The organism is Nocardioides potassii (genome assembly GCF_021648885.1).
GTDB classification, from domain to species: Bacteria; Actinomycetota; Actinomycetes; order Propionibacteriales; family Nocardioidaceae; genus Nocardioides; species Nocardioides potassii.
This window is the reverse complement of record NZ_JAKJHZ010000009.1, coordinates 169,875-226,179: the sequence shown is the minus strand read 5'-3', so window position 1 is coordinate 226,179 and position 56,305 is coordinate 169,875. Positions and strand designations below refer to the sequence as shown.

Annotated in this window: 53 protein-coding genes (2 of these 53 only partly in view); 35 read left to right on the top strand and 18 right to left on the bottom strand. The window is 72.4% G+C overall.

Annotated features, from left to right (window positions below; translation table 11 throughout):
* Positions 1-504 carry the 5' portion of a type I pantothenate kinase gene (gene coaA, locus L2K70_RS14810; protein WP_236402953.1) on the bottom strand. It extends 489 nt beyond the left edge of the window, so 504 of the gene's 993 nt are visible here — the first part of the coding sequence; the start codon lies at positions 502-504; its stop codon lies off the left edge, out of view.
* Between the two features lie 75 nt (positions 505-579).
* On the opposite strand from coaA, the gene glmS reads away from it, so the two are divergent.
* From glmS to tsaD, 9 genes are read left to right on the top strand one after another with little or no spacing between them, the layout of a single operon-like run.
* Positions 580-2,424: a glutamine--fructose-6-phosphate transaminase (isomerizing) gene (glmS, locus tag L2K70_RS14805; protein WP_236402952.1), complete on the top strand. Its 1,845-nt coding sequence runs from the start codon at positions 580-582 to the stop codon at positions 2,422-2,424.
* 8 nt (positions 2,425-2,432) lie between these two features.
* Positions 2,433-2,786 carry a holo-ACP synthase gene (locus tag L2K70_RS14800; RefSeq protein WP_236402951.1) on the top strand — a complete coding sequence of 118 codons (354 nt, stop codon included), beginning with the start codon at positions 2,433-2,435 and terminating at the stop codon, positions 2,784-2,786.
* A gap of 1 nt (position 2,787) precedes the next feature.
* Complete coding sequence (locus L2K70_RS14795) at positions 2,788-4,182, top strand: NAD(P)H-hydrate dehydratase (protein WP_236402950.1); 1,395 nt, start codon at positions 2,788-2,790, stop codon at positions 4,180-4,182.
* Positions 4,183-4,190: 8 nt separating this feature from the next.
* Positions 4,191-5,372 carry an alanine racemase gene (gene alr, locus L2K70_RS14790; protein WP_236402949.1) on the top strand — a complete coding sequence of 394 codons (1,182 nt, stop codon included), beginning with the start codon at positions 4,191-4,193 and terminating at the stop codon, positions 5,370-5,372.
* Entirely contained in the window at positions 5,369-6,436 is a 1,068-nt protein-coding gene (locus L2K70_RS14785; RefSeq protein ID WP_236402948.1) for an alpha/beta fold hydrolase, read from the top strand. The genes alr and L2K70_RS14785 overlap by 4 nt, the downstream gene beginning before the upstream one ends.
* Positions 6,433-7,320 (top strand): tRNA (adenosine(37)-N6)-threonylcarbamoyltransferase complex ATPase subunit type 1 TsaE, encoded by an 888-nt coding sequence (gene tsaE / locus L2K70_RS14780; RefSeq protein WP_236402947.1) that lies wholly within the window; start codon positions 6,433-6,435, stop codon positions 7,318-7,320. Before L2K70_RS14785 ends, tsaE begins: the two co-directional genes overlap by 4 nt.
* 10 nt (positions 7,321-7,330) lie before the next feature.
* The gene (gene tsaB / locus L2K70_RS14775) at positions 7,331-7,969 is read left to right on the top strand and encodes a tRNA (adenosine(37)-N6)-threonylcarbamoyltransferase complex dimerization subunit type 1 TsaB (protein WP_236402946.1); all 639 of its coding nucleotides are present in this window, start codon (positions 7,331-7,333) and stop codon (positions 7,967-7,969) included.
* A complete protein-coding gene (locus L2K70_RS14770) occupies positions 7,966-8,433 on the top strand; it encodes a GNAT family N-acetyltransferase (protein WP_236402945.1) in 468 nt (155 codons plus the stop codon). The genes tsaB and L2K70_RS14770 overlap by 4 nt, the downstream gene beginning before the upstream one ends.
* Positions 8,426-9,472 carry a tRNA (adenosine(37)-N6)-threonylcarbamoyltransferase complex transferase subunit TsaD gene (tsaD, locus tag L2K70_RS14765; RefSeq protein ID WP_236402944.1) on the top strand — a complete coding sequence of 349 codons (1,047 nt, stop codon included), beginning with the start codon at positions 8,426-8,428 and terminating at the stop codon, positions 9,470-9,472. The genes L2K70_RS14770 and tsaD overlap by 8 nt, the downstream gene beginning before the upstream one ends.
* 105 nt (positions 9,473-9,577) lie before the next feature.
* Here tsaD and L2K70_RS14760 read toward each other — a convergent pair whose 3' ends face one another.
* Complete coding sequence (locus tag L2K70_RS14760) at positions 9,578-11,029, bottom strand: hypothetical protein (protein WP_236402943.1); 1,452 nt, start codon at positions 11,027-11,029, stop codon at positions 9,578-9,580.
* The gene (locus L2K70_RS14755; RefSeq protein WP_236402942.1) at positions 11,029-11,472 is read right to left on the bottom strand and encodes a hypothetical protein; all 444 of its coding nucleotides are present in this window, start codon (positions 11,470-11,472) and stop codon (positions 11,029-11,031) included. Before L2K70_RS14755 ends, L2K70_RS14760 begins: the two co-directional genes overlap by 1 nt.
* Positions 11,473-11,546: 74 nt before the next feature.
* Here L2K70_RS14755 and L2K70_RS14750 point away from each other — a divergent pair, with 74 nt between their 5' ends.
* On the top strand, positions 11,547-12,263 hold the full coding sequence (locus L2K70_RS14750; RefSeq protein WP_236402941.1) for a hypothetical protein: 717 nt from the start codon (positions 11,547-11,549) through the stop codon (positions 12,261-12,263).
* Between the two features lie 18 nt (positions 12,264-12,281).
* On the opposite strand, the gene L2K70_RS14745 is transcribed toward L2K70_RS14750, so the two are convergent.
* Together L2K70_RS14745 and L2K70_RS14740 are read right to left on the bottom strand one after the other, a co-directional pair.
* A complete protein-coding gene (locus L2K70_RS14745) occupies positions 12,282-13,502 on the bottom strand; it encodes a hypothetical protein (protein ID WP_236402940.1) in 1,221 nt (406 codons plus the stop codon).
* Positions 13,499-14,032, bottom strand: coding sequence for a SigE family RNA polymerase sigma factor (locus L2K70_RS14740; protein WP_236402939.1), 534 nt, complete (start codon positions 14,030-14,032; stop codon positions 13,499-13,501). The genes L2K70_RS14745 and L2K70_RS14740 overlap by 4 nt, the downstream gene beginning before the upstream one ends.
* 162 nt (positions 14,033-14,194) lie before the next feature.
* On the opposite strand from L2K70_RS14740, the gene L2K70_RS14735 reads away from it, so the two are divergent.
* Both L2K70_RS14735 and L2K70_RS14730 read left to right on the top strand, forming a co-directional pair.
* Positions 14,195-15,313: an S-(hydroxymethyl)mycothiol dehydrogenase gene (locus L2K70_RS14735; RefSeq protein WP_236402938.1), complete on the top strand. Its 1,119-nt coding sequence runs from the start codon at positions 14,195-14,197 to the stop codon at positions 15,311-15,313.
* On the top strand, positions 15,313-15,939 hold the full coding sequence (locus L2K70_RS14730) for an MBL fold metallo-hydrolase (protein ID WP_236402937.1): 627 nt from the start codon (positions 15,313-15,315) through the stop codon (positions 15,937-15,939). The genes L2K70_RS14735 and L2K70_RS14730 overlap by 1 nt, the downstream gene beginning before the upstream one ends.
* Before the next feature lie 48 nt (positions 15,940-15,987).
* Here L2K70_RS14730 and L2K70_RS14725 read toward each other — a convergent pair whose 3' ends face one another.
* Positions 15,988-16,587 carry a helix-turn-helix domain-containing protein gene (locus L2K70_RS14725; protein ID WP_236402936.1) on the bottom strand — a complete coding sequence of 200 codons (600 nt, stop codon included), beginning with the start codon at positions 16,585-16,587 and terminating at the stop codon, positions 15,988-15,990.
* Positions 16,588-16,856: 269 nt separating this feature from the next.
* On the opposite strand from L2K70_RS14725, the gene L2K70_RS14720 reads away from it, so the two are divergent.
* Entirely contained in the window at positions 16,857-17,315 is a 459-nt protein-coding gene (locus tag L2K70_RS14720; protein WP_236402935.1) for a GNAT family N-acetyltransferase, read from the top strand.
* A 58-nt stretch (positions 17,316-17,373) separates the two neighbouring features.
* Entirely contained in the window at positions 17,374-19,170 is a 1,797-nt protein-coding gene (locus L2K70_RS14715; RefSeq protein ID WP_236402934.1) for a glycoside hydrolase family 3 protein, read from the top strand.
* A gap of 13 nt (positions 19,171-19,183) precedes the next feature.
* On the opposite strand, the gene L2K70_RS14710 is transcribed toward L2K70_RS14715, so the two are convergent.
* Complete coding sequence (locus L2K70_RS14710) at positions 19,184-20,374, bottom strand: class I SAM-dependent methyltransferase (RefSeq protein WP_236402933.1); 1,191 nt, start codon at positions 20,372-20,374, stop codon at positions 19,184-19,186.
* Positions 20,375-20,575: 201 nt separating this feature from the next.
* On the opposite strand from L2K70_RS14710, the gene groES reads away from it, so the two are divergent.
* Together groES and groL are read left to right on the top strand one after the other, a co-directional pair.
* Positions 20,576-20,869 carry a co-chaperone GroES gene (gene groES / locus L2K70_RS14705; protein ID WP_129455534.1) on the top strand — a complete coding sequence of 98 codons (294 nt, stop codon included), beginning with the start codon at positions 20,576-20,578 and terminating at the stop codon, positions 20,867-20,869.
* Positions 20,870-20,967: 98 nt separating this feature from the next.
* On the top strand, positions 20,968-22,590 hold the full coding sequence (groL, locus tag L2K70_RS14700; protein ID WP_236402932.1) for a chaperonin GroEL: 1,623 nt from the start codon (positions 20,968-20,970) through the stop codon (positions 22,588-22,590).
* A 68-nt stretch (positions 22,591-22,658) separates the two neighbouring features.
* On the opposite strand, the gene L2K70_RS14695 is transcribed toward groL, so the two are convergent.
* Positions 22,659-24,191, bottom strand: coding sequence for a hypothetical protein (locus tag L2K70_RS14695; protein ID WP_236402931.1), 1,533 nt, complete (start codon positions 24,189-24,191; stop codon positions 22,659-22,661).
* Positions 24,192-24,238: 47 nt separating this feature from the next.
* Between L2K70_RS14695 and guaB the strand changes: the two genes are divergently transcribed.
* A complete protein-coding gene (guaB, locus tag L2K70_RS14690; RefSeq protein ID WP_236402930.1) occupies positions 24,239-25,741 on the top strand; it encodes an IMP dehydrogenase in 1,503 nt (500 codons plus the stop codon).
* 13 nt (positions 25,742-25,754) lie between these two features.
* Here the strand turns inward: guaB and L2K70_RS14685 are convergent, their stop codons facing one another.
* On the bottom strand, positions 25,755-27,473 hold the full coding sequence (locus L2K70_RS14685) for a CHAP domain-containing protein (RefSeq protein ID WP_236402929.1): 1,719 nt from the start codon (positions 27,471-27,473) through the stop codon (positions 25,755-25,757).
* Between the two features lie 84 nt (positions 27,474-27,557).
* Between L2K70_RS14685 and L2K70_RS14680 the strand changes: the two genes are divergently transcribed.
* From L2K70_RS14680 to guaA, 6 genes are all read left to right on the top strand, one after another.
* A complete protein-coding gene (locus tag L2K70_RS14680) occupies positions 27,558-28,196 on the top strand; it encodes a TetR/AcrR family transcriptional regulator (RefSeq protein ID WP_236402928.1) in 639 nt (212 codons plus the stop codon).
* A 143-nt stretch (positions 28,197-28,339) separates the two neighbouring features.
* Positions 28,340-29,449: a GuaB3 family IMP dehydrogenase-related protein gene (locus L2K70_RS14675; RefSeq protein WP_236402927.1), complete on the top strand. Its 1,110-nt coding sequence runs from the start codon at positions 28,340-28,342 to the stop codon at positions 29,447-29,449.
* 35 nt (positions 29,450-29,484) lie between these two features.
* Positions 29,485-31,197 carry a glycerol-3-phosphate dehydrogenase/oxidase gene (locus L2K70_RS14670; RefSeq protein ID WP_236402926.1) on the top strand — a complete coding sequence of 571 codons (1,713 nt, stop codon included), beginning with the start codon at positions 29,485-29,487 and terminating at the stop codon, positions 31,195-31,197.
* Between the two features lie 106 nt (positions 31,198-31,303).
* On the top strand, positions 31,304-32,914 hold the full coding sequence (locus L2K70_RS14665) for a succinic semialdehyde dehydrogenase (RefSeq protein ID WP_236402925.1): 1,611 nt from the start codon (positions 31,304-31,306) through the stop codon (positions 32,912-32,914).
* The gene (locus L2K70_RS14660; protein WP_236402924.1) at positions 32,915-34,636 is read left to right on the top strand and encodes a GMC oxidoreductase; all 1,722 of its coding nucleotides are present in this window, start codon (positions 32,915-32,917) and stop codon (positions 34,634-34,636) included.
* Between the two features lie 223 nt (positions 34,637-34,859).
* On the top strand, positions 34,860-36,437 hold the full coding sequence (guaA, locus tag L2K70_RS14655) for a glutamine-hydrolyzing GMP synthase (protein WP_236402923.1): 1,578 nt from the start codon (positions 34,860-34,862) through the stop codon (positions 36,435-36,437).
* A 101-nt stretch (positions 36,438-36,538) separates the two neighbouring features.
* Here the strand turns inward: guaA and L2K70_RS14650 are convergent, their stop codons facing one another.
* Positions 36,539-36,901 carry a hypothetical protein gene (locus L2K70_RS14650; RefSeq protein ID WP_236402922.1) on the bottom strand — a complete coding sequence of 121 codons (363 nt, stop codon included), beginning with the start codon at positions 36,899-36,901 and terminating at the stop codon, positions 36,539-36,541.
* Between the two features lie 319 nt (positions 36,902-37,220).
* Here L2K70_RS14650 and L2K70_RS14645 point away from each other — a divergent pair, with 319 nt between their 5' ends.
* Positions 37,221-37,487 (top strand): VOC family protein, encoded by a 267-nt coding sequence (locus L2K70_RS14645; protein WP_236402921.1) that lies wholly within the window; start codon positions 37,221-37,223, stop codon positions 37,485-37,487.
* Between the two features lie 95 nt (positions 37,488-37,582).
* Here the strand turns inward: L2K70_RS14645 and L2K70_RS14640 are convergent, their stop codons facing one another.
* Positions 37,583-38,122, bottom strand: a complete 540-nt coding sequence (locus tag L2K70_RS14640) for a pyridoxamine 5'-phosphate oxidase family protein (RefSeq protein WP_236402920.1) — start codon at positions 38,120-38,122, stop codon at positions 37,583-37,585.
* Positions 38,123-38,278: 156 nt separating this feature from the next.
* On the opposite strand from L2K70_RS14640, the gene L2K70_RS14635 reads away from it, so the two are divergent.
* From L2K70_RS14635 to map, 4 genes are read left to right on the top strand one after another with little or no spacing between them, the layout of a single operon-like run.
* On the top strand, positions 38,279-39,997 hold the full coding sequence (locus tag L2K70_RS14635) for a sodium:solute symporter family protein (protein WP_236402919.1): 1,719 nt from the start codon (positions 38,279-38,281) through the stop codon (positions 39,995-39,997).
* Between the two features lie 25 nt (positions 39,998-40,022).
* Entirely contained in the window at positions 40,023-40,361 is a 339-nt protein-coding gene (locus L2K70_RS14630; protein ID WP_236402918.1) for a hypothetical protein, read from the top strand.
* A gap of 18 nt (positions 40,362-40,379) precedes the next feature.
* The gene (locus L2K70_RS14625) at positions 40,380-41,087 is read left to right on the top strand and encodes a hypothetical protein (RefSeq protein ID WP_236402917.1); all 708 of its coding nucleotides are present in this window, start codon (positions 40,380-40,382) and stop codon (positions 41,085-41,087) included.
* A gap of 21 nt (positions 41,088-41,108) precedes the next feature.
* On the top strand, positions 41,109-41,882 hold the full coding sequence (gene map / locus L2K70_RS14620) for a type I methionyl aminopeptidase (protein WP_236402916.1): 774 nt from the start codon (positions 41,109-41,111) through the stop codon (positions 41,880-41,882).
* A gap of 165 nt (positions 41,883-42,047) precedes the next feature.
* Here the strand turns inward: map and L2K70_RS14615 are convergent, their stop codons facing one another.
* From L2K70_RS14615 to L2K70_RS14605, 3 genes are all read right to left on the bottom strand, one after another.
* Complete coding sequence (locus tag L2K70_RS14615) at positions 42,048-44,198, bottom strand: MMPL family transporter (RefSeq protein ID WP_236402915.1); 2,151 nt, start codon at positions 44,196-44,198, stop codon at positions 42,048-42,050.
* A 74-nt stretch (positions 44,199-44,272) separates the two neighbouring features.
* The gene (locus tag L2K70_RS14610; protein WP_236402914.1) at positions 44,273-45,355 is read right to left on the bottom strand and encodes a hypothetical protein; all 1,083 of its coding nucleotides are present in this window, start codon (positions 45,353-45,355) and stop codon (positions 44,273-44,275) included.
* Between the two features lie 34 nt (positions 45,356-45,389).
* Entirely contained in the window at positions 45,390-47,243 is a 1,854-nt protein-coding gene (locus tag L2K70_RS14605) for an AMP-dependent synthetase/ligase (protein ID WP_236402913.1), read from the bottom strand.
* A 150-nt stretch (positions 47,244-47,393) separates the two neighbouring features.
* On the opposite strand from L2K70_RS14605, the gene L2K70_RS14600 reads away from it, so the two are divergent.
* Positions 47,394-48,959: a methyl-accepting chemotaxis protein gene (locus L2K70_RS14600; protein ID WP_236402912.1), complete on the top strand. Its 1,566-nt coding sequence runs from the start codon at positions 47,394-47,396 to the stop codon at positions 48,957-48,959.
* Between the two features lie 48 nt (positions 48,960-49,007).
* On the opposite strand, the gene L2K70_RS14595 is transcribed toward L2K70_RS14600, so the two are convergent.
* Positions 49,008-49,523: a metallophosphoesterase family protein gene (locus L2K70_RS14595; protein WP_236402911.1), complete on the bottom strand. Its 516-nt coding sequence runs from the start codon at positions 49,521-49,523 to the stop codon at positions 49,008-49,010.
* A 39-nt stretch (positions 49,524-49,562) separates the two neighbouring features.
* Between L2K70_RS14595 and L2K70_RS14590 the strand changes: the two genes are divergently transcribed.
* The 4 genes from L2K70_RS14590 (at position 49,563) to L2K70_RS14575 (ending at position 52,561) form a co-directional block, all read left to right on the top strand.
* Positions 49,563-49,841 carry a hypothetical protein gene (locus L2K70_RS14590; RefSeq protein WP_236402910.1) on the top strand — a complete coding sequence of 93 codons (279 nt, stop codon included), beginning with the start codon at positions 49,563-49,565 and terminating at the stop codon, positions 49,839-49,841.
* A gap of 93 nt (positions 49,842-49,934) precedes the next feature.
* The gene (locus L2K70_RS14585; RefSeq protein ID WP_236402909.1) at positions 49,935-50,378 is read left to right on the top strand and encodes a ferritin-like domain-containing protein; all 444 of its coding nucleotides are present in this window, start codon (positions 49,935-49,937) and stop codon (positions 50,376-50,378) included.
* A gap of 33 nt (positions 50,379-50,411) precedes the next feature.
* On the top strand, positions 50,412-51,644 hold the full coding sequence (locus L2K70_RS14580; RefSeq protein ID WP_236402908.1) for an NAD(P)/FAD-dependent oxidoreductase: 1,233 nt from the start codon (positions 50,412-50,414) through the stop codon (positions 51,642-51,644).
* Entirely contained in the window at positions 51,641-52,561 is a 921-nt protein-coding gene (locus L2K70_RS14575) for an NAD(P)/FAD-dependent oxidoreductase (protein WP_236402907.1), read from the top strand. Before L2K70_RS14580 ends, L2K70_RS14575 begins: the two co-directional genes overlap by 4 nt.
* Here L2K70_RS14575 and L2K70_RS14570 read toward each other — a convergent pair.
* Both L2K70_RS14570 and L2K70_RS14565 read right to left on the bottom strand, forming a co-directional pair.
* Positions 52,548-52,913: a nuclear transport factor 2 family protein gene (locus L2K70_RS14570; RefSeq protein WP_236402906.1), complete on the bottom strand. Its 366-nt coding sequence runs from the start codon at positions 52,911-52,913 to the stop codon at positions 52,548-52,550. The two genes, L2K70_RS14575 and L2K70_RS14570, sit on opposite strands and share 14 nt — an antisense overlap.
* Positions 52,914-52,980: 67 nt before the next feature.
* A complete protein-coding gene (locus L2K70_RS14565) occupies positions 52,981-53,778 on the bottom strand; it encodes a DinB family protein (protein WP_236402905.1) in 798 nt (265 codons plus the stop codon).
* A 99-nt stretch (positions 53,779-53,877) separates the two neighbouring features.
* Between L2K70_RS14565 and L2K70_RS14560 the strand changes: the two genes are divergently transcribed.
* Both L2K70_RS14560 and L2K70_RS14555 read left to right on the top strand, forming a co-directional pair.
* Entirely contained in the window at positions 53,878-54,702 is an 825-nt protein-coding gene (locus L2K70_RS14560) for an NADPH-dependent oxidoreductase (RefSeq protein ID WP_236402904.1), read from the top strand.
* 76 nt (positions 54,703-54,778) lie between these two features.
* Positions 54,779-55,648 carry a helix-turn-helix transcriptional regulator gene (locus L2K70_RS14555; protein WP_236402903.1) on the top strand — a complete coding sequence of 290 codons (870 nt, stop codon included), beginning with the start codon at positions 54,779-54,781 and terminating at the stop codon, positions 55,646-55,648.
* A 4-nt stretch (positions 55,649-55,652) separates the two neighbouring features.
* On the opposite strand, the gene L2K70_RS14550 is transcribed toward L2K70_RS14555, so the two are convergent.
* A protein-coding gene (locus L2K70_RS14550; protein ID WP_236402902.1) for an aldo/keto reductase crosses the window boundary here: on the bottom strand, positions 55,653-56,305 show its 3' portion. Its footprint extends 241 nt past the window's final position; 653 of the gene's 894 nt are visible here — the last part of the coding sequence; its start codon lies off the right edge, out of view; the stop codon is at positions 55,653-55,655.

The window sequence follows — 56,305 nt, the reverse complement described above, 5'->3', positions numbered from 1 at the left end:
CGCCTTGCGGTCATAGGACTCGGGGAAGCCCTTGCGGTGCAGGAGGTTGCGCCGCTCGAGCTCGGCGTTGGGGAGCAGGAAGCCGTCGGTGGTGACGAGCGCGACGTTGGGGTGCTCGGGCCAGTGGGCGAGCATCTGCTGGAGCACGCGCGCAGTGGTGGACTTGCCGACCGCGACGGAGCCGGCGAGGCCGATCACGAACGGCGTGCGCGGCGGGGTCACCCGGTGGAGGAACTCCTCCTGCTCGCGGTGGAGCCGGGAGTTGCCCGCGACGTAGAGGCTGAGCAGGCGCGAGAGCGGGAGGTAGACCTGCTCGATCTCGTGCAGGTCGAGCTGGTCGCCGAGGCCTCGCAGCCGGACCACCTCGTCGGGCGTCAGGACGGTCTCGTCGGTGCCGGCCAGCTGGGCCCACGCCGCCCGCTCGAGCTCGACGTAGGGGGAGGTCTCGTGCCCGGACGATCCCGACGAGGACGAGCCGTGGGAGGACGACGCGGCCTCGGACATGGGTGCGATTGTGGCACCGCACGGGACCGCGGGGGCGCAGCGGCCTGCCCGTGGACGCCGATAGACTCCGCGACCATGTGCGGAATCGTCGGGTACGTGGGTGCCAAGCCGGCCGAGGGCGTCGTGATCGAGGGCCTGCGACGCCTGGAGTACCGCGGCTACGACTCCGCCGGGATCGCCCTCGTCGACGGCGGGACGATCGTCAGCGACAAGCGCGCCGGCAAGCTCGCCAACCTCGAGAAGGCGATCGCCGACTCGCCGCTCCCGCCGGTCACGACCGGCATCGGGCACACGCGCTGGGCCACCCACGGACCGCCGACCGACCGCAACGCCCACCCGCACCTGGGTCGTGCGCGCCGGGTCGCGCTCGTGCACAACGGCATCATCGAGAACTTCGCCGAGCTGCGCTCACGCCTCGAGGCCGACGGCGTCGAGATGGCCTCCGACACCGACACCGAGATCGCGGCCCACCTCCTCGAGGAGCAGCTCGAGACCGGCGTCGACCTGACCGTCGCGATGCAGAACGTCTGCCGCGGCCTCCACGGCGCGTTCACCCTGGTGGCTGTCGACGCGCAGGACCCCGACCGCGTCGTCGCCGCCCGGCGCAACAGCCCGCTCGTGGTCGGCCTCGGCGAGGGCGAGAACTTCCTCGGCTCCGACGTCGCCGCCTTCATCGAGCACACCCGCGAGGCGATGGAGCTCGACCAGGACCAGGTCGTCACCATCACCCGCGAGGGCGTCAGCGTCTCGGGCTTCGACGGCAGCCCCGCCGAGGGCCGTCGCTACCACGTCGACTGGGACCTCTCGGCCGCCGAGAAGGACGGCCACGACTGGTTCATGCGCAAGGAGATCTTCGAGCAGCCGCGCGCCGTCGCCGACTCGCTGCTCGGCCGGCGCGGCGCCGACGGGCTGCTGCAGCTCGACGAGATGCGCCTGTCAGACCAGGACCTGCGCGACATCGACAAGATCATCATCATCGCGGCCGGTACGTCGTTCTACGCCGGCATGGTGGCGAAGTACGCCATCGAGCACTGGTGCCGGATCCCGGTCGAGGTCGAGCTCGCCAGCGAGTTCCGCTACCGCGACCCGATCCTCACCTCCTCGACGCTGGTCGTCGCGATCAGCCAGTCGGGCGAGACCGCCGACACCCTGCAGGCGATCCGGCACGCACGCGTGCAGCGCTCGAAGGTGCTCGCGATCTGCAACACCAACGGCTCGACGATCCCGCGCGAGTCCGACGGCGTCATCTACACCCACGCCGGCCCGGAGATCGGCGTCGCCTCGACCAAGGGCTTCCTCACCCAGCTGGTCGCCTGCTACCTCCTCGCGCTCTACCTCGCCCAGGTCAAGGGCACCCGCTACGGCGACGAGATCGCCGAGGTGATGGACCAGCTCGAGCAGATGCCGGCCCACATCGAGCGCGTGCTCGGCAAGTCCGAGGAGGTCTACGCCCTCGCCCGTGACCACGTCGGCAGCAGGTCGGTGCTCTTCCTCGGACGCCACGCCGGCTACCCGGTGGCCCTCGAGGGTGCGCTCAAGCTCAAGGAGATCGCCTACCTCCACGCCGAGGGCTTCGCCGCCGGCGAGCTCAAGCACGGCCCGATCGCGCTGGTCGAGGACGGCCTGCCGATCCTGTGCGTGGTGCCGCCCCGCGGCCGCGACCAGCTGCACGACAAGATGGTCAGCGGCATCCAGGAGGTCCGCGCCCGCGGCGCCCGGACCCTCTGCCTGGCCGAGGAGGGCGACACCGCCATCGAGCCCTACGCCGACGTGCTGATCACGCTGCCGAAGGTACCGGTGCTGCTGCAGCCGCTCGTCGCCGTCGTACCGCTGCAGCTGTTCGCGTGCGAGCTGGCCTCCCAGCTCGGCCACGACGTCGACCAGCCCCGCAACCTCGCCAAGTCCGTCACGGTCGAGTAGGTCGAGCCGTGCCTGTCATCGGCGTTGGCATCGACGTGGTCGACATCGAGCGCTTCGTGCAGTCCCTGGAGCGCACGCCCAGCCTGCGCGGGCGGCTCTTCACCGAGGCCGAGGCCTCGCGCCCGCCGGCGTCCCTGGCCGCGCGGTTCGCGGCGAAGGAGGCCATCGCGAAGGCGCTCGGAGCCCCGGTGGGGATGGCCTGGCACGACGCCGAGATCGTCTCCGAGGAGACCGGTCGGCCTCGCTTCGAGATCCGGGGCACCGTCGCCGCGCAGGCCGACGCGCTCGGCGTCGCCCACGTCCACGTGTCGCTGTCACACGACGCCGGCATCGCCTCCGCCGTCGTCGTCCTGGAGTCCTGACGTGCTGCGCGCCCACCTCGTCGAGGACGTCCGCCGCGCGGAGGCCGCCGCGATGGCGCGCCTGCCCGACGGTGCCCTCATGCAGCGCGCCGCGGCCGGCCTCGCCGCCGCGGTGCTCGACCTGCTCGGCAGTGCGTACGGCAGCCGGGTGCTGCTGCTGGTCGGCCCCGGCGACAACGGCGGTGACGCGCTCTGGGCCGGAGCCCGGCTCGCCGGTCGGGGCGTCGCCGTCGAGGCGCTCCTGCTCGCGGACCGGGTCCACGAGGCCGGCCTCGCCGCCCTCGTCGCGGCCGGCGGTCGTGCCACCCGCGACCTCGACGACCTCCACGACGCCCCCGACCTGCTCGTCGACGGCATCGTCGGCATCGGTGGGCGTCCGGGCCTGCGAGCCGAGGCGGTGGCGGCGCTGGAGGCGTACGTCGACGTGCCGGTGGTCGCGGTCGACGTGCCGTCGGGCGTCGACGTCGACACGGGCCGGCTCGACGGCCCCCACGTCCGGGCCGCGCTCACCGTCACCTTCGGCACCCACAAGGTCGCCCACCTCGTCGACCCCGCCTCGCTGGCCGTCGGCGCGCTCCACCTCGTGGACCTCGACCTCGACGAGCTCGGCGAGCCGGCCGTCGAGGCGCTCCAGCCCGACGACGTACGGGCCCTGCTGCCGCGACCGGGGCTCGACGCGCAGAAGTACACCCGCGGGGTGGTCGGCGTCCGGGCCGGCTCGGACACCTATCCCGGAGCGGCGCTCCTCGCCGTCTCGGGCGCGAACGCCGGACTGGTCGGGATGGTCCGCTACGTCGGTCCCGAGCACGTCGCCGACACCGTCCGCACCGCCCACCCCGAGGTCGTCGGCGCCGGGCGGGTGCAGGCGTGGGTGGTCGGACCGGGTGGTGGCGACGACGCCGCGACCATGCTCGCCGAGGCGAGCCAGGACGGCGTGCCGGTCGTCGTGGACGCCGACGCCCTGGCCCACGTGGACGAGGCGGGCGCGGACTGGATCCTGACCCCGCACGCCGGCGAGCTCGCCGCGATGCTCGGCGTCGAGCGGGACGCCGTCGAGGCGGCGCCCCTCCGGCACGCCCGTGAGGCGTCGGGCCGCTGGGGCTGCACCGTCCTGCTGAAGGGCCACCACACGCTCGTTGCTGCGCCCGACGGCCGGGTCCGCGTCACCACCACCGGCGTGCCGTGGCTGGCGACGGCCGGCGCGGGCGACGTGCTCTCCGGTGTCGTCGGCGCCCTGCTCGCGGCAGGCCTGGAGCCGTACGACGCCGCGTCCGTCGGGTCGTGGCTCCACGGCGCAGCCGCCACGCAGGCAGCGGCAGGCGGTCCCCTCACGGCCAGCCGGGTCGCGGTCCACGTCCCACAGGTCGTGCGCGAGACCCTCGCCGGGCTGGGATGATCGGGAGCATGACCGGTCCAGCGCCAGCCCGCGCCGAGATAGTCGTGGACCTGGCCGCGATCCGGCACAACGTGCGGATCCTGCGGGACCTCGTGCGGGCCGACGAGCCCGTGCGGCTGATGGTCGTGGTGAAGGCCGACGGCTACGGGCACGGCATGGTCGAGGCGGCCGCAGCGGCCCGCGACGCGGGAGCCGACTGGATCGGCGTCGCGACGATCGACGAGGCGCTCGCGCTCCGGGCGGCGGGGGACCGGGGGCCGCTGCTGTGCTGGCTGAGCGCACCCGGTGACGACTTCGCCGGTGCGGTCGCGGCGGGCGTCGACCTGACGGCGTACACCGTCGCCGAGCTCGACGAGATCGCCGCAGTCGGCGGGGCGCACGTCCAGCTCAAGGTCGACACCGGCCTGTCCCGCGGCGGCGCACCCCGCGCCGACTGGGCGTCCTTCTTCGCTGCGGCGGCCGCGCACGAGGCCGCCGGCCGCGTCCGGGTCACCGGCATCTGGTCCCACTTCGTGGCCAGCGACGAGCCCGCCCACCCGATGAACGACGCGCAGGAGGCGGCCTTCCGCGAGGCGCTGGCGCTCGCCGAGGAGGCCGGCCTCGAGCCCGAGGTGGCCCACCTCGCCAACTCGGCGGCCGCGATCCTGCGTCCGTCGTCGCACTTCGACCTGGTGCGCTGCGGCATCGCGGCCTACGGCCTCGACCCGGCGCCCGGTGCGACCCCCCGGCTCGGGCTGCGACCCGCGATGACCGCGCGGGCACGGCTGGTGATGAGCAAGCCGCTGGCAGCAGGCGACGGCGTCTCCTACGGCCACACCTGGGTCGCCGACCACGACACGAGCGTGGGCCTGGTGCCCGCCGGGTACGGCGACGGCGTGCCGCGCGCCGCCGGCAACGCCGCCTCGGTGTGGGTCGAGGACTCGCGCCGCCCGATCCGCGGGCGGGTCTGCATGGACCAGGTCGTCGTCGACCTCCACGGCGAGCTGCCGCCTCCCGGCACCGAGGTGGTGCTCTTCGGCCCGGGCGACCGCGGCGAGCCGACCGCGCAGGACTGGGCGGAGGCCGTCGACACGATCAGCTACGAGGTGGTGACCCGTCTCGGCGGTAGGTTCGTCCGCCGGTACATCGACACCGAGACGGACAGCGACGTGGACAGTGACGACCAGACCTCCGAGGAAGGCACCCGATGAGCGTGAAGGGCCGGATCTTCGGCACGGTCGTGGGCGCGGCGGGACTCGCGGCGGCCGCCGGCGCGGGTGCGATCGTGCGGCAGAGCCGGATCATCGGCCGGCGCGACGCGGGGGAGCGGGCGGCCTTCGGTGAGCTGCACAGCGCGCCGCGGGTCGTGGTCGCCGACGACGCCCTCGACCTGCACGTCGAGATCGACGAGCCGGCCGACTTCGGTGGTGCGGCGTCCACCGACGAGGACCTGACCGTCGTCTTCGTCCACGGCTACTGCCTCAACCTCGACTGCTGGCACTTCCAGCGGGCGGCGTACCGCGGACAGGTCCGCACCGTGTTCTACGACCAGCGCAGCCACGGCCGCTCTGCGCGGTCCGACGAGGACCACTGCACGTTCGACCAGCTCGGCCACGACCTGCGCCGCGTCATCGAGGACACCGTGCCCGGCCGCTGCGTCCTCGTCGGCCACTCGATGGGCGGGATGAGCATCATCTCCCTCGCCGAGCTCCACCCCGACCTGTTCGGCGACAAGGTGCTCGGCGCCGCCCTGATCTCGACGACGGCCGGCGGTCTCGACCCGGGGCGCATCCTGTTCCCGATGCTGCCGCTCGGCCTCGGGGGCCGGTTCGTCGGTCGCGCCGTCCGCACCCTCGACCGCGGACACCGTGTCGTCGACCTGGCCCGGGCGTGGGGGCACGCGGTCGCCGACGTCTTCACCGACCGCTACGCCTTCGGCACCGACGAGGTGCCCGCGTCCTACGTCGAGTTCGTCTACTCGATGCTCAACGCCACGCCGTTCGCCGTCGTCGCCGACTTCTACCCGGCCTTCGCGACGCTCGACAAGTTCGAGCACCTCGAGGCGCTCGGCCGCGTCCCGACCTCGGTCATCTGCGGCACCGAGGACAAGATCACCTCGGTCGGCCACAGCCGCAAGCTGCACAGCCGGATCGCCGGCTCGAGCCTGCTCGAGTGCGACGGAGCGGGCCACATGGTGTTGCTCGAGCGCCACAAGGAGGTCACCGCGGAGCTCGACGACCTGATCTCGCTCGCCCAGGCAGGAGGGTCGCGATGAGCGTCGTCGTACGCCGTGTCGGTGCGGAGGCCGCGGGCGAGGTGCTGGCCGTGGTGCGGGCCGCGTTCGGCGCCCGGCGACCGCTCGACCCTCCCGCCGACGCGCTCGCCGAGGACGAAGGCACCATCGCCCGGCTGCTCGGCCGGCGGGGTGGCTTCCTCGCGACCGTGGACGACGTACCGGTCGGGTGCGTCGTGCTCGACCCGACGCCCGACGGCCTGGTGCTGCGCCGGTTCGGCGTCGTGCCCGACGCGCAGGGCACCGGGGTGGCGACGGCGCTCGTCGAGGCGGCGATCGACGCCGCTGCCGGGCGCGAGGCGGTGCGGGTCGTCGCGCGCGAGGAGCTGCCGGAGACGGTCAGCTTCTGGGAACGCCACGACTTCGTCGTCACGGGCCGCCACAGCCCCTACGTCGAGCTCGCGCTCTGGCTCGGCACCACCGTCGACTGCCCGGACGCGGCGTCGATGAGGGCCCTGGGGGAGCGGGTCGGCCGCAGCCTGGTCGCCGGTGACCTCGTCGTCCTCACGGGCGAGCTCGGCGCCGGGAAGACGACCTTCACCCAGGGCCTCGGTGCCGGCATGGACGTGCGCGGCGGCGTGACGTCACCGACCTTCGTGATCGCGCGCGTCCACCCCTCGCTCGTCGGTGGCCCGGACCTGGTGCACGTCGACGCCTACCGCCTCGGCGGCCTCGACGAGCTCGACGACCTCGACCTCGACGCCTCGCTCGACTCCGCGGTCACGGTCGTGGAGTGGGGCTCGGGCATCGCCGAGGGCCTGGCGGACTCGCACCTCGAGGTCGTGATCGAGCGTGCGGTCGGCGAGACGCCCGACGACGAGCTCGACCCGCGCCGCGTTTCCCTGCGCTGGGTCGTCGGACAGTAACCTCGTCGCCGTGCTCCTCGCCCTCGACACCGCCACGCCGCTGGTGACCGTCGCCCTCCACGACGGCGAGCGCGTCGTGGTCGAGCACTCGTCCGACCAGCCGATGAAGCACGGGGAGCACCTCGCGCCGCTGATCGCGCGGGCGCTCGACGAGGCCGGCATCGTCCGACAGGACCTGACGGCGATCGCGGTGGGCGTCGGTCCCGGCCCGTTCACTGGGCTCCGGGTCGGCATCGTCACGGCCCGCACGCTCGGCTTCGTCCTCGAGATCCCGGTGTACGGCGTCTGCTCGCTCGACGTGCTCGCCGTGCAGGTCGTCGAGTCCGCGGCACCCGAGGGCGGCTTCCTCGTCGCGACCGACGCCCGGCGCAAGGAGGTCTACCTCGCCTCCTACGACGCCGACGGCCGACGCCTCGAGGGCCCAGTGGTGACCCGTCCGGCCGAGGTCGCGACCGACGCGCCCGTCGCCGGCGCCGGCCCCCTGCTCTACCCCGACCACTTCCCGCAGGCCATCCCACCCGAAAGGCCGAGCGCGGGCTGGTTGGCCCACGCGGTGAGCGGCGAGCTCGTAGAATTGCTGGACCCCGAACCCCTCTACCTCCGCCGCCCCGACGCCGTCGCCGGGGCCCCCAGGAAGCCCGTCTCGTGATCCGTCCTGCCGCCCTGACCGACCTGCCTGCGCTGACCGCGCTCGAGCACGAGCTGTTCGGCGCCGACGCGTGGAACGAGTCGCTGGTCCGGCAGGAGATCGAGGGTCTCGGACGTCGGTTCGTGGTCGCCGAGGACGAGACCGGTGCCGTCGCCGGGTACGCGGTGACCATGAGCGCGGGTGACATCGTCGACCTGCTGCGCATCGCCGTACGTCCCGGGTCGCGCCGCACCGGTCTGGCCTCGCGGCTGCTCGACGAGCTCCTCGTCGACACCGACGACGCCTCGCGCATGCTGCTCGAGGTCAGCGTGAGCAACACCGAGGCGCTCGGCTTCTACGTCGCGCGCCAGTTCAGCGTGATCGACGTGCGACCCCACTACTACCGCGACGGGTCCGAGGCCCTCGTCATGTGCCGCTGGCTGCCCGGAGCCGCCCGCGCCGAGACGGTGACCCGCCATGACTGACGAACCCCTGGTCCTCGGCATCGAGACCTCCTGCGACGAGACCGGCGTCGGGATCGTCCGCGGCCACACGCTCCTCGCCGACACGGTCGCGAGCAGCGTGGAGGAGCACGCCCGCTTCGGCGGCGTGGTCCCCGAGGTCGCCAGCCGTGCCCACCTCGAGGCGATGGTGCCGACGATCGAGCGCGCCGCGGAGACCGCGGGGATCGCGCTCAGCGACGTCGACGCCATCGCGGTGACCAGCGGCCCGGGGCTCGCCGGGGCGCTCCTCGTCGGGGTCGCCAGCGCCAAGGCCCTCGCGATCGGGCTCGGCAAGCCGATCTACGGCGTCAACCACCTCGCCGCGCACGTCGCCGTCGACCAGCTCGAGCACGGTCCGCTGCCGGAGCCCTGCCTGGCGATGCTCGTCTCCGGTGGCCACTCCAGCCTGCTCGAGGTCACCGACGTCACCGTCGGCGTCGAGCCGATGGGCTCGACCATCGACGACGCCGCGGGCGAGGCGTTCGACAAGGTCGCGCGCCTGCTCGGGCTGCCGTTCCCTGGTGGCCCCCACATCGACAAGGCGGCACGCAGCGGCAACAGCGTCGCGATCGACTTCCCGCGCGGCCTGACGAGCCGCCGCGACCTCGAGCGGCACCGCTTCGACTTCTCGTTCTCCGGCCTCAAGACCGCCGTGGCCCGCTGGGTCGAGGCTCAGCAGCGCGACGGCGTGACGATCGACGTGTCCGACGTGGCAGCGTCGTTCCAGGAGGCGGTCTGCGACGTCCTGACCCGCAAGGCGATCGACGCTGCGACGAGCCGCGGGATCGAGGACATCCTCATCGGTGGCGGCGTGGCCGCCAACAGCCGGCTCCGGGCGATGGCCGAGGAGCGCGCCGCCGCGCAGGGCATCCGGGTCCGGGTGCCGCGGCCGGGCCTGTGCACCGACAACGGCGCCATGGTCGCCGCCCTGGGGGCCGAGCTCGTCGCGCGCGGGCGTACCCCGTCCCTGCTGGACCTCCCGGCCGACTCCTCGCAGCCGATCACGACCGTCGTCGCCTGACCGCTCGTGCTCGGCCCGCGTGGGTCGACGTGCAGAGGTCCGGGGACGACGAAGGTCCCCGCCCGAGGGCGGGGACCTGCATCGTGGTCTCCCGACTGAGCTGCGTCAGTCGAGCACGCCGGGTGCGACGTCGTCGTCGCCGAGCCAGTCCTGGTCGTAGACCAGGCTGTCGCGCTCGTCGGTCTTCTCGTCCTCACCCTTGCGGCCGCCGCGCCCGGAGGCGCTCCCGGTCGATCCGCGTGAGCCCGAGCGGGACCCGCTCGAGCCGGCGCTGCGGCCACCGGCCGAGCCCCGACCGCCTGCACCGGACTTGCCGGCACCACGGCCCGACGCGCTGCCGGTGCCGCGACCACCGGCCGAGCCGGCGCCACGCGATGCGCTGCTGGACGAGCCTGCTCGTCCGGCGGAACCGGCCGAGCCCGCGGACCGCGACAGGGCGCTGGAACCACCGGCGCGAGACGTCGACCCGATCGGCCGGACCGGGGTCGCACCCCGCGTCGCGGAGGTCGGCACCGCGCCGGGGCGGATCGCACCGGCGGCCAGGCCACCGGCTCCACCCGCTGCGCCGAGCGCCGCGGCGGACGCGCCGGCCGACGGCGCGGAGCCCGACGACGCCGTGGTGGGCATGCTCCCGCCGGACGGGTCGAAGGTGATCCCGCTCTGCGTCGTACCGGTGACCGTGGTCGTCGGCCCGTGCGTCGGTCCGGGGGTCGGGGTCGGGTCCGGCAGGGGCGTCGGATCGACCGGCGGCCACGTGGGCGGTGGCGGCGGTGGCGGGTCGACCGGCGGCCACGTGGGCGGCGGCGGAGGCGGTGGAGGCGGAGGCGGAGGCGGCGGGGGCGGCGGGGGCGGCGGGGGCGGTGGCGGCGGAGGGAGTGGCGGCGGAGGAGTCGGCGTGCCCGGAGTGCCGGGGTTGCCGGGGTTGCCGCCGGGGCCGGTGGAGATCGGCGCGCGCGGGACGTCGGTCTTCGGCTGCTCCGGCTCCGTCGGGTCGGGCTCGCCGTGGATCTCCTTCATCGGCGGGATGGCCGTGAGGAAGGCGGAGTCGAGCTTCTGCGACCAGTCGGTCGCGGCGGACTCCTGCGCGGCCATCTTGTCGTGGTAGGCGTCCATCTTGGCGTTGGCCGCGGCGCGGTCCTCGCCGTCCTGCTTGATCTGCTCGGGGCTCGGCGGAGCACCCGGGGCGTAGGTCGGGGCGGTGTAGGTCGGCGGTTGCTCGAGCACGTCCATCTTCGACTCGGCGTCCTCGGCCTGGCGCATCACCTCGGCGGTGTCCTGGAGCGCCTGGCCGGCGACCTTGATCTTCTCGCCCTTCTCCTGCATGGACGTCGCAGAAGCCTGGAAGGCCTGGAGCACGGCCGTGGCGGTGTCACCGGACAGGCCGCCGTCGGTGCCCTCGCCCTCGCGCACCTTCACCGCGCCCTTGCGGATGGCGTCGGCGGCGTCGACGAGGATCTGGGCGCTGGCGACCCAGTTGATCCCCGCGTCGCCCGTGGCGCCGTGCTTGTTGCCGGCGAGGTAGGAGCGCAGCTTGGCGCGCTCGGGACCGATGCCCATCAGGAACCACTCCCGCTCGTGGCCGGGTCGGTGTAGGTGCCGTCACCGATGTCGTCGGAGGTCGACTCGTCGCGTGCCTCGATGATCGTGGTGTTGACCTGCTCGACGACGGCCTGGTGGGAGGTCATGACGGCGCCCGACTCGGCGTCGATGTCCTGCACCTCGTTGGCCCACTTGGTGATGGCGGCGCTGTACTCGCGCAGCGAGTCGGCGAGCTTCTGGAACTCCTCCTCGACGGCCTGGTGGGCCATCTGGGTGTTCACGCCGATCCGGTGCCCGTTGGTGGAGCCGCCGAACCAGCCGGGGCCGACCGCCGTGACGACCTGGCTGTCGAGGCTGTCGGAGTTGTCGGTGAGCAGGGCGACGATCTCGTCGACGAGCGCGGGCTCGAAGTTGAGCGCGTTCAACGCGGTCGTCACCAGCTGCACGTCTGCCATCAGCATGTGGCCCCCCATTCCCGCCCCCGACAGCGGTGAAACATGTTGTGTGCGCGTATTTCACCATGCTCGTGCGGCGGATGCAGAACCTCCGCGGAACGTCTCCGGTCGCCGGTCGGCTACCGTCTCCGGCGTACGTCATCGACGACTCGGGGGTGGACATGGGCAGGTACGGCGGCACGACGACGGCAGCGTCCCTCGCAGCCGTCGCGCTGGTCCTCGGTGGGTGCGGCGGTGGCGACGCCCCGGACGCGGGCGGGTCCAGCCCGTCCTCGTCGGAGGCTCCCAGCCCGTCGGCCTCCAGCGAGTCGCCCAGTGAGTCGCCCGGCGAGTCCACCAGCACGCCCGAGCCGACGCCCGAGGTCGAGCCGGCCAGCGGACCGACCCTCGAGGTCGGCGCCATCCGCGTCACGGCGCCCGCGAAGTTCAAGCAGCTCTACGACACACCGTTCACCGACGGGGCCACCGGGCGCGTGGGCGACGGCCGGTCGGGGATCGTGCTGCTCGGCGCCGTGGCCGATGACCAGGTGGGGTTGCAGGGGGCGATGAGGAACGCCTTCGAGAACGGGAGGAAGCCCCCGGGCTTTGAGGACCGCGGCACCACGTCGCTCGGCGGGCGCACCGCGTTCTACTACACCGCGCCCGAGGGCAGGCTCCTGCTGAAGCACGTGATGGGGCTGTGGGACGCCGGCTACCTCGTCCACATCGACATCTCGTTGCCGGTCAGCATGCCGACGGCGCAGCAGGAGGAGATCGTCGAGTCGGTCCGCCTCACCTACGACAGCACGTGGTCCTGACCCCCGACTCAGCTCGGCTCAGCTCGGGACCGCGACGGTCAGGCCCGACACGCCGCTGGCGGCGACGCCGATGCGCTGGACCGACCCGTCGAGGCCGAGGAGCATCATCTGTGGGTCCTCGTTCCCGATCGAGATCCTGGCCACGATGGCCTCGTCACCGACCCACGTCATCTGGGTCCAGAACCCGCCCACCGTGCGCTTGGGCAGCGCCGCCTCGAAGGTGAGGACCTCCTCGCCGGTCGCGGCGTCGAGCACGGTGATGTCGGGTGACCCGTACTCCGCCTCGGTGCTGGTGCCGACGACGTACGTCCCGGTCGCGCTGAAGGGGCCGAGCCGGTGGTCGCACGTGGTCCAGCCGGGGTCGCCACCCGCGACGGCGTCGACCACGCCGAAGCACGTGCCGTCCGGGCCGATCTCGGTGCTCCCGGCGATGACGCCGGCGGAGGCCGCGTCGGCCTGCAGCAGGCCCGGGACCTCGACGGGCTGGTCACCGCCGGCGACGAAGGTCTTCGGGTCCCCCGAGTCGTACATCGCCCGCACGGCCACCGTGTCGTCGGACACGAAACCTAGCGGGATCACCTTCTCGTCGAGGGACGAGGGCTGGAAGGTCGTGGAGACCGGCTCCGAGCCACCGGCGGGGTCGGCGACGACGACGCGCCACCGGGTGCCGTCGTACTCCGACCACGCGATGCGTCCGCCGTCGGGACGGACGACCAGGCCGCCGGTGGGGCTGCCCTCGTCGTCGACCCGGAGGTCGGGCCCGAGGAGCTCGATGTAGTCACCGGACTTGTCGGCCTCGTCGTAGACGCCCACGCCGGCCCAGCCGTCGAGGTAGGGCGTGATCGTCGAGAAGTCGTGCGGCAGGTCGAACGTGCCGTCGGCCGTGACCAGGGTGGGACCGTCGACGTCCAGGAGCGGGACGGGGGCCTGCTCGACCACGTCCGCGCTGTCCGGGTCGACCGTGACCGTGCCCGAGGTCACCGTCGGGACGGGGCTCGGGCTCGACGTCCGGGTCGCGGGCGGTACGTCGCTGCGCTGGCCCGGGCCGGTGGCCGAGAGCCCGACGGGGATCGCGATCGCGAGCACCGCGGCGACGGCGACTCCGGCCACGGCCGCCCGGCGCCGCTGGATGCGGCGGGCACGGTGGCGTACGTCGGTGACGGAGAGCGGCGCGTGCTGGATCGGGTCGGCCCGGCGGTGCAGGGCGTCGTGGACCTGGTCCTCGAGGGGAGTGTTCATGAGGCGTCTCCGGACTCGTGGGGGTTGAGTGAGCGGGGCGCGCGGGCGCGCAGCCCGGCGAGGGCGCGACTCGCCTGGGACTTGACGGTGCCGACCGAGATGCCGAGCACGTCGGCGATCTCCGCCTCGCTCAGCTGCTCGTAGTAGCGGAGCACGATCACGGATCGCTGCTTCGGCGGCAGGGTCTGGACGTAGGACCAGAGCGCCCCGCCCATCCCGTCGTCGTACGTGTCGACGGCACCGGTCTCCGGCATCGTGTCGGTGGAGTGCTCGCGCCGCTTCCAGGCCCGCCGCCACAGGGAGTTGTTCTCGTTGACCATGACCCTGCGGACGTAGCCGTCGAGGGCGCCGTGGTCGCGGATCTTGTCCCACGAGAGGTAGAGCTTGGCGAAGGCGTTCTGGAGGAGGTCCTCGGCAGAGGCGTGGTCGCCGGCCAGGAGGTACGCCGTCCGGTAGAGGGCGGGCTGGCGGGCGGCCATGTACGCCGAGAAGTCGGCGTCCTTGTCGGCATGCCGCCCGTGCGGTCCCATGTCAACGAGTGTCGCGGTCACCGTGCACCTCCTGTCTGATATCGGTGCCCCCTGGTGGGGCGTGTCGGGTGAGGACGCGGGCCACCGGCGAGGGGTTGCATCCATTTGGTCGGCGTTGCAAGGCTCGGGCGACAGCCCGGATCGACGTACAGGAGACATCGCATGCAGCAGGTCAAGGCCGTGGTCGCACTCGCGAAGGGCGCGCCGGTCGAGGTGGTCACGATCAACGTCCCCGACCCGGGTCAGGGCGAGGCGGTGGTGAGGGTGCAGGCCTGCGGGGTCTGCCACACCGACCTGCACTACCGCGAGGGCGGGATCAACGACGACTTCCCGTTCCTGCTCGGTCACGAGGCAGCGGGTGTCGTGGAGGCAGTCGGCCCGGACGTGACAGGGCTGGAGCCGGGCGACTTCGTCGTCCTGAACTGGCGTGCGGTGTGCGGGAACTGTCGGGCCTGCGACCGCGGTGAGCCGTGGTACTGCTTCGCCACCCACAACGCGACGCAGAAGATGACGCTGGCCGAGGGCGACCTGGCCGGCACCGAGCTGTCGCCGGCGCTCGGCATCGGCGCGTTCGCGGAGAAGACGCTGGTCGCTGCCGGGCAGTGCACGAAGGTCGACCCGTCGGCGCGGCCTGCGGCCGTCGGCCTGCTGGGCTGCGGCGTGATGGCCGGCCTCGGCGCCGCCATCAACACCGGCAACGTCGGGCGCGGCTCGACCGTCGCGGTGATCGGATGTGGCGGCGTCGGCATGGCGGCCATCGCCGGCTCCGCGCTCGCCGGTGCGGCACGGATCATCGCGGTGGACGTCGACGAGCGGAAGCTCGAGCTGGCTCGGTCGATGGGGGCCACCCACACGGTGAACTCCTCTGAGGTCGACGCGGTCGAGGCGATCCGTTCCCTCACGCCTCCGCCGGACGGCACCGGTCACGAGGGTGGCGCCGATGTGGTGATCGACGCCGTCGGTCGCCCGGAGACCTGGAAGCAGGCGTTCTACGCCCGCGACCTCGCCGGCACCGTGGTGCTGGTGGGTGTGCCGACCCCGGACATGAAGGTCCCCGACATCCCGCTGATCGACGTCTTCGGGCGTGGCGGGTCGCTGAAGTCGTCGTGGTACGGCGACTGCCTGCCCTCGCGCGACTTCCCGATGCTGGTCGACCTCTACCAGCAGGGCCGCCTCGACCTCGACGCGTTCGTGAGCGAGGAGATCGGGCTCGGCGACGTGGAGGCCGCCTTCGACACGATGCACGCCGGTGGCGTGCTGCGCTCGGTCGTGGTCCTCTGATGGCCGCACGGGTGGACCACGCGGTGGTCTCGGGAACGTTCAGCCTGGACGGGGAGACCCACCAGGTCGACAACAACGTCTGGGTGATCGGCGACGACGAGCAGTGCCTCGTCATCGACGCCCCGCACGACGTCGAGGCGATCCTGGAGGTCGTCGGCGGTCGGGCGGTGAAGGCGATCGTCTGCACGCACGCCCACGACGACCACGTACGGGTCGCCCCGGCGCTACGGGTCGCCACCGGCGCGCCGATCCTGTTGCACCCCGACGACCGGCCGCTGTGGGAGCTGACCCACGGCGGCGACGAGCCGGGTGCCGAGCTCTGGGACGTCGACCTGTCCGACGGGATGACCCTCACCATCGGAGGTGCTGCGGTCCAGGTGCTCCACACGCCCGGCCACGCGCCTGGCGCGGTGTGCCTCTACGTCCACGACCTCGGCTGCGTCTTCACCGGAGACACCCTCTTCCAGGGCGGACCGGGCGCCACCGGCCGGTCCTACTCCGACGCCCGGGTCATCGAGCAGTCGATCCGCTCCCGCCTGTTCGAGCTGCCCGACGAGACGGTCGTGCACACCGGACACGGACCCGACACCACCATCGGTGCGGAGAAGGCGAACCTCGACGGCTGACGGCGGACGGCTGACGGCTGACGGCTGGCAGCCATCCGGGCGCGGGTGTCACGCCGCACGCCGTCGGCCGAACCGCTCCTCCCACGCCTCGTCGAGGTGCTGCGCCTCGGCCACGTGCTGGTGTCGAGAGGGATGGTCGACCGGCGTGCCGAACGCCATCCGCCAGCGTCGGCGCTGGTACGCGGACGTGTCGTAACGGATCGCCGGCTCGAGGCGTCTGCGCGACCGGATCCGCCAGCGGCCGGCATCGAGGGTGCAGTCCAGCCCGCGCGGGACGTACCACCCCATGACCCGCAGGTCCACGTGCGCCGGGTAGCGCCGACCCCTGCGGTCGCGGTCCCCGTCGTCGCGCATCGGCTCGACCTGGGTCCCCGTCTCCACGTCGTGGACCGTGCCGCGCAACCCCGCCAGCCGCATCAGCTCCTCCATGACGCTCACGCGGGGACTCGTCCGGCCGGTCTCCCACCGCGCCACCACGGACTGCGACACCCCGATCAGTGCCGCGAGCCCCCGCTGCGACACGTCGAGGATGCGCCGGATGCGTCGTACGAGCCCGGGCGTCCCGCCCTCGAACGGCCCCAGCAGGTAGGCCTCCACCTCCGCCGTCGTCCACCCGCAGTCGGGTGTCCACTCCTCGTTCGTCCTCACTTGCACTGCCATCGTCGTGCCCCCGTTCGTCAATCATCCGGACGTGTGGTGCGTTCGTCATCGAGTCCAACCGCACCCACCGACATCTGGAGCCCCTTCGTCCACAGGCCTGTTTCATCCACAGCCTGCGACCCCTGGTCTGCCCTCCCTCCCCGCGCACTTGCCCTTGAGTCGCTGAGAGACTCAAGGGCAAGCGCCAGAGCTGGGGCCGCGACGGGGGAGGGGAAACGTCGTTGTCCCGCTCCGGTGGGCGGCCTAGCGTCGGCTGCATGAGCAGTGACCCGTTCGTTCCCGCGGACTTCGATCCGCCGACCCGGCTGGTGACCGACGACTTCGTCCTCGAGCCCCTCGGGCCGCAGCACAACGAGTCCGACCTCGCGGCGTGGAGCTCGAGCATCGAGCACATCAGGTCGACGCCCGGGTACCCCGATGGCAGGTGGCCGCCGGCCGGCGGGATGTCGTCGGAGGCCAACCTCGCCGACCTCACGCGGCACGCGGCTGACTTCGAGGCGCGCAAGGGGTTCACGTTCACCGTGCTCGACCCCGGCTCGGGCGAGGTGATCGGGTGCGTCTACCTCTACCCGACGAAGGTGGACGGTCACGACGTCCAGGTGCAGTCATGGGTGCGGGCCGACCGGGCCGCGCTCGACAAGCCGCTCGCGGACGCGGTGGCGTCGTGGCTGGAGTCCGACTGGCCGTGGGAGCGGCCGGAGCGCCACGGTAGGTGAGGCCTGCCACCGACACGGTCGGCTGGGACGTGTCCGACGCCCGTGCCACCATGACGGGATGCCTGCCCGCCTGACGACGCTCGTCGCGACCTTCGCGCTGGTCGCGTCCGCGGCAGCGTGCAGTGGAGAGGGCGACGAGCGAGGCGAGAAGGAGGAGGGCGCTCGCAGCACTGCGGCCAGCGCGTCTCCGACCGTCCCGCCGACCCCCTCCGAGAAGCTCGGATTGGCCGAGGGATGGGGGCCGGACCGGGCCGAGCTCGACCGGGCGGCACGGATCGCCGGGCGGCTGCGTTTGCCCGACCTCGCGGGCCAGCTGATCGTCGCCGACTGGAGCGGCACGCGCGCGCCTGTAGCGATGGTGCGGGACCTCCATCTGGGCGGGGTGATCGCGTTCAGCTCCAACGTCGCGTCGGCCGACCAGGTCAGGGGTGTGAACACTGCGCTCACGCGGCAGGTACGACGGAAGTGGCCGCTCTTCCTGGGCGTCGACCAGGAGGGCGGCGTGGTCGAGCGGCTGCGCGGTGCCGCGAGCCGGTTCCCGACGTTCATGAGCGCCGGTGCCGCCAACGACACGGCCCTGACCGAGCGGGTGTACGCCGCCAGCGGGGCCGAGCTGCGCGGACTCGGGTTCACCGTCGACTTCGCTCCCGACGCGGACGTCACCTCCGGCCCGGCAGATCCCACGATCGGCTCGCGGTCGGCGTCGTCCAAGCCTGCGACCGTGGCCGAGCACGTGGTTGCGGCGGCCCAAGGGTTCTCCCGCTCGGGGGTCCTGCCGGTCATCAAGCACTTCCCGGGCCACGGCTCCGTCCCGGCAGACAGCCACCTGACGCTGCCCGTCCAGACGAAGTCGCTCGAGGACCTCGAGTCGTCGGACCTCGTGCCGTTCCGCGAGGCCGTCGCCGCGGGCCTGCCGTCGGTGATGGTGGGCCACCTCGACCTCCGCGCGGTCGACCCGCGCGTGCCGTCGTCGCTGTCGCGCAAGGTCATCACCGGGCTGCTCCGCGACGAGCTGGGCTTCAGCGGGCTGGTCGTCACGGACTCGCTCAAGATGGCCGGCGTCACCCGCGGTCGGCCACCGGGCCGTACAGCCGTCCAGGCGGTCCGCGCCGGCGCCGACGTGCTGCTCATGCCGCAGTCGCCCGCGGTGGCGCGTGCCGCGCTCGTGTCGGCGGTCAGGTCGGGGTCCTTGCCCCGCAAGCGCCTCGAGCAGTCGGCTGCCCGCCAGATCGCGCTGCTGACGCACCTCGCAGCGTCGGGAGCAACGGGCAAGCCCGTCGGCTCCGCGGCCGCGGCGTCACGGAGGCTCTCGGCCGCGGCGATCACCGTCACCGACGGCGCGTGCTCCGGGCCGCTCGTCGGGGATGCCGTGCATGCGTACGGCGACCCCGGCGCGGTCAGCACCTTCGCGGCCTCCGCAGCCCGCGCGGGCCTTCAGGTGCTGCTGCGCCGTTCGCCGCCGAGCGACCTCGCCGACGCCGAACCAAGGCCCGAGCGACGCAAGAAGCAACCCCTGCGGCGCTACAAGAAGCGCGTCCGGGCGTGGGCGAAGGCCGAGGCCCGGCGCGAACGCCGGCTCGAGGCGTGGACCGCGCGCGAGGACGCCCGGCTGGCCGCCGGCACCGAGGTCGGGTTCAGCGGCTACCACGACGGCCCCGTCGACGGTGCGGTCGCGGTCGCGACGGACTCACCCTGGGTGCTGGGTCAGGTCGGCGCACCCGTCCGTATCGCGACCTACGGCGACACCCCCGCCGCGATGGACGTGCTGGTCGACGTCCTGCTCGGCCGGGCGGAGGCTCCCGGCCGGCTGCCGGTCAGGGTCGCGGGCGTCTCCCGCGCCGGCTGCGGACGCTAGGCGCAGACGGCGGTCAGAACGGCTCGACAAGCAGGGCCGTTCCCTGGCCGGCCACCCGGGTGAGGACGAGAGTCGCCTCCTGGTCGCCCTTCAGTGCGAGCCGCTTGCGCAGCTCGTCAGGCACCACCTGCACACCGCGCTTCTTGATCGTCAGCCGACCGATCCGACGCTCGTGGAGCGCCGCGCGGAGCTGCTTCTCGCGGTAGGGGAGGTGCTCGAGGACCCGGTAGCCGCGCGCGAACGGCGTGCGGAACGACGCGTCGCCGGTCACGTAGGCGATGTGCTCGTCCACCAGCCCACCGCCGACCCCGGCGGCGACCGCGGTGACCAGCCCGGCGCGGATGACCGCACCGTCGGGCTCGTAGAGATAGGCCCCGACGTCGCGGACGTCGACGCCGTCCTGCCCGAGCGGCGGCGCGTCGTCCTCGGTGAGCGTGGCCAGCCCGCCCTCGCCGATCACCGTCGCCCGGCGGTCGACGGTCGCGAGACCGGGTGACCACAGCACGGCCTCCTTGACCTCGCCGCCGTCGCTGACCCACTCGGCTTCGACGCCGGAGGGGACCAGGTCGTGACCGATGCCGGGCGCGACCTTGACCAGGGCGCGACCGGCCAGCAGGTCCAGCACCCACGGCCACGGCGGGGTCCAGCCCTCGACGTCGAAGACGCGGCCGCGTCCGCCGCGCCGGGCGGGATCGGCGAAGGCGGCGTCGAAGCCCCCGGTGTCGACGGTGGTCGCGTCGCCGACCATCACGGCACCGGCGAGCCCGAGCGCGGCCAGGTTGGCCTCGGCCATCGCCACTCGTACCGGGTCCTGGTCGATCCCGGCCGCGACCAGCCCGGCCCGGGAGAAGGCGAGCAGGTCGCCCCCGATGCCGCACCCGAGGTCGATGACGCTCCCGCCGGGGATGGCTGCCGCCAGGCGTGCCGCGCGGTGCTCGGCGACCCGCGTGCGCGTGGCCTGCTCGAGGGCGTCGGGCGTGAAGAACATGGCGGCCGCCGCATCGCCGAACTTCGCCGCCGCCCTCGCCCGCAGCTGCGCCTGCGTGGTGGCCGCGGCCGCCTTCTCGGCGTCGGGCTCGAGACGTCGTACGACGCTCGCGACCCGCACGGGGTCGCCCGCGTGCTCGGCCCAGGCCTCGCGTGCACGTGCGATCAGGCGCTCGCCGTCGCCCGTGCGCAGCCAGTCCAGCGTCGCGATCTCCACGCGCGCATCCTGTCAGGCCGACGACAGGCGGCCAGCGCTAGCACTCGATTGGGGAGAGTGCTAGCGTCTGTTCTGGCACTCTCACCCCGAGAGCGCCAGTGCCCGAGACCCCGGCGCGACCCCCGCGACGGCGCGCCGACCTGGTCCCGGGCCAGCGTCCCGAACCAATCTCGTGCAAGAGAAAGTGGAGGTTGATCCGAAGTGTCGGTCAACATCAAGCCCCTCGAGGACCGCATCGTGGTCCAGACGCTCGAAGCCGAGCAGACCACCGCCTCCGGCCTGGTCATCCCGGACACCGCCAAGGAGAAGCCCCAGGAGGGCGAGGTCGTGGCGATCGGTCCCGGTCGCATCGACGACAACGGCAACCGCGTCCCGCTCGACGTCGCGGTGGGTGACAAGGTCATCTACAGCAAGTACGGCGGTACCGAGGTCAAGTACAGCGGCCAGGAGTACCTCATCCTCTCGGCCCGCGACATCCTCGCCGTCGTCTCCTGATCCCCTTCGCCCGGAACGTCATGCGGACGGGGCGCCCGTGTGCCCCCTCCGTATGACGTCCGGGCGAACCCCTTTCATCTCTGCGTAGGAGCACAGCAATGCCCAAGATCCTGGAGTTCGACGAGAACGCCCGCCGCGCGCTCGAGCGCGGCGTCGACGCCCTCGCCGACGCCGTCAAGGTGACGCTCGGCCCGAAGGGCCGCTACGTCGTCCTCGACAAGAAGTGGGGCGCCCCCACGATCACCAACGACGGTGTCACCGTCGCTCGCGAGATCGAGCTCGACGACCCGTTCGAGAACCTCGGTGCCCAGCTCACCAAGGAGGTGGCCACCAAGACCAACGACGTCGCCGGTGACGGCACCACCACCGCCACCGTGCTGGCGCAGGCGATGGTCCACGAGGGCCTGCGTGCCGTCGCGGCCGGCGCCAACCCGATGGGCCTCAAGCGCGGCATGGACGCCGCGGCCGAGGCCGTCGGCGACGCGCTGCGCGAGGCCGCCCGCGAGGTCGAGTCGCGCGAGGACATGGCGTCGGTCGCCACGATCTCGAGCCGCGACAGCCACATCGGCGACCTGCTCGCCGAGGCCTTCGACAAGGTCGGCAAGGACGGGGTGATCACGGTCGAGGAGTCCAACACCATGGGCACCGAGCTCGAGTTCACCGAGGGCATGCAGTTCGACAAGGGCTACATCTCGGCCTACTTCGTCACCGACCCGGAGTCGATGGAGTCCGTCCTCGACGACCCCTACATCCTTCTCCACCAGGGCAAGATCTCCTCGATCCAGGAGCTGCTCCCGGTCCTCGAGAAGGTCATCGGCACCGGCAAGCCGCTCTTCATCCTCGCCGAGGACGTCGACGGCGAGGCGCTCTCGACCCTGGTCGTCAACAAGATCCGCGGCACGTTCAACGTCGCCGCAGTGAAGTCGCCCGCGTTCGGTGACCGCCGCAAGGCGATGATGCAGGACATCGCGACCCTCACCGGCGCGCAGGTCGTCGCCCCGGAGGTCGGGCTCAAGCTCGACCAGGTCGGTCTCGAGGTCCTCGGCCAGGCCCGTCGCGTGGTCATCACCAAGGACCACACGACGATCGTCGACGGCGCGGGCGACAGCACTGCCGTCGAGGGCCGCGTCAACCAGATCAAGGCCGAGATCGAGAACACCGACTCCGACTGGGACCGCGAGAAGCTCCAGGAGCGCCTCGCCAAGCTCGCCGGCGGCGTCTGCGTGATCAAGGTCGGCGCCGCGACCGAGGTCGAGCTCAAGGAGAAGAAGCACCGCATCGAGGACGCCGTCTCTGCGACGCGCGCCGCGATCGAGGAGGGCATCGTCCCCGGCGGTGGCTCCGCGATCATCCACGCCGTGTCGGTGCTCGAGGACAACCTCGGCCTCACCGGTGACGAGGCCGCCGGTGTCCGCGTGGTCCGCAAGGCGGCCGACGAGCCGCTGCGCTGGATCGCCGAGAACGGCGGCGAGAACGGCTACGTCGTGACCGCCAAGGTCCGCGAGCTGGGCGTCGGCAACGGCTACAACGCCGCCACCGGCGAGTACGGCGACCTGGTCGCCCAGGGCGTCCTCGACCCGGTCAAGGTCACCCGCTCCGCGCTCGTCAACGCGACCTCCATCGCCGCGATGCTGCTCACCACCGAGACCCTCGTGGTGGACAAGCCCGAGGACGAGGAGCCGGCCGCCGGCGGTGGCCACGGCCACGGTCACGGCCACTGATCGACCCCGCTCACCCGACAGGCCCGCACCGGACTCCGGTGCGGGCCTGTCGCGCGTCGCGACCGGGCTCACTGCCCCCAGATCGTCCGGTAGGGGGTCGAGCAGTCCACGTCGACGTCGACCGGGTCGACGGTGTTGAGGTGGTAGATCCGGTAGCGGTCGCAGGCGGTGACGACGAACTCGTACTTCCGGATCAGCGAGCGCTCGATCGGTCGGGTGCCGAGCTCGCTCCACGTGTTGATGTAGCTGGCCTCGACGAACCACGTCGGCGGGTTGCTGCCCGTCAGCACCGAGCGGAGGTCCTCCAGGCCGGGGTCGAGGGTGCGCATCGGCAGCGACCAGAGATAGGGGTACGGCGAGCGGGCGTGGGTGGCCCACTGGATGTCCGCGCGGCCGCCGTAGACCAGCACGTCGTCGCCCGGCCGGGCGACCGCGTCGATGGCCTCGCCCGTGCGCACCTCGACCGGGACGCGACCGGCGACCCACCCGCCGGTCCAGCCGACGAGGGCCACGACGCTCGACGCGACAGTGAACCCGATCGCGGCGAGGTTGATCCTGTCCCGCGTGCCACGGACCCGGTCGTGGGACAGCAGGAGCGCGAGCGCCAGTGCCAGCGGCGGGATCGGGACGAACAGGTAGGGCGTCCAGTAGCTGCCGCTGACCGCGACGCCGGCCACGTCGACAGCCAGCATGACGAGCGTGGCGACGACCGGTACGGCGTCGAGGCGCAGCAGCCCCACGACCTGGGCCAGGAAGCACACGACCAGCAGCAGCATGCCGACGCCGACGAACACCAGCACCAGCACCCAGATCCGGCTGGTCGCGCCCTCCGAGGCCTGGGCTGCGATGGTCCGGCTGGCGTCGGAGCGGAAGGTGACCGAGGCGTACCAGAGCGTCTCGAGGCGCACGCCCACCGCGAGCGCCCAGGCGACGACGGCGATGACCGGAACGGCTGCGCCGGCGACGGCGGCCAGGGCGCACCGCACGGTCGCGCGGACCGGCAGCTGGCGGGCCAGCGCCGACCCGAGGAGCAGCACGCCGCCGAACACCAGCCCGCCCACGATGCTCTGCTTGAGGCCCACGGCGAGCATCGCGAGGAGCCCCGCCCAGAACGCGTCACCCGCGGAGACCCGTCGTACGGCCCGCAGGGACAGCCAGCACGACGCCATCACGAGCGGGATCCCGAAGAGCTCGCCCTTGGCGGCCACCGGGTCGATCTGCGCGTTGCTCACGAGCGCCGCGGTCCCGACGGCGACCCAGGCGGCGACGCGGCGTACGGCGACCGGGTCGACGAGGCCGGCCCGTCGGGCGAGCTCGCGAGCGGCGGCCGCGGCGGCCAGCACGAGCAGCGAGCAGCCCACCGCGCCGACCAGGCGGTGGGAGTAGGCGCCGCCCACGGCATCGGTCGCCTGCATCAGCCAGATGATCGGCGGCGGGCGGTCCACGAAGTAGCGGCCGTAGACCGAGTCGGGCTCGGGGTGCCACGAGCGGGCGACGAGGAGGAAGCCCGCCTCGTCGGGTCGCAGCGGCCACAGGAGACCGGGGAACCGGGCGACGAACGCGGTCACGGCGGCGAGCCACACCACGCGCGAGGACCCCATGCCGACACCCTCTCAGGTGAGGCCGCGCGCGCCCGTAGGATGGATGCGTGGAGATCCCCGAGAAGTTCGCTGCGCTGGGCCTCACCTACGACGACGTGCTGCTGCTGCCGGGCGAGTCCGACCTCGCGCCGAGCGACATCGACACGACCACGCGGCTGACCCGCGAGATCTCGATCCGGGTCCCGCTCATCAGCGCGGCGATGGACACCGTCACCGAGTCGCGGATGGCGATCGCGATGGCCCGCGAGGGCGGCATCGGCGTGCTCCACCGCAACCTCTCGATCGAGGACCAGGCCCGTCAGGTCGACCTCGTGAAGCGCACCCAGACCGGGATCATCTCCAACCCGGTCACCATCGGGCCCGACGCGACGCTGGAGGAGCTCGACCGGCTCTGCGGCGAGTACCGCGTGTCCGGCCTCCCCGTCGTCGACGTCGGCAACCACCTGCTCGGCATCATCACCAACCGCGACCTGCGCTTCACGCCCGTCGCGGAGTGGGCGACCACCAAGGTCGCCGAGGTGATGACGAGCGAGGGCCTGATCACCGGCGACATCGGCATCTCGCGCGACGAGGCGACCCGGCTGCTGCGCGCGCACAAGCGCGAGCGCCTCCCGCTGGTCGACGGCGAGGGCCGCCTCGGCGGCCTCATCACCGTCAAGGACTTCGTCAAGGGCGAGCAGTTCCCGCACGCGTCGTACGACGGCGACGGCCGGCTGCTCGTCGGCGCGGCCATCGGCTACTTCGGCGACGCCTGGGAGCGCGCCACGACCCTGGTCGAGGCCGGCGTCGACGTCCTCGTCGCCGACACCGCGCACGGCCACGTCCACCTGCTGCTCGACATGGTCAAGCGGCTCAAGACCGACCCGGCGACCCGGCACGTCCAGGTGATCGGCGGCAACGTCGCGACCCGCGAGGGCGCGCAGGCGTTCGTCGACGCGGGCGCCGACGCGGTGAAGGTGGGCGTCGGTCCCGGCTCGATCTGCACCACGCGCGTCGTCACCGGCGTCGGCGTCCCGCAGGTCACCGCGGTCTACGAGGCGTCGCTGGCGACGAAGCCGGCGGGCGTCCCGCTGATCGCCGACGGCGGCATGAAGCACTCCGGCGAGATCGCCAAGGCGCTCGTCGCGGGCGCCGACTCCGTGATGGTGGGATCGATGCTCGCCGGGTGCGAGGAGTCCCCGGGCGACGTCGTCTTCGTCAACGGCAAGCAGTTCAAGTCCTACCGCGGCATGGGCTCGCTCGGCGCGATGAGCAGCCGCGGCAAGAAGTCCTACTCCAAGGACCGCTACTTCCAGGCCGAGGTCGCCAGCGACGACAAGATCGTCCCGGAGGGCATCGAGGGCCAGGTCGCCTACCGCGGCCCGCTGTCCGCCGTCGCCCACCAGCTCGTCGGCGGGCTCAACCAGTCGATGTTCTACGTCGGCGCGCGCACCATCCCCGAGCTGCAGGACAAGGGCCGCTTCGTCCGGATCACCTCGGCCTCGCTCAAGGAGAGCCACCCCCACGGCGTTCAGATGACCGTCGAGGCGCCCAACTACAGCGGCAGCTGAGGGGTCCGGCGCCTCAGGGCGTGAAGCCGGCCCGGGTCGGCAGGGACGAGTCGACGACGGCCGACGCCGGGCGCGTCAGCAACGTCGGCGTCGTACGGCGTCCGGCGACGACGAACACACCCGCGTTGCGACGGGTGACGAGCCCCGGCGACCGGGTGAGGTCGCCGGCCCCGACGCGGCCCGGCACGCGTGAGCGCTCGCCCGGGACCGCCGCGCGCACGAGCACGGCGCCGGAGCGGTCGACCGCGGCGACGTGGAGGCGCCCGGCGAGCATCCCGACGGCGGGGGAGGCGTAGGGCGACCAGTCGCCCGCGATGACCGCGGGTCGGCTCCAGTGCCGGCCGGCCAGGGTGCGGACCAGCAGCCGGCCGTCGGCGTCGACCTGGTGGACGTACGTCGTCCCGCCGCCGGTCGCGGTCACGGCGGGCGTCGACGTCACCGACCCGGGTGCTCCGGGCAGTCGCTGCAGCCGACCGCGCTCGAGCGGCTGCGCGAAGGTCGCGCCGGCGCGTCCGACGGCGACGAGCAGGGTGTCGCCGGAGGCATCGCGCGCCAGCACCGGTGCGACATGGGTGGCCCACGAGCCCGCCCGCCCGACCCGGTCGGGGCGGCTCCAGCCGTTGTGCAGGGTGAGCCGTCGGACCGTCAGCGTCCCGTCCGGCGAGGTGGCGGCGAGCAGCGGCCGACCGGTGCGGGACAGGGTGATCGCGGGGCTGGCCGTGGGTGCCGACGTCCCCGTGCGCCGCAGGACGAGGCGACCGTCGCGTGGCGTGCCGGCGAGCACCCGGCCGTCGTGCGTGGTCGCCGCGACCCACGGCAGGCCCTTGCCGGAGAGGGTCAGGGCCGGCGCAGCGAGGGTCGAGAAGGCGCGGCGCGGACCGATCGCACGGGCGGGTGCGCCGGGCCGGGACAGCAGCAGCGTGCCGGTGCGGTCGACCCGCACCGTCCACGACTCGCCGAGTCCGTCTGGCACGGAGACGACCTGCCGGTCGGAGCCGATGAACGGCGAGGGAGCCACGTCGTCGAGGTGGAGGTAGCGGAAGTCGCCGACCGGGACGGTGCGCACGCCGTAGCCGCCGGGCACCGCGTGGTTGTACTCCTCGACCGTCACCGTGCCCGGCCCGATCGCCGAGACCCACGCGACGTGGCCGACGCGGCCGTCGTCGGTCTGGGCGATCGCGCCGATCGCCGGCACGGAGTCGACGCGGTAGCCGAGGCGGCGGGCCACGTCGTCCCACTTGCGGGCGTCGCCCCAGTGGTGGCCGCCGAAGTCGTTGCCGAAGTCGATCCCGTTGCGCTCGCGCAGCCGCCACGCGGCGAAGCTCGTGCAGTTGCGCAGCACGAACCCCCACGAGTCGCCGATGGTCCCGTTGATCGACCACACCCGGCGCGCGCACGTGGGTCGCGGCCCGCGCGGGTCGTAGGTGTGCCCGGTCACCGGGTCGAAGACCGGCGGCGGCGGGGGAGGTGGCTCGACCACCGGGGCCTCGTCGTCGGGCGCGGCCGGACCTGTGCCGGGACCGGGGGACGGCGACGGGGCGGGACTCGGCGTGGGGGCTGGGGTCGGCTCGACGATCGGCTCCTGGGGGACGATCGGGCACTGGCCCTGCCAGGCCCACGGGTAGTCGTCGTCGGCGCTCGCCGCAGCGGCCGACAGCCCGACCAGGCCGCCGGCGAGGCAGGCGGCCGCGAGCGCGCGCGCCAGTAGTCGTCTCCGTACGTCGAACCCCACCCGTCCACGGTAGGAACCGATCGGGAGGTGTGTGGCCCTTTTGCCGGAACTGCTGGCGGGACCGCCCCTCGCTAGGCTCGCCCGGTGGACGACGACGCACCCCGGCGCCAGTACGACGCCAGCGGCAGGCGTGCGGCCGCCGAGAGGCGTCGTGAGCACGTGGCCGGTGTCGCCGCGAGGCTGTTCGCCCAGCACGGCTGGAACGGCACGACGGTCGCGCTCGTCGCGGCGGAGGCGGGCGTGTCGGTCGAGCTGGTGACGAAGAGCTTCGACGGCAAGGGCGGCCTGTTCATGGCCGCCTTCAGGTCCGTCGGCTTCGGCAGGCGGGGGACGCTGCAGCAGGCCTTCGAGGCGCTGCACCTCGAGGACGAGCCCGACGTCGAGGTGCGGCTCGACCGGTTCGTGGAGTTCGCCAGCAGCATCGCCGTACCGATGGGGCCGCTCGTGTGGGTGCTCGCGCAGGGCGCGGAGCAGGACCCGCTCATGGGCGAGCTGGTCCGCTCCGCGCAGGCCGGGCACGCCGTCGTGTGCGAGGAGCTCGTGCGCCTCCTCGCGACCGGGACGCCGGCGCCGGACGCGGTCGACGAGGTCTACCTGCTCACCCGGGCCGAGACCTACCAGACCCTCGCCGAGCACCGCGGGTGGACACCGGAGCGCTACACCGCATGGCTGCGCCGGTCCCTGCGGGCGGCCGTCGACGGCTGGGGCGCCGGACCGGTTTGAGGAAAACCAGACGATCGTTGGAACCATTGGGTACTGTCGGACCGGATCCAATATGGGGTTGGGTTTGCAGGGCAGGACAGGTTCGGTCGGGTGGGGGCCCGGCCGGACCTGCCCCACCTCGGCCGCGCCGATAGGCTCCCTCCGTGACCGAGATCGAGATCGGCCGTGCCAAGCGCGGCCGCCGCGCGTACTCCTTCGACGACATCGCGATCGTGCCCTCGCGGCGCACGCGCGACCCCGAGGAGGTCAGCACCGCCTGGCAGATCGACGCCTACCGCTTCGACATCCCGGTCGTCGCGGCGCCGATGGACTCGGTCATGTCGCCGGCGACCGCGATCGCGCTCGGCCAGATGGGCGGGCTCGGGGTGCTCAACCTCGAGGGCCTCTGGACGCGGTACGACGACCCCACGGGGCTGCTCGAGGAGGTCGCGGGCCTCCAGGGCTCCGAGGCGACCCGGCGGATGCAGGAGATCTACACCGAGCCCATCAAGCCCGAGCTCATCACGTCCCGGCTCAAGGAGATGCGGGCCGCGGGCGTCACCGTCGCGGGGTCGCTGTCCCCGCAGCGCACCAAGGAGCACGTGAAGGCCGTGGTCGACGCGGGCGTCGACATGTTCATCATCCGCGGCACCACGGTGAGTGCGGAGCACGTCAGCAGCCAGGCCGAGCCGCTGAACCTCAAGGAGTTCATCTACGAGCTCGACGTCCCGGTGATCGTCGGTGGCTGCGCGACCTACCAGGCCGCGCTCCACCTGATGCGCACCGGCGCCGCCGGCGTCCTCGTCGGCTTCGGCGGCGGCGCCGCCCACACGACCCGCACGGTGCTCGGTGTCGCGGTACCGATGGCCAGCGCCGTCGCGGACGTCGCCGCAGCCCGGCGCGACTACCTCGACGAGTCGGGCGGTCGCTACGTCCACGTCATCGCCGACGGCTCGATCGGCTCCTCCGGCGACATCGCCAAGGCGGTGGCGTGCGGCGCCGATGCCGTGATGATCGGCTCGCCGCTGGCGCGCGCCACCGAGGCCCCCGGCCGCGGCTTCCACTGGGGGAGCGAGGCCACCCACGCCGACCTGCCCCGCGGCGAGCGCGTCGAGTTCGCACCCGTCGGGTCGCTGCAGGAGATCATGTTCGGCCCGTCTCGGGTCGCCGACGGCACGATGAACCTCGTGGGTGCGCTGCGTCGCGCGATGGCGACGACCGGCTACACCGAGCTCAAGGAGTTCCAGCGCATCGAGGTCGTCGTCCAGCACTAGGCCGCCCGCTGGGACGCCCTGAGAGAATCGACCACATGAGCATCGCCAAGGCCCTCGACGCCGACCAGCGGGCCGACGCGCTCGCCCAGCTCGAGGCCGGTGAGCTCGACGTCCTGGTCGTCGGCGGCGGGATCGTCGGCGTCGGCGCCGCGCTCGACGCCGTGACCCGCGGTCTCAAGGTCGGCCTCGTCGAGCAGCGCGACCTCGCCTCCGGGACGTCGTCGCGCTCGTCCAAGCTGGTCCACGGCGGGCTGCGCTACCTGGAGATGCTCGACTTCGCGCTGGTGAAGGAGGCGCTCGAGGAGCGCGGCCTCCTGCTCACGCGGCTCGCGCCTCACCTCGTGCGGCCCGTTCCGTTCCTCTACCCGCTCGAGCACGCGTGGGAGCGGCCCTACGTCGGCGCCGGTGTGGCGCTCTACGACGGCATGGCGATGGCGGGCAGGTACGAGATGGGCGTGCCGAAGCACAAGCACGTCTTCCGCAAGCAGCTCGCCCGGATGGCGCCCGACATCAGGACGGACGACCTGCACGGGGCGATCCGCTACTACGACTGCCAGGTCGACGACGCGCGCCTGGTGATGACGATCGCCCGGACCGCGGCCAACAACGGGGCGCACGTCGCGACCCGGGCCAAGGTGACGGGCTTCCTCCGCGACGGCGACCGCGTGGTCGGGGCGACCGTCCGCGACCTCGAGGGGGAACGCGACCTGGAGGTGCGCGCCCGGGTCGTGATCAACGCGGCCGGTGTCTGGACCGACGAGGTGCAGGAGGTGCTCGGCGGCGAGGCCCAGCTCGACGTCGACGCCAGCAAGGGCATCCACCTCGTCGTCCCGCGCGACCGGATCCGCTCGGAGTGCGGCTTCATCACCAAGACCGAGAAGTCCGTGCTCTTCGTCATCCCGTGGGACCAGTTCTGGATCATCGGCACCACCGACACGCCCTGGGACTACGACCTCGCACACCCGGCGGCCAGCAAGGCCGACATCGACTACCTGCTGGGCCACGTCAACCGGCTGCTGAAGGACCCGCTCGACCACCGCGACGTCGTCGGTGTATGGGCCGGGCTCCGGCCGCTGCTCAAGCCGATGCGCAAGGAGGGAGAGATGGGGGAGACCACCAAGCTGTCCCGTGAGCACACGGTCGCGAGCCCCGTCCCGGGCCTCGTCCTCGTCGCCGGCGGCAAGCTGACGACGTACCGCGTCATGGCGCGCGACGCCGTCGACCACGCACTCCGTGACGTCGGGTCCGCGCCCCCGTCGATCACCGACCGGGTGCCGCTGATGGGCGCGTGGGGCTTCGAGGCGCGCAGCAACCAGCGGGTGGCGCTGAGCCGCTCGTCGGGCCTCGACATCGGGATGGTCGACCACCTGCTCGGCCGCTACGGCGGGCTCGTCGACGAGGTGCTCGCGCTGATCCACCAGCGTGCCGAGCTCGCCGAGCCGCTCCCCGGCGCGGAGCACTACCTCAAGGTGGAGGTGCTGTACGCCGTCACGCACGAGGGCGCGCGCCACCTCGACGACGTCCTCGCCCGCCGCACCCGCGTGTCGATCGAGACCTTCGACCGGGGGATCGCGGCCGCCCGACCGGCGGCGGAGCTGATGGCAGAGGCGCTCGGCTGGGACGACGCGCAGCTCGAGGACGAGGTCGACCACTACCTGCGGCGCGTCGAGGCCGAGCGGCAGAGCCAGCTCATGCCCACCGACCAGGAAGCGGACGAGGCGCGGGTCAAGGCGCCGGACATCGTCTGACGACCCCGTCGCTGCGGACGTTGACAAAATTCGCACATGTGTCAAATGTCGGGACAGAAGTGACCGACCGGTAGCAACCCGCGCGGACCCGACCTACGCTGCGAGGATGAGCGAGCAGCGCGCCAACCCCCTCACCGACGGCCCGGCCGATCCCGAGCACGACAGCACCGCGGCCTACGGCCTCGACCGGTCCTACGTCGCCGCCCTCACGCGGCGGATCGTGAGCACGACGGGGGAGACGCGCGCGGTCTTCTCGCCGATCGGCGGAGCACCGCTCGCGCACGTCCCCCAGTCCGGTGCGGGCGACGTCAGCGAGGCCTTCTCGCGGGCCCGCCACGCGCAGGCCGCCTGGGCCGCGACGCCGCTCGACGAGCGCGCAGCCACGCTGCTCCGCCTCCACGACATCCTGCTGGACCGGCAGGAGGAGCTCATCGACCTCGTCGTGTGGGAGTCGGGCAAGGCTCGCAAGGACGCCTACCTCGAGGTCGCCCACGTCGCGCTGACCGCTCGCTACTACGCCCGCACGGCCCACGAGCACCTCGACTCGCGACGGGTCGGCGGGATGTTCCCCGTGCTCACCCGTGCCGAGGTGCACCGCGTGCCCAAGGGCGTCGTCGGCATCATCTCGCCCTGGAACTACCCGCTCACCATGGCGCTCTGCGACGGCCTCCCGGCCCTGCTCGCCGGCAACGCCGTCGTCGCCAAGCCCGACGCGCAGACGATGCTCACCGCACTCCTCGCCGCGCAGCTGCTCGACGAGGCCGGCTTCCCGCCCGACCTGTGGCAGGTCGTGGCCGGGCCCGGGCCCGAGGTGGGTGGCGCGATCGTCGCCGGGGCCGACTACGTCTGCTTCACCGGGTCCACCGCGACCGGCCGCACCATCGCCCGGCAGTGCGCCGAGCGGCTGATCGGCTGCTCGCTGGAGCTCGGCGGCAAGAACCCGATGCTCGTCCTGCGCGACGCCGACGTGCACCGCGCCGCAGAAGGCGCCGTGCGCGCGGTGTTCTCCAACGCGGGCCAGCTCTGCGTGTCGATGGAGCGGCTCTTCGTCGCCGACCAGGTCTACGACCGCTTCGTCGACGCCTTCGTCTCCCGCACCCAGGCGATGACGCTGGGGGCCAGCCAGGACTGGAGCGTCGACATGGGCTCGCTCATCTCCCAGGCCCAGCTCGACACCGTCACCCGGCACGTCGAGGACGCCGTCGCCAAGGGCGCGCGCGTGCTGACCGGCGGCAGGGCGCGACCCGACCTCGGTCCGTTCGTCTACGAGCCGACCGTCCTCGAGGGCGTCTCGGCCGACATGGAGTGCTTCGGCAAGGAGACCTTCGGCCCGGTCGTCTCGCTCTACCGGTTCCACAGCGAGGACGAGGCCGTCGAGCGCTCCAACGACGGGATGTACGGCCTCAACGCCTCCGTCTGGACCCGCGACGGCGCCCGTGGCCGCGCGGTCGCGCGTCGCATCAGGTGCGGCACGGTCAACGTCAACGAGGCCTACGGCGCGACCTTCGGCTCCCTCGGTGCGCCGATGGGCGGCATGCGGGAGTCCGGGATGGGCCGTCGCCAGGGCGCCGAGGGCATCCACCGCTACACCGAGGTGCAGTCGGTCGCGACCCAGCGGCTGGTGCCGATCGCGCCACTGTTCGGGATGTCGGAGGAGACCAACGCCAAGGTGCTGACTGCCTCGCTGCGACTGCTCAACAAGCTGGGGCGAGCCTGAATGACCACCTCCCCCGACATCCAGCACTACGACGTCCTCGTCATCGGGTCCGGCTTCGGCGGCTCGGTCACCGCGCTGCGGCTGACCGAGAAGGGCTACTCGGTCGGCGTGCTCGAGGCCGGCGCGCGCTTCGAGGACGACGACTTCCCCGCGACGTCGTTCGACGCGAAGCGCTTCCTCTTCGCGCCGTCGCTGGGGATGTACGGCATCCAGCGCATCGACATGGTCAAGGACTGCCTGATCCTCGCCGGTGCCGGCGTCGGCGGCGGCTCGCTGGTCTACGCCAACACGCTCTACGAGCCGCTCGACGCGTTCTACCGCGACCCGTCGTGGGCTCACATCACCGACTGGAAGTCCGAGCTCGCGCCCTACTACGACCAGGCCAAGCGGATGCTCGGCGTGGTCGAGAACCCCCGGCACACGCCGTCCGACGAGGTGATGAAGCAGGTCGCCGAGGAGATGGGGGTCGGCGACACGTTCCACCCGACCCCCGTCGGCGTCTTCTTCGGTGGCCCCGACGCGCAGGGCGGCGAGGAGGTCGCGGACCCGTACTTCGGCGGGGTCGGGCCCGCCCGCAACGCGTGCCTCAACTGCGGCGAGTGCATGACCGGCTGTCGCCACAACGCCAAGAACACCCTGGTCAAGAACTACCTCCACCTCGCCGAGCAGGCCGGGGCGGTCGTCCACCCGCTGACCACCGTGACTCGCGTCCGCCCCCGCGAGGGGGGCGGCTACGAGGTGACCACGCGCTGGACCAAGGCCAAGCTGTCGCGTCGTACCGCCACCAAGACCTTCACCGCCGAACAGGTCGTCTTCTCCGCGGCGGCCCTCGGCACCCAGAAGCTGCTCCACCAGCTCAAGAACGACGGTGACCTGCCGCGGGTCAGCGACCGGTTGGGCGTGCTGACGCGCACCAACTCCGAGGCGATCCTCGGGGCCCTCGCGCCCCGCGCGACGACCGACTTCACCGAGGGTGTGGCGATCACGTCGTCGTGGCACCCGGACGAGGTGACGCACATCGAGCCCTGCCGCTACGGCAAGGGGTCCAACGCGATGGCGCTGATGCAGACGGTGCTGGCCGACGACACCCCGGGCGTCTCGCGGACCCGGACCTGGCTCAAGGAGCTGTGGAAGCAGCGTCGGACGGCCTTCGACCTCTACGACTTCAGGCACTGGTCCGAGCGCACCGTGATCGCGCTCGTCATGCAGACGCTCGACAACTCGATCACCACGAAGTGGGTCAAGGGCCGCCTCGGCTGGCGGATGACGAGCGAGCAGGGCCACGGCCTGCCCAACCCGACCTACATCCCGATCGCCTACGAGGCGACCCGACGGATCGCCGACGCGGTCGGCGGCACGGCCGGCGGCAACGTCGGCGAGGTCTTCAACCGGCCGCTCACCGCACACTTCATCGGCGGCTGCACGATCGGCGACTCGCCGACCACCGGCGTCGTCGACCCGTGGCAGCGGCTCTTCGGCCACGAGGGCCTGCACGTCGTCGACGGGTCCGCGGTGTCGGCGAACCTCGGCGTGAACCCGTCCCTCACCATCACCGCCCAGGCGGAGCGGGCGATGGCGTTCTGGCCCAACAAGGGCGAGGACGATCCACGTCCCGAGCTCGGCGCGACCTACCGCCGGCTCGCGCCCGTCGAGCCGAAGAACCCGGTCGTGCCCGAAGCCGCGCCGGGGGCCCTCCGGCTGCCCATCGTCGGCGTCAGCTGAACCGCGGCCATTTACTTGGGCGGTGCCCGTAACCACCCCTCGCACCCGTCGTTGGCCCACGTGAGGGATCCGGCGCGTCATGCTCCCTCCCAAGGGCCGGGTCCGTCGTATCTCGGCACTGTTCTCAGTGGCGGGGACTCAAGTCCCAGGGCCTGACCACCCTCCCTCCCCGGTCAGGCCCTGGGGCGATTTCGGGCCTGTCAGCACCGATAGACTCCGCGGCGTGACGCAGCCTGCAGAGCACGACCTGGTCCTCGTCGTCGACTTCGGGGCGCAGTACGCCCAGCTCATCGCCCGCCGCGTCCGCGAGGCGCGCGTCTACTCCGAGATCGTGCCGCACACCATGCCGGTCGCGGAGATGCTCGCGCGCAAGCCGAAGGCGATCATCCTGTCCGGTGGCCCGTCGAGCGTGTACGCCGACGGGGCGCCCGGCATCGACGACCACGTGTTCACGGCCGGCGTACCCGTGTTCGGCATGTGCTACGGCTTCCAGCTGATGGCCAAGGGCCTCGGCGGCGAGGTGGCCCACACCGGCGCGCGGGAGTACGGCCGCACCCCCGTCACCGTCACCGAGGCGGGCACCCTCCTCGAGGGGATCCCGGCCGAGCACAAGGTGTGGATGTCTCACGGCGACTCGGTCGCCCGCGCTCCCGAGGGCTTCACGGTCCTGGCGTCGACCGAGGACACCCCCGTCGCCGCCTTCGAGGACGTCGGCCGTGGCCTGGCCGGCGTCCAGTGGCACCCCGAGGTGCTGCACAGCGAGCACGGCCAGAAGGTGCTCGAGCACTTCCTGCACCACATCGCCGGCGCGCGGCAGACCTGGACCATGCTCAACATCGCCGAGGAGCAGATCGAGCGGGTCCGCGAGCAGATCGGCGACAGCGGGCTCGCGATCTGCGGCCTGTCCGGCGGCGTCGACTCCGCGGTCGCCGCGGCCATCGTGCAGCGGGCGATCGGCGACCGGCTGCACTGCGTCTTCGTCGACCACGGCCTGCTCCGCGAGGGCGAGGCCGAGCAGGTCGAGCGTGACTTCGTCGCCGCGACCGGCGTCAACCTGCACGTGTACGACGCCCGCGAGACGTTCCTGTCCGCGCTCGCCGGGGTGACCGACCCCGAGGAGAAGCGCAAGGTCATCGGGCGCGAGTTCATCCGCGCCTTCGAGGCCGCCGAGGTGCAGGTGCTCGGCGAGGCGGCGGACGCCGGCGAGAAGGTCGGCTTCCTCGTGCAGGGCACGCTCTACCCCGACGTGGTCGAGTCGGGCGGCGGCGCCGGCACCTCCAACATCAAGTCGCACCACAACGTCGGCGGCCTCCCCGAGGACCTCGAGTTCGAGCTGGTCGAGCCGCTGCGCACGTTGTTCAAGGACGAGGTCCGGCTGGTCGGCGAGCAGCTCGGCCTGCCGGCCGACATCGTGTGGCGCCAGCCGTTCCCCGGACCGGGCCTCGGCATCCGGATCATCGGCGAGGTGACCGCCGACCGGCTCGACATCCTGCGCCGCGCCGACGCGATCGCCCGCCAGGAGCTGACCCGTGCCGGGCTCGACCGCGACATCTGGCAGATGCCGGTCGTGCTGCTCGCCGACGTCCGCTCCGTCGGCGTACAGGGTGACGGCCGTACCTACGGCCACCCCGTCGTGATCCGCCCGGTCACCTCCGAGGACGCGATGACCGCCGACTGGGCCCGCCTTCCCTACGAGGTGATGGAGCGGATCTCCACCCGCATCACCAACGAGGTGGCCGAGGTCAACCGGGTCACCCTCGACATCACCTCGAAGCCCCCGGGGACCATCGAGTGGGAGTGACGCTCAGCGGTCACAGCAGGCCGGCGGCGCGGAACATCCGGTCGTAGATCTCCCGACTTCTTCTCACGGCGTTGTCGTGGCGCGTGCCGACGCCGGGGTCGTCACCGCGACTCGTCCAGGCAGGTCTCGTGCGGGACGTTGCGCGGACAGCCGCGGAGGTCGGAGCCGATGACGGCACCCGTCACGAGGGTCGTGAGCACCGCGAGGGCGAGTGTGCCGACCCCGAGCGCGCCGCTGCGCCGGACGATGGCGTAGATCGCCAGGGGCGCGGCCGCGACGACGCCGGTGACGGCCAGCGCGACGAGGGTCCCGCCGGGGTCGGTCGACCTGCCGAAGCCTCCACCCGTGCAGCCCGAGACTCCACAGATCGCGAAGCTCGCGTAGAGGGCCGGGGCCGCAGCGAGCACCAGTCCGAACACGACGAGCGAGACGGTCAGCCGGGTCGAGACGGGGCGGGGTGGCACACCCTCACCATGTCAGACGGCGGCTGTGCTCGGCGTCGGCGTGGACAACGGCTGGCCGTCAGGGACGTCATACGGGCGGGGCAACCGCTGGTGCAGACCGTATGACGTCCTGCAACCGACTCCGGCCAGGTCGGGACGTGTGGCGATCCGGCTGTCGGGGCGACCTCGTCGTCACACGTCGCGGGTCGGCGTAGGTTGACCACATGGCGCGCGCCCTGCACCACCTGGACCTGTGGGTCGAGGACGTGGCGACGGCGGAGGCCGAGTGGGGGTGGCTCCTGGCGGCGTGCGGCTGGCAGCGGGAGGAGGGGATGCTGTCGTGGCTGCACCCCGACGGCACGTACCTCTTCATGGAGCACTCGCCCGACCAGCGCGGAGGCCACACCGGCTGCGAGCCGGCATCAACCACCTCGCTCTCACCGTCGGGACCCGCGACGAGCTGGACAGGGTGCGGGCCGAGTCGACCGAGCACGGCTGGCACGAGATGTACGCCGACCGCTATCCGCACGCGGGCGGCAACGAGCACGTCGCGCTCTACGTCGAGAGCTCCGAGGGCTTCGAGGTCGAGGTCGTCGTCGAGGAGTGACGACAGGCCGCGGCAGGTCAGAATTGCGGGATCGAGGGCGCGCTCGGGTTGCTCGCGTCGAGGGCGGGGTCTCCGTCCGGGAGGGTTCCTGCGAATCACTCGTCCCGCTTCCAGTCGGGCACCGGGGGCTGCTCGCCGTCGACCGGCACGAAGACCGAGCGCTGCGTCGGTCCGTGCGTGTGGACGTACCGCCGGCAGTTGGGGAAGACCGCGTGGGCGCGGACGCGGACGACGAGCTTCGCTCCGGGTAGCTCGCCGACGAGCGGGTCGGTGGGGTCGACAGATGCCTCTCCGTTGACCCGCAGCCGAGAACCGTTGGTGAAGTCGATGAACAGCAGCCCGACGAGCCGGTTCTCGGTCACGTTGCCGATCGTCAGGAACATCCCGTTGCCGTCGTACACCGGGAACGCGAGCGTGTGGTCGTCGACCACCCGGACGAAGCCGGGGTCGCCCCCCTTGTAGGAGCACTGCGGCTGGCCGTGGGCGTCGGCGGTGGCGATGAAGAACATGTCGCGCGCCTCGATGAACTCCCGGTACGACGCCAGGTCGTCCCCGGCGACGCCGGCGAGGCGGTCGGCGAGCCGGCGCGTGTCGAAGGCGTCCTGCAGGGCGCGGTGCGAGTCGCGGTAGTCCATGGCGGTGCCTCTCCGTCCCGAGCATGGCACTCGGAGGGGCCTCTCGGAAGCGTGGTCTGTGCCACCCCCTGCCCTCACCCACCGAAGGGGTGGTCGCATCGCGCGTCGCGCGGGTCTAGGTTGCTGGGTGGCCCAACTGGATACTCGGGAGGACACATGAGCTCCGACACCCTGATCAACGCTTCGTGGCTGGACTACCTCCTGGTCGCGATCTACTTCGCGTTCGTCCTCGGGATCGGCGTGATGGCACGCCGCTCGGTGTCGGACTCGATCGACTTCTTCCTGTCGGGCCGCTCGCTGCCCGCCTGGGTCACCGGCCTGGCGTTCATCTCCGCCAACCTCGGTGCCGTCGAGATCATGGGCATGTCCGCCAACGGTGCCGAGATCGGCCTGCCGACTGTCCACTACTTCTGGGTCGGCGCCGTGCCGGCGATGCTCTTCCTCGGCGTCGTGATGATGCCCTTCTACTACGGCTCGAAGGTCCGCTCGGTCCCGGAGTTCATGTACAGGCGGTTCGGCACCGGCGCGCACCTGGTCAACGCGATCAGCTTCGCGGTCGCCCAGCTTCTCATCGCGGGGGTGAACCTCGCGCTGCTCGCCGGCATCGTGCACGCCCTGCTCGGCTGGCCGATCTGGATCGCGCTCGTCGTCGCCGGCGCGATCGTGCTGTCCTACATCACGCTCGGCGGGCTCAGCGCTGCGATCTACAACGAGGTGCTGCAGTTCTTCGTGATCGTGGCATCGCTGCTGCCGCTCACGCTCATCGGGCTCCACCGCGTCGGTGGGTGGGACGGGCTCACGGAGAAGATCACCGCGGCCGCCGACAAGGCACCGGCCAGCGCCGAGGTCGCGCCCGCCGCCCAGCAGCTCGAGTCCTGGCCCGGCCAGGCGCTCTCCGGCTTCGACTCCTCGCTGCTCTCGGTCATCGGGATCGTGTTCGGCCTCGGCTTCGTGCTGTCCTTCGGCTACTGGACGACCAACTTCGTCGAGGTCCAGCGGGCGATGGCCTCCGACTCCATCTCGGCGGCCCGCAAGACGCCGATCATCGGTGCCTTCCCCAAGATGTTCATCCCGTTCATCGTCATCGTGCCCGGCATGATCTCCGCGGTGCTGGTCCAGGAGATGGTCGACCTCAAGAACGGCGGGACGCCAGCGGGTGGGGCATCGGGTGACGGGGTCGCCTACAACGACGCGCTGCTGCTGCTGCTGATGCGCGACGTGCTGCCCAACGGGCTGCTCGGTCTGGCGATCGCGGGTCTGCTGGCGGCGTTCATGGCCGGCATGGCCGCCAACATCTCGGCCTTCAACACCGTCTTCTCCTACGACCTGTGGCAGCGCTACATCCGCAGGGACCACAGCGACGACTACTACCTGCGCATCGGCCGACTCGCGACGGTCGCCGCCACCGTGATCGCGATCTTCACCGCCCGTATCGCGATGGGCTACACGAACGTCATGGACTACCTCCAGACGCTCTTCGGGTTCTTCAACGCCCCGCTCTTCGCCACGTTCATCCTCGGCATGTTCTGGAAGCGGATGACCCCCACGGCCGGCTGGGTCGGCCTGGTGGCGGGCACCCTGTCGGCCATCGCGGTCGACCGCCTCGCCGCCGCCGGGGTGATCGACCTGCCCGGCCAGGGCGCCGCCTTCCTCGCCGCGTCGACGGCGTTCGTGGTCGACATCGTCCTGAGCGTCGTCGTCTCGCTCGTGACGAAGCCCAAGCCGGCGTCCGAGCTGCGCGGCCTGGTCTACTCCGAGACGCCGCGGGAGGACCGTACGGATCCCGACGAAGCGGCGATGCCGTGGTGGCGTCGTACGGTGCCACTGGCCGGCATCGCGCTCGCGATGGTCGTCGTCCTCAACATCGCCTTCTGACCCGGTTCGAGAGAGAGGAGCCACCATGTCCAACACGTCCAACACGTCCGACACGTCCGACACCACTCGCGAGACCGGCTCGACCCACAAGGCCGGCGTCTTCGACATCCGCAACATCATCGGTGCCCTGCTCGCGCTCTACGGCGTGATCCTCACCCTGGCCGGGCTGCTCGGCGAGCACGAGCCCGAGAAGACCGGCGGGGTCAATGCCAACCTCTGGACCGGGATCGCCCTGCTCCTGGTCGGCGGCTTCTTCATCGCCTGGGCGCGGATGCGTCCGATCGTGGTGCCTGAGCACGTCGAGGCTCCCGACGACGACCCGACGCGCCCCGCGCCGCAGCGCAGGCGCCCGCCCGTCCACTGAGGAGATAACCTCCCCGGGATGTTCCGCGCCCGACTCCTGACCTGCCTCCTCCTGGTCGTCGCACCACTGCTGACGGCCTGCGACGGCGACCAGCCGACGATCGCCCTCCTCGTCGCCGATGCCTCCGGCCCCGCGTCGCGCGTGGTCGACGTCGACCGGTTCACCGATCGCGTCGAGGCGACCTGCGACGAGTGCCGCGTGGCGGTGTACGACGCCGGCGGCGACGCGGGGACCCAGCGCAGCCAGGTCCGCCAGGCCGAGGCGCGCAGCTCCGACGTGGTGGTCGTCGTACCGGTCGACGCCGACGACCTCGCGTCCCTGACCGAGCCGGAGGTCCCGCTCGTCTCGCTCGGCGACCTGCTGCCCGGGTCCGAGGCGTACGTCGGCCTCGCGGAGGGCGACGTGCCGAACCAGTCCGCCACCGACCTCGAGGCCGCCCGTGACGTGCTGCTCGGTGACGAGAAGTCGATGACCTACGTCCCGACGCGCGAGATGAGCGAGCAGGCCGCCGATGTCGCCGTCGCCCTGCTGGCGGACAAGCCTGTCTCCCAGCTGGGTGGACCGGACGCCGAGGAGGTCGACGGCGTCGAGTCCTGGCTCTACGAGCACCAGGACGTCACGGTCGACGGCCTCACCTCCGTGCTGGTGCGGCAGGGCGTGGTGACGCTCGACGACCTGTGCAGCGGCGACACCGAGAAGCGGTGCGAGAAGCTCGGGCTGCGATGAGCCTGCGATGATCGGCGAGCCATGATCGAGATCCTCACTCCCGTCCAGGTCGACCGGGCCCGCCGTACGGGCGCCCTCGTCGGCGACATCCTCGCGACGCTGCGTGGCCGCAGCCTCGTGGGCACCAACCTCCTCGAGCTCGACCGCTGGACCGCGGAGATGATCAGCGACGCCGGTGCCGAGTCGTGCTACGTCGACTACGCGCCGTCGTTCGGCCGCGGACCCTTCGGCCACTACGTCTGCACGGCCGTCAACGACGCCGTCCTCCACGGTCGTCCGCGCGACCAGCGCCTCGAGGACGGCGACCTGCTGACGCTCGACCTCGCGGTCCGCCTCGACGGGGTCGCCGCCGACTCCGCCATCAGCTTCGTGGTCGGGGAGAGCCGTCCCGCCGGCAGCGAGGAGATGATCGCCACGACCCAGCGCGCACTCGCGGCGGGCATCGCCGCGGCCGGACCGGGCGCGCGGATCGGCGACCTGTCGCACGCGATCGGCACCGTGCTGCGCGAGGACGGCTACCCGATCAACATGCAGTTCGGCGGCCACGGCATCGGTACGACGATGCACCAGGACCCGCACGTCTCCAACGACGGCCGCCCCGGTCGCGGCTACCAGCTCCGTCCCGGCCTGCTCCTCGCCCTCGAGCCGTGGATCATGGCCGACACCGACGAGCTGGTCACCGACGACGACGGCTGGACGCTCCGCAGCGCCACCGGCTGCCTGACCGCCCACAGCGAGCACACGATCGCCATCACCGACGACGGCGCCGAGATCCTCACCCTGCCGTCCAGCTGAGCCGGCCGGCGCGCGGTCGCCGTACACGTGTCCGAGACGTGGCCCCCGATCGGACCGTCCAGCGGCCATCGCCCGGACACGTGTGGGCCGTACGACGACGCGCACCCCGTAGTGCGGTGGCCGTGACGCACCAGGTGCACCACCGCCACCGCACAGGGTGTCGACCTAGTGCACCGTCTCCAGTGGCGCGCGGGCCTCGGACTCGGCGAGCGGCTCGTCGGCGGAGTCGAGCTTGCTCGGCCACCAGATCCGGCCGCCGAGGTCGAGGTTGAGCGCGGTGACCAGGACGGAGCGGACGACCATCGTGTCGAGCATGACGCCCAGGGCGACCGCGACCCCGAGCTCGGCGAGGAACACCAGCGGCAGCGAGCCCAGGACCAGGAACGTCGCCGCGAGCACGATGCCGGCGGAGGTGATCACGCCGCCGGTCGAGGCCAGGCCGATGAGCGAGCCCTTGCGGGTGCCGTAGGTGACGGTCTCCTCGCGCACCCGGGTCATCAGGAAGATGTTGTAGTCGATCCCGAGCGCCACCAGGAAGACGAAGGCGAAGAGCGGGAACCCCGGGTCGGACCCGGCGAAGCCGAAGACGTACTCGAAGAGCAGCGCGGAGATGCCCAGCGCGGCGCCGAAGGACAGCACCACCGTCGCGATCAGGATCAGCGGCGCGACCAGGGCCCGGAGCAGGCCGATGAGGATCAGCAGCACGACGCCCAGCACCAGCGGCATGATGACCTTGCTGTCACGCTCGCTCGCGATCTTGGTGTCGAGGTAGAAGGCCGAGCCGCCACCGACCAGCGCGTCCGCGCCGGACACGCCGTGCACCGCCTCGCGGGAGGCCTCGACGATGTCGGCCGCGGTGGAGGAGGAGATGTCGGCGTTGATCGTCGCCTCGAACCACGACCGCCCGTCGGACAGCTCGCGGACCTCGCTCGGCCGGCCGAGTCCGTCGACGCCGGACAGGGCTGCCTCGACGTCGGCGGCCTTGTCGGTCGCGGTGGTGACCTGGATGGTGTTGCTGTTGTCGGACAGGTCGTGCTCGGTGAGCAGCTTCTGGCCCTTGATGGAGTCGAACTCCTTCGTGTAGGTCTCCTCGGTCGACAGGCCCGAGGTGTCGAGCCGGAAGAGGCCGAGGCAGGCGAGGAGCAGCAGGCCGGTCGTGACGACCCACACCCGGCGCGGGCGCGGGGCGATGGCCCGGCCCACGCGCGCCCAGAGGCCGCTGGAGGTGGGCTCGGCGCTGCGGAAGGTGGGGCGCTTGGGCCAGAAGACCCAGCGACCGCAGATCACCAGCAGTGCGGGCAGGAGGGTGACCATCACCAGCACGGTCACGGCCACGCCGATGGCGAGCACGGGGCCGAGGCCCGCGGTCGAGTTCAGCTCGGCGAACGACAGGCACAGCATGCCGATGGCCACGGTCGCGGCGCTGGCCAGGATCGCCGGCGAGGCCCGGTGGAGGGCGAACGCCATCGCCTCGTGGCGGTCCTCGTGGCGGCGCAGCTCCTCGCGGTATCGCGCGACCAGCAGGAGCGCGTAGTCGGTGCCGGCGCCGATGACCAGGATGCTGAGGATGGCCTGGCTCTGCCCGTTGACCGTGAGCCCGGCGTACTTCGCGAGCAGGTAGACGAGCCCGGTGGCGATGAAGTTGGCCGAGACCGCGCACAGGATCGGAAGCAGCCACAGCACGGGGCTGCGGTAGGTGAAGAGCAGGATCACGATCACCACGGCGAGCGTGGCGAAGATCAGGTTGGTGTCGATGCCCTCGAAGGCCTCCGCGGAGTCGGCAGCCTGGCCGCCGTAGCCGGCCAGGTGCACCTCGCCGCCGTCGATCTTCGCGATGTCGCGGATCTCGTCGGCTGCGGCAGGGATGGCGTTCCACCCGTCCGTGCCGAAGTTGAGCACGAAGTAGAGGTAGGCGACCTCCCCGTCCTCCGACACCAGCGTCGGCACGGGCGCGCCCTGGGCGGCGGCGGCCTCCGCGGCGGCGGGGGTCAGGACGCCCTGGTCGGTGACGCCGTCGAGCTCGGCGATCTCCTTGCCGTCCTGCTCCATCGCCGCGAGGTCGTCGTCGGTGAGACCGCCGTCGCGGTGGAAGACGACCAGCGTCGGGATGTCGTTGGGGTCGACGGTCTCGGAGAGCTCGTCGAGCACCTTGGTGGACTCGGCAGAACCGGGCAGCCACGACGACGCCTCGTTGTTCTGCACGTCTGCCAGCTTGGCCGAGAAACCGGCCATGACGACGGTGATGCCGAGGACGGCGGCGAGGACGACCCACTTGGTGACGCGGCCGGTGAGCGATCCGGCGATCTGACGATGCATGCGTAGAGTCGACCAGCCGGGACCGACATCTCGCATCGGTGATTCCCCCGAGGTCTAGACAGGGGGCACCTGCCTCACCGGGTCTGGAGGTGGAACGGCGACCGCGTGTCGATCGACCCGCGGCGCGGCGCGACGGCGTACTCCATCGAGCCGTCCACGCCGAGCCGCACGACGGCCCACTCGCCGTCCTGGTAGGTCACGACGAGCACGTGCGCGGCGTCCTCCCAGACCTCGTCGAAGTACGTCGCCGTGCTGCCGTCGCGCGACGCCGCGAAGGTGCGGACCACAGTGCCGTCGGCGGTGGACAGGATGTCGAGCACCTGCGGGCCGAAGCCGTCCGCGTACGCCGGGGTGCCGAGGACGTGGCGGTTGTCGGTCGAGATGTCGGAGAGCACGTTGTCGCAGGTGCGCCACCTCACCCGCCAGTCACGCATCATGGCGCTGCACGTGCCGAAGTCAGATACCGAGGTGATGCCGCCGAGCCAGCGCCCGCGGCCGGTGGTGGTTTGGCGCAGGTGGGGGACCGTGTCGACGATGCCGTGCGAGGACGTGTAGAAGGCGCGCCGAGGACCGTTGACGGCGATCGAGCAGCCGAAGCCCGGGTCGCCCTCACCCTCCTGGCAGTTCTCGCCGGTGACCGCGACCGCGCGGGCGGGGCCCGTGACCGGGACGCGGTTGAAGCGGAAGACCCGGTCGCCTGCCTGGTCGATGGTCCACACCCGGCCGGCGCGGCCGGCGAACGCGACCACCTGGCCCTGCGGCGAGACGGCGAGGCCGTAGCCGGTGCGCCACTCGCCCCTGCCCGGCGTACCGTCTGCGCCCACCCAGCGCGTGAGCCGACCAGCCCGGGTCTGCACGACGTAGCCCGATCCCATCGGCGCGAACTGGCCGAGGCGGTTCGAGACCGGCGTCGTGCTGCCGTCGGTGCCGTGGATGACGGTCCGTCCGGAGCGTCGCTCGGACCATGCGATGGATGGCGGCGCCCCCTTGTCGAGGTCGGAGACGTCGAGGAGCGTCCGCGCCGCCGCGCGGGTCGTCGGCGTCTCCGTGCCGGCGTACGACGACGGGGCGGGGGAGGCGGCCAGGGCGGAGCCGAGCGCGAGCGTGGCTGCGGCGAGGACGGCGGTGCGGACGATGGTCATGCTCGGGAGACGCATGGGACGAGCGCCTGGTTGCCCGGAGGCGCGTCGATCACGCGTAGAGCGAGTCGACCACGTCGGCGTACTTGGTCCTGACGACCCGGCGCTTGAGCTTGAGCGTCGGGGTGAGCTCCTCGGACTCCGCCGTCCACTCGTCCGGCAGCAGCTCCCACGCCTTGACCTGCTCAGGCCGGGAGAGCCGCTCGTTGGCCGCGTCGACCGCCGCCTGCGCCATCGCCCGGATCTGCGGCTTGGTCGACAGGTCGGCGAGGTCGGTGAACTCGATGCCCATCTTGGCGGCGACCAGCGGCGCGATCTCGCCGTCGAGGGTGAGGATCGCGACGACGAACGACTGGCCGTCGCCGAGCGCCATCGCGTGCCCCACGATCGGCGACTCCTTGAGGTAGTTCTCGATGTTGGACGGCGCGATGTTCTTGCCGGCCGAGGTGATGATCAGCTCCTTCTTGCGGTCGACGATGGAGTAGAAGCCGTCCTCGTCGACCGTGCCGATGTCGCCGGTGTGGATCCAGCCGTCCTCGTCGATGAGGGCGCGGGTTGCCTGCTCCTGCTTGTGGTAGCCGGGGGTGTTGACCGGGCCGCGGCACAGGATCTCGCCGTCCTCGTCGAGGCGCACCTCGATGCCGGGGTTGGGCACGCCGACGGTGCCCAGCTTGAAGTGGTCGGGTCCGTTGGAGGTGAAGGCCCCGGTGGTCTCGGTCATGCCGTAGACGTCGTAGACCCGCAGGCCGAGGCCGCCCATGAACTTGGCGACCTCGAGCGGCATCGGCGCGGCAGCGCTGGCCGCCCACTCGACCTGGTCGAGGCCGAGCAGCAGCCGGAGGAACCCCAGGATCGCCTCGTCCGCCTTCGCGTAGGCCTGCTCGACCTCCGGCGTCATCTCCCTGCCGTACTCGTGGGCCTCCGTCCACGCGAGTCCGGCGGCCATCGCGTTGCGGACGAGCTCCTGGTTGTCGGGGTCGGGGTCCTCGGCGAGCTTGGCGGAGATCCCGGTCTTGATCTTCTCCCAGACGCGCGGGACGCCGAAGAACGCGGTCGGGTGCACCTCGCCGAGCGCGCCGAGGAGCCCGGCGGGGTCGGGGATCGCGTGCACGTGGCTGCCGAGGAAGGGCGGGGCGTACGTCGCCAGCACCCGCTCGGCGATGTGGGCGAGCGGGAGGTAGGAAACGGTCCGCTGCGGCCCCTCGAGGCCGGCGTTGTCGAGCGTCGAGACCGCCTCGAACATGACGTTGTGGTGGGTCAGCACGACGCCCTTGGGGTTGCCGGTGGTGCCCGAGGTGTAGAGGTAGGTGGCCGGCAGGTCCGGGGTGATCCGGTCCATCCGCTCCTCGACGCCGCTGGTGTCCTCACCGCGGGCGAGCAGGTCGTCCCACGTCATCACCCGCGGGTCGTCGACGCGGTCGGCATCGGAGAGCATCACGACGTGCCGGACCGAGTCGACGTCGGCGAGCGCCTTCTCCCAGCGCTGGTAGCGGTCGTGGTCCTCGAGGATCACGACGACCGGCCGTGACTCGCCCGCGATGAAGGCGACCTGGTCCTGGGCGAGGGTGTTGTAGATCGACATCGGGACCGCTGCTGCCGTCATCGCGCCGTAGTCGGCCAGCGTGTGCGCCGTACGGTTCGACGCCATGACCGCGACCGGGTCGCCCTTCTCGACGCCGAGGTCCATCAACGCGGCTGCGACCCGCTGGGTCTGTGCCCACGTCTCGGCCCACGAGATCGTCGACCACGTCTCGCCCTCCGGCACGTCGAAGCGGTCGGAGAAGGCGGGCTGGTCGCCGAACCTCTCGGCTGCCTGGCGCACGGTGGCCGGCATGTGCAGGCCGAGGATGCGGGCCTCGTACTCCTCGCGGACTGCTGCGACGTCGGCGGGTACCTCGGTGGCCATGTGCTCTCCTCGGGGGTGGGGCGTGACGGGGGTCACATCATCGCGGGTGGAGGCCGCGGTGTCGACGCACTCCTCAGGACGGTTCCGCCGGTGCCGATCACCACCTCACGCGCCGAACGGGCGACACACGGACTGCTAGGGGAACCGCTGATGAAGGTCAACTGGACGATCGGTCGCAGGATCGCTGTCATCACTGCATTCGGCTTGGTCGCGACGGCGTCGGTCGCCGGCGTCGCCTGGACGACCGCAGGTGACGTCGCGGGCGACGCCGGCGCCGCGCGCAACGACAACGCGGCGCTGTCGGCGTACAAGTCCCTCGACACGCGTGCGAGCGAGCTCAAGGTCACCGCCCTCAAGGCCCTCCTCGCCGACGACCCCTCGACCCTGCAGGCCGACGTCGACGAGGACACCGCGACTGTCGCGTCGCTCGTCGAGGACCTGCGCGCCCTGGACCTCGCGCCGGACAGCCCGGCGCGCGTCGAGGAGGTGGCGGACGCGTTCGCCACCTACACCGACACGATCGCGACCATCGTGGGGTCGGCGCGCGGGGACGGCGCAGGCGGAGCCGCAGGCGTGGAGCAGGTGCAGGCAGCCAACGACGTGACGGACGCCCTCCTCTCCGACTCCATCGACAAGGTCTCGGCAGACGCCGACGGCTCGGGAGCGGCCCTCGCCTCGGCCACGCACAGCCTGCGGACGGTCGTGCTGGTCGTGGCCCTCATCGGGCTCGTCGGCCTCACCCTGCTGGCCTGGCTGATCACACGCAGCCTGGTCGGGCCGATGCGGGCGGCGATCGCCGCGCTGCAGCAGTTCGCCAGCGGCGACCTCACGCAGCACCTGCCCCAGACCGCGACCGGGTGCACCGGTCTGCTCCAGGTCGCGGTGAACGAGTCCATCGCCTCGGTCAGGGGCATCGTCGAGACGGTCGGCGGCTCCGCGAACGCCGTGGCGGTCGCCACCGAGCAGCTGTCCAGCGCCAGCCACCAGATCGCCGCCGGCGCGGAGGAGACGAGCGTGCAGGCCGGCGTGGTGTCGGACGCAGCGACCGAGGTCTCGCGCAACGTGGCGACGGTCGCGGCCGGCTCCGACGAGATGGGCTCGGCGATCCGCGACATCGCACACTCCGCCAACGAGGCGGCCCGCGTCGCCGCGCAGGCCGTGACGATGGTCGACACCACGAACCAGACGATCGCCCAGCTCGGCACCTCGAGCCAGGAGATCGGTGCCGTCGTCAAGACCATCACGTCCATCGCCGAGCAGACGAACCTGCTCGCCCTCAACGCCACCATCGAGGCGGCACGCGCGGGGGAGGCCGGCAAGGGCTTCGCCGTGGTCGCCAACGAGGTCAAGGAGCTCGCGCAGGAGACCGCCCGCGCCACGGACGACATCGCCCAGCGCGTGCAGGCCATCCAGGCCGACACGTCGGGGGCCGTGGTCGCGATCCGCGAGATCGGTGACATCGTCACCGCCATCAACGACCACCAGAACACGATCGCCGCCGCGGTCGAGCAGCAGACCGCGACCACGCAGGAGATGAGCCGCAACGTCGGCGAGGCGTCGACCGGCACCGGTGAGATCGCCACGAACATCTCCGGAGTCGCAGCAGCCGCCGACACGACGACGGTCGCGGTCAACCAGACCCTCGCCGCGATCGGTGAGCTGGTGACGATGACGTCCAGCCTGACCGCCGAGATGGGCCGCTTCCGCGTCGCGTGAGGCACGTGGCCGAGCCCCGCGCGGTCCCCGTCGCGCGGGGCTCGGTCGCTACCCGGCGGACCGCGGCGGCAGCCGGTGCAGCGTGACGTCCCGCAGCTTGCCGGCGTCGACCACGGCCGTCATGTAGGTGCAGTGCGGCTGCCGGCGCCGGTCGGTCGGCGACCCGGGGTTGAGCAGGCGCAGGCCCGACGCGGTGGTGGTGTCCCAGGGGATGTGGCTGTGGCCGAAGACGAGCACGTCCACGTCGTCGTACGCCGCGCTCATCCGTTCGTCGCGACCGGTCGACGGCCCGGTCTCGTGCACGACGGCGAGCCGCAGTCCCTCGATCTCGACCCGCGCCACCTCCGGCAGGCGCTCCCGGAGCTCGCCGTGGTCGTTGTTGCCGTGGCACGCCACGAGCCGGCGCGAGCGGGCCTCGAGCTCGTCGAGCAGGCGTACGTCGACCCAGTCCCCGGCGTGCACCACGACGTCCGCCTCGGCCACGGCGCGCCACACGTCCGCCGGCAGGTCGCGCGCCCGCTTCGGCACGTGGGTGTCGGCCAGCAGGAGCAGTCGGGTCGCCATGCGGCCAGTGAATCCCATGCGGGTGGGTACTTCACGCGCATGACCACTGACGACACCGTCGACGACATCGTCGCGGAGGCTGCCCTGCAGCTCTGGTCCGCGGCGCAGATCGACTTCGACCCCTTCGAGGTCCCCTCGGACGAGTGGCCCGACGACGCGGTGCCCGTGCGCGACGCGGACATCGCGGTGGACGCCCGGCTCGAGCTCGACGACGTCCGCGCGGCACTGGACCGCCTCGACGGGGAGAGGCTGGTCGTGGGCCGCGAGGCGGGCACGGTCAGCGTGCTGCGGGTGCTGCCCGAGGACACCCCTCTCTGAGGGTGGGCGCGGGCGGCACCCCACCCCCGGGGATGTTTCGTCGCCCCGATCGGTCGGCAACCGTGGACGGTCCCCTACGAAGGAGAGAACACCGTGTCTGATGACGCCAAGGCCGCCAAGGAGCTCGTCGAGACCCTCAAGGACGGCGAGAAGGGCTACGCCAGCGCCGCCGACAAGCTGCGCGACAGCGACCGTCCGGAGTGGGCCACCACCATGCAGCGGTTCTCCGAGCAGCGCGCCGGCTTCGCTCGCGAGATCGTCGAGATGGGCCACGAGTACGGCGACGACGTCGACGAGAGCGGCACCGTGACCGCAGCGCTGCATCGCGGCTGGCTGTCGCTGAAGGACGCCGTCACCGGCGACGACCCGGACGCCGTGCTGGGTGCCGCCGAGACCGGTGAGGACCACGCCGTCAAGGAGTACGAGGACGCGCTAAAGATGGACCTCAGCGTCGGCTTCCGCGAGGTCGTCGTCCGCCAGCAGGCCGACGTCATCGCCGCCCGCGACGAGCTCAAGGCGCTCAAGAACGCCGGCTGACGCACCCCACCGCCCGCTGGCTAGGGTCGCGGCATGAGAGCCGAGGTCGTGGTCGTGGGTGCCGGACTGGCCGGCCTGCGGTGCGCGCAGGTGCTGGCCGACGCCGGCCGGGACGTCGTGGTGCTCGAGGCCTCCGACGACGTCGGCGGGCGCATCCGCACCGACCGCGTCGACGGGTTCCTCGCCGACCGCGGCTTCCAGGTGCTCAACCCCGCCTACCCGGCCGTACGGCGCTGGGTCGACGTCGACGCGCTGCGGCTCCAGCCCTTCGGGGCCGGGGTCGCGGCGCGCAGCGGCCCGGGCGACCGCGGCCTCGACGTGCTCGCCCATCCGCTCCGCAGCCCGCGCCTGCTGCCCGCCACGGTCCGCGTGGCGGGCCGCCGCCCGGCCGAGGTCGCCGCGCTCGCCCGGTGGGCCGCCCCGCTCCTCCGCCCGCGACCCGGCCGGTCGCTGTCGGAGGTCCTGGAGAGCCGTCCCGACGTGGACCGCCGCACGGCGCTCGACCGGGCCGGCGTGGACGGACTGCTCCGCCGGGTCATCGACCGCTTCCTCTCGGGCGTGGTGCTCGAGGACGACGGCAGCACCGCCGACCGCTACACCCTCCTGCTGGCCTGGATGTTCGCCCGCGGTGTGCCCTCGTTGCCCGCGGACGGGATGACCGCCCTGCCGCGTCAGCTGGCGGCCCCGCTCGGGGACCGGGTCCGGCTCGGCCAGGCCGCCCGTCGGGTCACCGGGACGAGCGTGCAGACCGACGACGGGACGTGGAGCGCCGACCACGTCGTCGTCGCGACCGATGCTGTCGCCTCCGCCGCCCTCACCGGGGGACCGTCGCCGGCCACGAAGGGCGTCGTCACCACGTGGTGGTCGGCCGCCGAGGCGCCCGCCACCGACCTCGTGCACGTCGACGGCCGCGAGAGGCCGACCGGTCCGCTGGTCAACGCCGCGGTCGTCTCCCGCGCGGCGCCGTCGTACGCCCCTCCGGGCCGGCACCTGGTCCAGGGCTCGGCCCTGCTCGGGCCGGGCCGGGACACCGACGAGGCCTCGATGCGGCGTCACGCGGCCGAGCTGCTCGGCACGACCTCGGCCGGCTGGGAGGTCGTCGTGCGCCACGAGGTGCCGCACGCGCTCCCGGTGCAGCCGGCTCCGTTCACCTCCCGACGGCCGGTGCGCGTCGGTGACCTCGTGCTGTGCGGCGACCACCGCGACACCGGGTCGATCCAGGGCGCGCTCGTCAGCGGCCAGCGGGCCGCGGAGGCACTCCTGTGAGCGACGTCGTGGTCGTCGGCGCCGGCCTCGCGGGCGTGGCCTGCGCACGCGAGCTCCGTGCCGCGGGCCTCGGGGTGCGGGTCCTCGACCGTGGGCACGTCCCGGGTGGGCGGATGGCGTCGAAGCGGCTGTGGGGACGGCCGGTCGACCTGGGCGCGTCCTACCTCACGGTCGACGACCCCGGCTTCCGGGCGGTCGTCGACGACTGGGCCGCGCGCGGCCTGGCGCACCGGTGGACCGACACGTTCGAGGTGCTCGGCGACGAGCCGCGGACCACCACCGGGCCAGTCCGGTGGGGCGCTCCGCGCGGGCTGCGGTCGCTGGTCGAGGACCTCGCCGAGGGGCTCGACGTCGAGCGCGGCGAAGTGGCCGGCCTCGCGGCGGTCGACGCCCGAGCCGTCGTGCTCGCGATGCCCGACCCGCAGGCCCGGCGACTGGTCGGCGACCACCCGGTCGCCTCGCTCCTGGACCGCGAGTGGGAGCCCGTGATCGCGCTCGCCGCCCGGTGGCCCGAGCGGTCGTGGGACCTCGACGGCGCCTTCGTGAACGACGACCCGGACGTCGCCTGGATGGCCGACGACGGGCGCAGGCGCGCGGACGACGCGCCAGTGCTCGTCGCGCACTCGACGCCCGGGCTGGCCGCGCGTCACCTCGACGACCCCTCCGGAGCGGCACCCGCCCTCGTCGCAGCCGTACGGCGACTCGTCGGCGTCGGCGAGCCGGACGAGGTCCACGTCCACCGCTGGACCTTCGCCCGCCCGACCGGCGAGCGCGAGCCGTCGTACGCCCTCGTCGACGGTGACCCGCTCGTGGGCGTGTGCGGCGACGGCTGGGGGCCGACCCCGAAGGTCGAGACCGCCTGGGTGTCGGGCACCGCCCTGGGTCGTGCCCTCGCGGAGCGGCTCAGCGGGGCCTGAAGCCCGAGCACATGATCCGCAGGTGCTCGATCGTGTCGGCGCCGCGGTAGTAGGCCTGCTGCTCGGTGATGCGCGGTCCCGTGGGCGTGACGAGGTCGAGCCGGTAGCTGACGTGCGAGGTGTCGGCGACGTCGTCGCGCTCGGTGATGTCGATGACCCGCTCGACCTCGTCCTCCGGCTCGAACCACGACCCGAAAAGCACCTCGACGACGTCGTCGGGACCCGTCCCCTCCCACGTCCGGCCGGGTGTCAGGCCGCGGAAGTCGACGTCGTCGGCGAGCACCGCGCGCAGTGCGTCCTCGTCCTTGGCGGCGATGGCGTGCGCGAAGCGAGCGCCCAGCGAGTCGGTCATGCGTCCAGTGTGGCGCCGGCGGCCGGATCGCGGAAGTGGTCCGGACGCGGGTGCACGTGGCCCCTGGTCAGCCGGCGCCCAGCGCCCTGAGGTCGCGCTCGGCGTAGAGCCGGTGCTGGAACTCCTCGTTGAGCACCACACGCAGGCAGTCGGCCACCGTGAGGTCGGTCGCGTCGGTGAGGAACGGCGTCGCGGAGGTGACCCGGCGGCCGAGCCCCTTGTCGGTGATCCCGTCGAGCACCTCGGCCACGGTGGCGCGTCGTTGGCGGCGCAGGTCCATCACCTCGTGGAGGTCCGGCTTGATCCGGCGCACCCAGGGGACGCCCTCGTGGACGGGTGCCTCGTCCCACGGCAGGTCGAGCGGGTGCCAGGGCGACTTCTGCGCCAGGACGACGCCGCCGATCCAGCAGGCGTGCGCGAAGCCGAGGTGGCGCAGCGTCTCGATGTAGGACCACTCCCCGTCGACCTGCTCGTGGAGCTTCTCGGGCGGCAGGGTCCGGGCGAGGTCCGTGGTCTCGCCCCAGAGCCGGTCCATGGTCCCGAACGCCTCCCAGAAGCCGGCGACGTCCGTCGGCGACATGAGCGCGCGCTCGGGCATCCTCCGGTTGAGCTCGGCCTCGACGAAGGGCACCACGTCGATCCCGTTGACGACGAGGCGGACCACCTCGCCGCTGATCTCCAGGTCCGGGATCTCGACACCGTGCATCCGGACGCCGTCGAAGTAGGCCGCGCGGATCCTGCTGTTGCTGAGGTCGACCTCCCGGATGACCGCTCCGCTCAAGTCGACGCCGCGGAACGTGCTGCCCGAGAGATCGACCCGATCGAAGCTCGACCCCGAGAGGTCCTGCTCGCTGAAGTCGGTCATGGGGACAGGCTAGGAGGGGATGCGGACGATCGGGGGGTGAATGCAGGACCTGCATCCCTCAGGCGTTAAATACACAAAACAAGTACGTATTATCGAGATATGACGATCACCGACCGCATCCAGGACCTCGGCTGGAACCAGAGGTACGGCGACGACGACGAGCGGCCCACCGCCCCCTCCGACGTCGTCCGCCTCCAGCTCGCCCACCGGTCCGTCCGACGCTTCCTGCCCGACGCGGTCTCCGACGACGACCTGCGCACGCTCGTGGCTGCTGCGCAGTCGGCGCCGACGTCGTCCAACCTGCAGCCGTGGAGCGTCGTGGCGGTCCGTGACCCCGAGCGACGCAGGCGGCTCTCCACGCTCGCCGCCCGCCAGCAGTTCGTCGCCGACGCGCCGCTCCTGCTCGTGTGGATCGCCGACCTCGGCCGCGCCCGGCGGCTCGCCGAGAGCCGCGAGCACAAGCTCGAGGCCGCGGACTACCTCGAGACCGCGCTGATCGGCTTCATCGACGTGGCCCTCGCCGCCCAGAACGCGGTCGTCGCGGCCGAGTCGCTCGGGCTCGGCTCATGCTACGTCGGGGCCATCCGCAACAACCCCGAGGAGGTCGCCGCCGAGCTCGGGCTGCCGCCGCACGCGATCGCCGCATTCGGCCTGGCCGTCGGCCGGCCCGACCCGACCGAGCGCGCCGGGGTCAAGCCGCGGCTTCCCCAGCAGGCGGTGCTGCACCACGAGCAGTACGACGCCGAGCTGGCCGACGCGCACCTGGCGGCGTACGACGAACGGCTCGCCGCCTACAACCGGCGCTTCGGCCTCGACGGCGCGTGGACCGACCGCGTCCTCACCCGCCTCGCCGGACCCGAGTCGATGGCCGGGCGGCACCGTCTCCGGGAGGCGCTGGAGCGTCTCGGCCTCCCGGTGAGGTGATCCGCGCGGCAGGGTGGGAACCGCAGTCCCACCCTGACGCCGTACGACGTCACGCCTCCGGTGCGAGACTCGGGGGATGGACCTCAACGGGCTCGGCGAGCAGCTGCGGCTGTGGCGCGACCGGGTCACGCCCGAGGCGGTCGGCCTGCCCAGCCAGCCGCGGCGACGCGCACCGGGCCTGCGCCGCGAGGAGGTCGCCCAGCTCGCCGGCGTCTCTGCCGACTACCTGGTCCGTCTGGAGCAGGGCCGGGCACGCCACCCCTCGGTCCAGGTCGTCCAGTCGCTGGCCCGCGCGCTCCGGCTCGACACCGACGAGCGCGACGTGCTCTTCCGGCTGGCCGGCCACCTGCCCCCGTCGCCGTCACGGATCGAGCGTCACGTGCCGCCGAGCGTGATGCGCCTCGTCGACCGCCTCGGCGACACCCCCGTCAGCGTGATCGACGCGTCGTGGCAGACGATCCTGCAGAACCAGGCGGCTGATGCGCTGTTCGGTGACCTGTCGAGGGAGTCCGGGCGCGGTCGCAACCGTGCGTGGCGCACCTTCATGGACCTGCCGGGGATGGGCCGCTTCGAGCCGCAGACCCGGTCGATGGTCGAGCGGGAGGTGGTCGCCGACCTCCGCGCCGCGCGGCTCCGGCTCCCCGACGACCCCGACCTCGCCTCGCTGGTCGACGACCTGCTGCGGGAGAGCGCGCGCTTCGCCGAGCTCTGGGAGACGACGCCTGCGAAGCCGCGGGGTGCCCAGCGCAAGACGCTGCACCACCCTGTTGTCGGCTGGCTGACCCTCGACTGCGACAAGCTGACGGTCAACGACGGCGAGCTGCAGATCGTCGTCTTCACCGCCGAGCCGGGTTCGCCGGACGCCGAGGCCCTCGCGTTGGCGGTGGTCATCGGGCTGCAGCAGCTGGGCGAGCAGCTGGACGAGGAGCTCACCGCCGGCAGGTAGAGGGTCAGTGGCCGACCGGTGCCGGCTCCACCCGCTCCAGCCGGGCGAGGTCGTCGTCGTCGAGCTCGACGTCGAGCACGGCCATGTTCTCCTCGAGGTGTGCCACGGACTTCGTGCCCGGGATGAGGAGCATCCGGTCGTACTGGGCGAGGAGCCAGGCCAGCGCCACCTGGCTGGCGGTGGCGCCGTGCTTCGCCGCGACCGAGGCGACGTGCGGGTCGGCGGCGAGGGCCGCTGGTCCGCCGGTGAAGGCGGAGCCGAGCGGGAAGTAGGGCACGTAGGCGATGCCGAGCTCGCGACAGACGTCCAGCACCGGCTCGTCGCGGCGGTCGAGGATGCTGAACGCGTTCTGCACCTCGCCGATCCCGACCAGGTCGTGCGCGCGTCGTACGGTCTCCGCGGTGACGCTGGAGACGCCGATCAGGTCGATCTTCCCCTCGTCGCGGAGCGCGGCGAGCGCACCGAGCTGGTCCTCGAGGGCGGGCTCGCGGCGGTCCGGGTCGTCGCGCTCGAACCGGCGGAGGTTGACCAGGTCGATCCGCTCGACGCCGAGGGAGCGCAGGTTCTGCTCGACCTGGTGCGTCAGGTCGGCGGGCTCGGCGCCGGGCACCCAGCCGCCCCGGTCGTCGCGCGTCGCGCCGACCTTGGTGACGAGCC

Coding starts and splice junctions, on each gene's coding strand:
- groL (WP_236402932.1), top strand. CDS start 20,968: ATGCCCAAGATCCTGGAGTTCGACGAGAACGCCCGCCGCGCGCTCGAG.
- alr (WP_236402949.1), top strand. CDS start 4,191: ATGACCGGTCCAGCGCCAGCCCGCGCCGAGATAGTCGTGGACCTGGCC.
- L2K70_RS14755 (WP_236402942.1), bottom strand. CDS start 11,472: ATGCTGATGGCAGACGTGCAGCTGGTGACGACCGCGTTGAACGCGCTC.
- L2K70_RS14595 (WP_236402911.1), bottom strand. CDS start 49,523: ATGGCGACCCGACTGCTCCTGCTGGCCGACACCCACGTGCCGAAGCGG.
- L2K70_RS14640 (WP_236402920.1), bottom strand. CDS start 38,122: ATGGACTACCGCGACTCGCACCGCGCCCTGCAGGACGCCTTCGACACG.
- L2K70_RS14670 (WP_236402926.1), top strand. CDS start 29,485: ATGAGCATCGCCAAGGCCCTCGACGCCGACCAGCGGGCCGACGCGCTC.
- L2K70_RS14745 (WP_236402940.1), bottom strand. CDS start 13,502: ATGAACACTCCCCTCGAGGACCAGGTCCACGACGCCCTGCACCGCCGG.
- L2K70_RS14750 (WP_236402941.1), top strand. CDS start 11,547: ATGCAGAACCTCCGCGGAACGTCTCCGGTCGCCGGTCGGCTACCGTCT.
- L2K70_RS14570 (WP_236402906.1), bottom strand. CDS start 52,913: ATGACCGACTCGCTGGGCGCTCGCTTCGCGCACGCCATCGCCGCCAAG.
- L2K70_RS14565 (WP_236402905.1), bottom strand. CDS start 53,778: ATGACCGACTTCAGCGAGCAGGACCTCTCGGGGTCGAGCTTCGATCGG.
- L2K70_RS14720 (WP_236402935.1), top strand. CDS start 16,857: ATGAGCAGTGACCCGTTCGTTCCCGCGGACTTCGATCCGCCGACCCGG.
- L2K70_RS14590 (WP_236402910.1), top strand. CDS start 49,563: ATGACCACTGACGACACCGTCGACGACATCGTCGCGGAGGCTGCCCTG.
- L2K70_RS14610 (WP_236402914.1), bottom strand. CDS start 45,355: ATGCGTCTCCCGAGCATGACCATCGTCCGCACCGCCGTCCTCGCCGCA.
- L2K70_RS14625 (WP_236402917.1), top strand. CDS start 40,380: ATGTTCCGCGCCCGACTCCTGACCTGCCTCCTCCTGGTCGTCGCACCA.
- L2K70_RS14735 (WP_236402938.1), top strand. CDS start 14,195: ATGCAGCAGGTCAAGGCCGTGGTCGCACTCGCGAAGGGCGCGCCGGTC.
- L2K70_RS14580 (WP_236402908.1), top strand. CDS start 50,412: ATGAGAGCCGAGGTCGTGGTCGTGGGTGCCGGACTGGCCGGCCTGCGG.
- L2K70_RS14695 (WP_236402931.1), bottom strand. CDS start 24,191: ATGGGGTCCTCGCGCGTGGTGTGGCTCGCCGCCGTGACCGCGTTCGTC.
- glmS (WP_236402952.1), top strand. CDS start 580: ATGTGCGGAATCGTCGGGTACGTGGGTGCCAAGCCGGCCGAGGGCGTC.
- L2K70_RS14730 (WP_236402937.1), top strand. CDS start 15,313: ATGGCCGCACGGGTGGACCACGCGGTGGTCTCGGGAACGTTCAGCCTG.
- L2K70_RS14615 (WP_236402915.1), bottom strand. CDS start 44,198: ATGCATCGTCAGATCGCCGGATCGCTCACCGGCCGCGTCACCAAGTGG.
- L2K70_RS14665 (WP_236402925.1), top strand. CDS start 31,304: ATGAGCGAGCAGCGCGCCAACCCCCTCACCGACGGCCCGGCCGATCCC.
- L2K70_RS14605 (WP_236402913.1), bottom strand. CDS start 47,243: ATGGCCACCGAGGTACCCGCCGACGTCGCAGCAGTCCGCGAGGAGTAC.
- L2K70_RS14760 (WP_236402943.1), bottom strand. CDS start 11,029: ATGGGCATCGGTCCCGAGCGCGCCAAGCTGCGCTCCTACCTCGCCGGC.
- L2K70_RS14630 (WP_236402918.1), top strand. CDS start 40,023: ATGTCCAACACGTCCAACACGTCCGACACGTCCGACACCACTCGCGAG.
- L2K70_RS14660 (WP_236402924.1), top strand. CDS start 32,915: ATGACCACCTCCCCCGACATCCAGCACTACGACGTCCTCGTCATCGGG.
- L2K70_RS14555 (WP_236402903.1), top strand. CDS start 54,779: ATGGACCTCAACGGGCTCGGCGAGCAGCTGCGGCTGTGGCGCGACCGG.
- L2K70_RS14635 (WP_236402919.1), top strand. CDS start 38,279: ATGAGCTCCGACACCCTGATCAACGCTTCGTGGCTGGACTACCTCCTG.
- L2K70_RS14785 (WP_236402948.1), top strand. CDS start 5,369: ATGAGCGTGAAGGGCCGGATCTTCGGCACGGTCGTGGGCGCGGCGGGA.
- map (WP_236402916.1), top strand. CDS start 41,109: ATGATCGAGATCCTCACTCCCGTCCAGGTCGACCGGGCCCGCCGTACG.
- L2K70_RS14740 (WP_236402939.1), bottom strand. CDS start 14,032: ATGGGACCGCACGGGCGGCATGCCGACAAGGACGCCGACTTCTCGGCG.
- L2K70_RS14600 (WP_236402912.1), top strand. CDS start 47,394: ATGAAGGTCAACTGGACGATCGGTCGCAGGATCGCTGTCATCACTGCA.
- tsaD (WP_236402944.1), top strand. CDS start 8,426: ATGACTGACGAACCCCTGGTCCTCGGCATCGAGACCTCCTGCGACGAG.
- L2K70_RS14560 (WP_236402904.1), top strand. CDS start 53,878: ATGACGATCACCGACCGCATCCAGGACCTCGGCTGGAACCAGAGGTAC.
- L2K70_RS14715 (WP_236402934.1), top strand. CDS start 17,374: ATGCCTGCCCGCCTGACGACGCTCGTCGCGACCTTCGCGCTGGTCGCG.
- tsaE (WP_236402947.1), top strand. CDS start 6,433: ATGAGCGTCGTCGTACGCCGTGTCGGTGCGGAGGCCGCGGGCGAGGTG.